Source organism: Microbacterium sp. AG1240 (genome assembly GCF_003635115.1).
Lineage (GTDB): Bacteria > Actinomycetota > Actinomycetes > Actinomycetales > Microbacteriaceae > Microbacterium.
Genome location: NZ_RBXJ01000003.1, coordinates 525679 through 581912, shown reverse-complemented (window position 1 = coordinate 581912; position 56234 = coordinate 525679). Strand labels below are relative to the sequence as shown.

General features: G+C 69.9%; 54 protein-coding genes and 4 tRNA genes (2 of these 58 only partly in view). 27 read left to right on the top strand and 31 right to left on the bottom strand.

Features of this window, described 5'->3' with window-relative positions; translation table 11 throughout:
* Both DEU34_RS14805 and DEU34_RS14800 read right to left on the bottom strand, forming a co-directional pair.
* Positions 1-200, bottom strand: partial view of an RNA polymerase sigma factor gene (locus DEU34_RS14805; RefSeq protein ID WP_121151521.1) — the start only. It extends 436 nt beyond the left edge of the window; the window shows 200 of its 636 coding nt (coding positions 1-200); it begins with the start codon at positions 198-200; its stop codon lies off the left edge, out of view.
* Between the two features lie 81 nt (positions 201-281).
* Positions 282-1535, bottom strand: a complete 1254-nt coding sequence (locus DEU34_RS14800) for a sugar MFS transporter (protein ID WP_121151519.1) — start codon at positions 1533-1535, stop codon at positions 282-284.
* Between the two features lie 65 nt (positions 1536-1600).
* Between DEU34_RS14800 and DEU34_RS14795 the strand changes: the two genes are divergently transcribed.
* From DEU34_RS14795 to DEU34_RS14785, 3 genes are read left to right on the top strand one after another with little or no spacing between them, the layout of a single operon-like run.
* Entirely contained in the window at positions 1601-2185 is a 585-nt protein-coding gene (locus tag DEU34_RS14795; RefSeq protein ID WP_121151517.1) for a sugar O-acetyltransferase, read from the top strand.
* Positions 2186-2189: 4 nt separating this feature from the next.
* Complete coding sequence (locus DEU34_RS14790) at positions 2190-2762, top strand: TetR/AcrR family transcriptional regulator (RefSeq protein WP_121151515.1); 573 nt, start codon at positions 2190-2192, stop codon at positions 2760-2762.
* Between the two features lie 29 nt (positions 2763-2791).
* On the top strand, positions 2792-3418 hold the full coding sequence (locus DEU34_RS14785) for a hypothetical protein (protein WP_183042505.1): 627 nt from the start codon (positions 2792-2794) through the stop codon (positions 3416-3418).
* A 140-nt stretch (positions 3419-3558) separates the two neighbouring features.
* On the opposite strand, the gene DEU34_RS14775 is transcribed toward DEU34_RS14785, so the two are convergent.
* A complete protein-coding gene (locus DEU34_RS14775) occupies positions 3559-4233 on the bottom strand; it encodes an SDR family oxidoreductase (protein WP_121151512.1) in 675 nt (224 codons plus the stop codon).
* 367 nt (positions 4234-4600) lie between these two features.
* Between DEU34_RS14775 and DEU34_RS14770 the strand changes: the two genes are divergently transcribed.
* Entirely contained in the window at positions 4601-5866 is a 1266-nt protein-coding gene (locus tag DEU34_RS14770) for a Fic family protein (RefSeq protein WP_259460184.1), read from the top strand.
* Here DEU34_RS14770 and DEU34_RS14765 read toward each other — a convergent pair.
* Together DEU34_RS14765 and DEU34_RS14760 are read right to left on the bottom strand one after the other, a co-directional pair.
* Positions 5845-5935 (bottom strand) — tRNA-Ser (locus DEU34_RS14765). The two genes, DEU34_RS14770 and DEU34_RS14765, sit on opposite strands and share 22 nt — an antisense overlap.
* A gap of 59 nt (positions 5936-5994) precedes the next feature.
* Positions 5995-6858: an LLM class F420-dependent oxidoreductase gene (locus DEU34_RS14760; RefSeq protein ID WP_121151508.1), complete on the bottom strand. Its 864-nt coding sequence runs from the start codon at positions 6856-6858 to the stop codon at positions 5995-5997.
* Between the two features lie 168 nt (positions 6859-7026).
* Here DEU34_RS14760 and DEU34_RS14755 point away from each other — a divergent pair, with 168 nt between their 5' ends.
* Positions 7027-7983 carry an L-lactate dehydrogenase gene (locus DEU34_RS14755; protein WP_121151506.1) on the top strand — a complete coding sequence of 319 codons (957 nt, stop codon included), beginning with the start codon at positions 7027-7029 and terminating at the stop codon, positions 7981-7983.
* Between the two features lie 69 nt (positions 7984-8052).
* Here the strand turns inward: DEU34_RS14755 and DEU34_RS14750 are convergent, their stop codons facing one another.
* Positions 8053-8520, bottom strand: a complete 468-nt coding sequence (locus DEU34_RS14750; RefSeq protein ID WP_183042504.1) for a PPC domain-containing DNA-binding protein — start codon at positions 8518-8520, stop codon at positions 8053-8055.
* A 1-nt stretch (position 8521) separates the two neighbouring features.
* Positions 8522-9508: an adenosine deaminase gene (locus DEU34_RS14745; protein ID WP_121151502.1), complete on the bottom strand. Its 987-nt coding sequence runs from the start codon at positions 9506-9508 to the stop codon at positions 8522-8524.
* A gap of 144 nt (positions 9509-9652) precedes the next feature.
* Here DEU34_RS14745 and radA point away from each other — a divergent pair, with 144 nt between their 5' ends.
* The gene (radA, locus tag DEU34_RS14740; RefSeq protein ID WP_121151500.1) at positions 9653-11017 is read left to right on the top strand and encodes a DNA repair protein RadA; all 1365 of its coding nucleotides are present in this window, start codon (positions 9653-9655) and stop codon (positions 11015-11017) included.
* Positions 11018-11194: 177 nt separating this feature from the next.
* Here radA and DEU34_RS14735 read toward each other — a convergent pair whose 3' ends face one another.
* From DEU34_RS14735 to DEU34_RS14720, 4 genes are all read right to left on the bottom strand, one after another.
* Positions 11195-11602 carry a dehydrogenase gene (locus DEU34_RS14735; protein ID WP_121151498.1) on the bottom strand — a complete coding sequence of 136 codons (408 nt, stop codon included), beginning with the start codon at positions 11600-11602 and terminating at the stop codon, positions 11195-11197.
* A 315-nt stretch (positions 11603-11917) separates the two neighbouring features.
* The gene (locus DEU34_RS14730; protein WP_121151496.1) at positions 11918-12613 is read right to left on the bottom strand and encodes a hypothetical protein; all 696 of its coding nucleotides are present in this window, start codon (positions 12611-12613) and stop codon (positions 11918-11920) included.
* Between the two features lie 45 nt (positions 12614-12658).
* Positions 12659-13168, bottom strand: coding sequence for an amino-acid N-acetyltransferase (locus DEU34_RS14725; protein WP_121151495.1), 510 nt, complete (start codon positions 13166-13168; stop codon positions 12659-12661).
* An 85-nt stretch (positions 13169-13253) separates the two neighbouring features.
* Complete coding sequence (locus DEU34_RS14720) at positions 13254-15776, bottom strand: ATP-dependent Clp protease ATP-binding subunit (protein WP_121151493.1); 2523 nt, start codon at positions 15774-15776, stop codon at positions 13254-13256.
* Between the two features lie 226 nt (positions 15777-16002).
* Here DEU34_RS14720 and DEU34_RS14715 point away from each other — a divergent pair, with 226 nt between their 5' ends.
* The 4 genes from DEU34_RS14715 to DEU34_RS14700 all read left to right on the top strand — a co-directional run bounded on the left by DEU34_RS14715 (position 16003) and on the right by DEU34_RS14700 (position 19171).
* Positions 16003-16626, top strand: coding sequence for a hypothetical protein (locus tag DEU34_RS14715; RefSeq protein WP_147424079.1), 624 nt, complete (start codon positions 16003-16005; stop codon positions 16624-16626).
* Complete coding sequence (locus tag DEU34_RS14710; protein WP_121151489.1) at positions 16626-17354, top strand: hypothetical protein; 729 nt, start codon at positions 16626-16628, stop codon at positions 17352-17354. The genes DEU34_RS14715 and DEU34_RS14710 overlap by 1 nt, the downstream gene beginning before the upstream one ends.
* Positions 17351-17587: a helix-turn-helix transcriptional regulator gene (locus DEU34_RS14705; protein ID WP_121151488.1), complete on the top strand. Its 237-nt coding sequence runs from the start codon at positions 17351-17353 to the stop codon at positions 17585-17587. The genes DEU34_RS14710 and DEU34_RS14705 overlap by 4 nt, the downstream gene beginning before the upstream one ends.
* A gap of 261 nt (positions 17588-17848) precedes the next feature.
* Complete coding sequence (locus DEU34_RS14700) at positions 17849-19171, top strand: hemolysin family protein (RefSeq protein WP_121151486.1); 1323 nt, start codon at positions 17849-17851, stop codon at positions 19169-19171.
* A 21-nt stretch (positions 19172-19192) separates the two neighbouring features.
* Here DEU34_RS14700 and DEU34_RS14695 read toward each other — a convergent pair whose 3' ends face one another.
* The 3 genes from DEU34_RS14695 to DEU34_RS14685 all read right to left on the bottom strand — a co-directional run bounded on the left by DEU34_RS14695 (position 19193) and on the right by DEU34_RS14685 (position 21768).
* Positions 19193-19939: a hypothetical protein gene (locus DEU34_RS14695; RefSeq protein ID WP_121151484.1), complete on the bottom strand. Its 747-nt coding sequence runs from the start codon at positions 19937-19939 to the stop codon at positions 19193-19195.
* A gap of 86 nt (positions 19940-20025) precedes the next feature.
* Positions 20026-21492: a cardiolipin synthase gene (gene cls / locus DEU34_RS14690; RefSeq protein WP_183042503.1), complete on the bottom strand. Its 1467-nt coding sequence runs from the start codon at positions 21490-21492 to the stop codon at positions 20026-20028.
* Between the two features lie 78 nt (positions 21493-21570).
* Positions 21571-21768 (bottom strand): hypothetical protein, encoded by a 198-nt coding sequence (locus DEU34_RS14685; RefSeq protein ID WP_116647218.1) that lies wholly within the window; start codon positions 21766-21768, stop codon positions 21571-21573.
* 116 nt (positions 21769-21884) lie between these two features.
* Here DEU34_RS14685 and DEU34_RS14680 point away from each other — a divergent pair, with 116 nt between their 5' ends.
* Entirely contained in the window at positions 21885-23048 is a 1164-nt protein-coding gene (locus DEU34_RS14680) for a DUF4192 family protein (protein WP_121151482.1), read from the top strand.
* Positions 23049-23063: 15 nt separating this feature from the next.
* Here DEU34_RS14680 and lysS read toward each other — a convergent pair whose 3' ends face one another.
* From lysS to tilS, 13 genes are all read right to left on the bottom strand, one after another.
* Positions 23064-24581: a lysine--tRNA ligase gene (lysS, locus tag DEU34_RS14675; RefSeq protein WP_121151480.1), complete on the bottom strand. Its 1518-nt coding sequence runs from the start codon at positions 24579-24581 to the stop codon at positions 23064-23066.
* Between the two features lie 62 nt (positions 24582-24643).
* Positions 24644-25495, bottom strand: coding sequence for a pantoate--beta-alanine ligase (gene panC, locus DEU34_RS14670; protein ID WP_121151478.1), 852 nt, complete (start codon positions 25493-25495; stop codon positions 24644-24646).
* Entirely contained in the window at positions 25492-26220 is a 729-nt protein-coding gene (locus tag DEU34_RS14665; RefSeq protein ID WP_121151476.1) for a Rossmann-like and DUF2520 domain-containing protein, read from the bottom strand. The genes panC and DEU34_RS14665 overlap by 4 nt, the downstream gene beginning before the upstream one ends.
* Entirely contained in the window at positions 26217-27905 is a 1689-nt protein-coding gene (locus tag DEU34_RS14660; protein WP_259460183.1) for a PH domain-containing protein, read from the bottom strand. The genes DEU34_RS14665 and DEU34_RS14660 overlap by 4 nt, the downstream gene beginning before the upstream one ends.
* On the bottom strand, positions 27902-28510 hold the full coding sequence (locus DEU34_RS14655; RefSeq protein ID WP_121151474.1) for a PH domain-containing protein: 609 nt from the start codon (positions 28508-28510) through the stop codon (positions 27902-27904). Before DEU34_RS14655 ends, DEU34_RS14660 begins: the two co-directional genes overlap by 4 nt.
* Positions 28467-28949: a DUF3180 domain-containing protein gene (locus DEU34_RS14650; protein WP_121151473.1), complete on the bottom strand. Its 483-nt coding sequence runs from the start codon at positions 28947-28949 to the stop codon at positions 28467-28469. Before DEU34_RS14650 ends, DEU34_RS14655 begins: the two co-directional genes overlap by 44 nt.
* Positions 28946-29455 carry a 2-amino-4-hydroxy-6-hydroxymethyldihydropteridine diphosphokinase gene (gene folK / locus DEU34_RS14645; protein WP_259460182.1) on the bottom strand — a complete coding sequence of 170 codons (510 nt, stop codon included), beginning with the start codon at positions 29453-29455 and terminating at the stop codon, positions 28946-28948. The genes DEU34_RS14650 and folK overlap by 4 nt, the downstream gene beginning before the upstream one ends.
* On the bottom strand, positions 29452-29859 hold the full coding sequence (gene folB / locus DEU34_RS14640; RefSeq protein ID WP_121151471.1) for a dihydroneopterin aldolase: 408 nt from the start codon (positions 29857-29859) through the stop codon (positions 29452-29454). Before folB ends, folK begins: the two co-directional genes overlap by 4 nt.
* The gene (folP, locus tag DEU34_RS14635; RefSeq protein ID WP_121151469.1) at positions 29847-30665 is read right to left on the bottom strand and encodes a dihydropteroate synthase; all 819 of its coding nucleotides are present in this window, start codon (positions 30663-30665) and stop codon (positions 29847-29849) included. Before folP ends, folB begins: the two co-directional genes overlap by 13 nt.
* Entirely contained in the window at positions 30662-31294 is a 633-nt protein-coding gene (gene folE / locus DEU34_RS14630) for a GTP cyclohydrolase I (RefSeq protein WP_121151467.1), read from the bottom strand. Before folE ends, folP begins: the two co-directional genes overlap by 4 nt.
* Before the next feature lie 9 nt (positions 31295-31303).
* On the bottom strand, positions 31304-33307 hold the full coding sequence (ftsH, locus tag DEU34_RS14625; RefSeq protein WP_121151465.1) for an ATP-dependent zinc metalloprotease FtsH: 2004 nt from the start codon (positions 33305-33307) through the stop codon (positions 31304-31306).
* 114 nt (positions 33308-33421) lie between these two features.
* Positions 33422-33973 (bottom strand): hypoxanthine phosphoribosyltransferase, encoded by a 552-nt coding sequence (gene hpt, locus DEU34_RS14620; RefSeq protein WP_116647207.1) that lies wholly within the window; start codon positions 33971-33973, stop codon positions 33422-33424.
* A 9-nt stretch (positions 33974-33982) separates the two neighbouring features.
* A complete protein-coding gene (tilS, locus tag DEU34_RS14615) occupies positions 33983-34993 on the bottom strand; it encodes a tRNA lysidine(34) synthetase TilS (RefSeq protein ID WP_121151464.1) in 1011 nt (336 codons plus the stop codon).
* A gap of 207 nt (positions 34994-35200) precedes the next feature.
* Here tilS and DEU34_RS14610 point away from each other — a divergent pair, with 207 nt between their 5' ends.
* Positions 35201-36175: an acetylxylan esterase gene (locus DEU34_RS14610; protein ID WP_121151462.1), complete on the top strand. Its 975-nt coding sequence runs from the start codon at positions 35201-35203 to the stop codon at positions 36173-36175.
* A 62-nt stretch (positions 36176-36237) separates the two neighbouring features.
* Positions 36238-36771, top strand: a complete 534-nt coding sequence (locus tag DEU34_RS14605; RefSeq protein WP_121151460.1) for an inorganic diphosphatase — start codon at positions 36238-36240, stop codon at positions 36769-36771.
* A gap of 57 nt (positions 36772-36828) precedes the next feature.
* On the opposite strand, the gene DEU34_RS14600 is transcribed toward DEU34_RS14605, so the two are convergent.
* Positions 36829-38274, bottom strand: a complete 1446-nt coding sequence (locus tag DEU34_RS14600) for a M23 family metallopeptidase (RefSeq protein WP_259460181.1) — start codon at positions 38272-38274, stop codon at positions 36829-36831.
* 220 nt (positions 38275-38494) lie between these two features.
* On the opposite strand from DEU34_RS14600, the gene DEU34_RS14595 reads away from it, so the two are divergent.
* From DEU34_RS14595 to DEU34_RS14585, 3 genes are all read left to right on the top strand, one after another.
* A tRNA-Glu gene (locus DEU34_RS14595) sits at positions 38495-38567 on the top strand.
* 27 nt (positions 38568-38594) lie between these two features.
* Positions 38595-38668 (top strand) — tRNA-Asp (locus DEU34_RS14590).
* Positions 38669-38753: 85 nt separating this feature from the next.
* Positions 38754-38826, top strand: a tRNA-Phe gene (locus DEU34_RS14585).
* Between the two features lie 396 nt (positions 38827-39222).
* Here the strand turns inward: DEU34_RS14585 and DEU34_RS14580 are convergent.
* Positions 39223-40293 carry an alcohol dehydrogenase catalytic domain-containing protein gene (locus DEU34_RS14580; RefSeq protein ID WP_121151456.1) on the bottom strand — a complete coding sequence of 357 codons (1071 nt, stop codon included), beginning with the start codon at positions 40291-40293 and terminating at the stop codon, positions 39223-39225.
* A 147-nt stretch (positions 40294-40440) separates the two neighbouring features.
* On the opposite strand from DEU34_RS14580, the gene DEU34_RS14575 reads away from it, so the two are divergent.
* On the top strand, positions 40441-41088 hold the full coding sequence (locus DEU34_RS14575) for a dihydrofolate reductase family protein (protein ID WP_121151454.1): 648 nt from the start codon (positions 40441-40443) through the stop codon (positions 41086-41088).
* A 184-nt stretch (positions 41089-41272) separates the two neighbouring features.
* Here the strand turns inward: DEU34_RS14575 and DEU34_RS14570 are convergent, their stop codons facing one another.
* The gene (locus DEU34_RS14570) at positions 41273-41767 is read right to left on the bottom strand and encodes a MarR family winged helix-turn-helix transcriptional regulator (protein WP_183042502.1); all 495 of its coding nucleotides are present in this window, start codon (positions 41765-41767) and stop codon (positions 41273-41275) included.
* Between the two features lie 80 nt (positions 41768-41847).
* Between DEU34_RS14570 and DEU34_RS14565 the strand changes: the two genes are divergently transcribed.
* The 3 genes from DEU34_RS14565 to DEU34_RS14555 all read left to right on the top strand — a co-directional run bounded on the left by DEU34_RS14565 (position 41848) and on the right by DEU34_RS14555 (position 45848).
* Complete coding sequence (locus DEU34_RS14565; protein ID WP_121151452.1) at positions 41848-44013, top strand: MMPL family transporter; 2166 nt, start codon at positions 41848-41850, stop codon at positions 44011-44013.
* 132 nt (positions 44014-44145) lie between these two features.
* Positions 44146-44898: an SDR family NAD(P)-dependent oxidoreductase gene (locus DEU34_RS14560; protein ID WP_121151450.1), complete on the top strand. Its 753-nt coding sequence runs from the start codon at positions 44146-44148 to the stop codon at positions 44896-44898.
* Positions 44899-45020: 122 nt separating this feature from the next.
* Positions 45021-45848 (top strand): SDR family oxidoreductase, encoded by an 828-nt coding sequence (locus tag DEU34_RS14555; protein WP_121151448.1) that lies wholly within the window; start codon positions 45021-45023, stop codon positions 45846-45848.
* Between the two features lie 61 nt (positions 45849-45909).
* On the opposite strand, the gene treS is transcribed toward DEU34_RS14555, so the two are convergent.
* Complete coding sequence (gene treS / locus DEU34_RS14550; RefSeq protein ID WP_396652133.1) at positions 45910-48219, bottom strand: maltose alpha-D-glucosyltransferase; 2310 nt, start codon at positions 48217-48219, stop codon at positions 45910-45912.
* Positions 48220-48388: 169 nt separating this feature from the next.
* Here treS and DEU34_RS14545 point away from each other — a divergent pair, with 169 nt between their 5' ends.
* From DEU34_RS14545 to DEU34_RS14515, 7 genes are all read left to right on the top strand, one after another.
* Positions 48389-49726 (top strand): alpha-amylase family protein, encoded by a 1338-nt coding sequence (locus DEU34_RS14545; RefSeq protein WP_121151444.1) that lies wholly within the window; start codon positions 48389-48391, stop codon positions 49724-49726.
* A gap of 168 nt (positions 49727-49894) precedes the next feature.
* A complete protein-coding gene (locus tag DEU34_RS14540) occupies positions 49895-51028 on the top strand; it encodes a polysaccharide deacetylase family protein (RefSeq protein ID WP_259460180.1) in 1134 nt (377 codons plus the stop codon).
* A 114-nt stretch (positions 51029-51142) separates the two neighbouring features.
* Entirely contained in the window at positions 51143-52270 is a 1128-nt protein-coding gene (locus tag DEU34_RS14535; RefSeq protein ID WP_121151440.1) for a glycosyltransferase family 2 protein, read from the top strand.
* Positions 52271-52471: 201 nt separating this feature from the next.
* The gene (locus DEU34_RS14530) at positions 52472-53035 is read left to right on the top strand and encodes an NYN domain-containing protein (RefSeq protein ID WP_121151438.1); all 564 of its coding nucleotides are present in this window, start codon (positions 52472-52474) and stop codon (positions 53033-53035) included.
* A 43-nt stretch (positions 53036-53078) separates the two neighbouring features.
* Positions 53079-53336, top strand: coding sequence for a glutaredoxin domain-containing protein (locus DEU34_RS14525; protein WP_121151436.1), 258 nt, complete (start codon positions 53079-53081; stop codon positions 53334-53336).
* A 31-nt stretch (positions 53337-53367) separates the two neighbouring features.
* Positions 53368-55104, top strand: a complete 1737-nt coding sequence (locus tag DEU34_RS14520; RefSeq protein ID WP_121151434.1) for an aldehyde dehydrogenase family protein — start codon at positions 53368-53370, stop codon at positions 55102-55104.
* A 72-nt stretch (positions 55105-55176) separates the two neighbouring features.
* Positions 55177-56234: the 5' portion of a sodium:proton antiporter gene (locus tag DEU34_RS14515; RefSeq protein WP_121151432.1), read on the top strand. Its footprint extends 712 nt past the window's final position; 1058 of the gene's 1770 nt are visible here — the first part of the coding sequence; it begins with the start codon at positions 55177-55179; its stop codon lies off the right edge, out of view.

Below are 56234 nucleotides of genomic sequence, written 5' to 3'. Positions count from 1 at the left end.
GCGTCGGCGCCATTGGGAAGACGGCGTTGGAAGTACCGCAGCAGATCCTGCTCGTTCGCTTGCACGTGCGCATCGAAGACGGCTGAAGCGCTCCCCCTCGCCTCGGCGATGATGCGCGCGCGGTGGGCAGCGAGCCCGTTCAGCGCAGCGGGATGCGGCGCAGCATCCCGCACACGGTTCTCGAGGTCGATGTCGTTCATGGGGTATGGCCTTCCTTGCTGAGGAGCTTCACCCCGTACATGGCCACGGCGGCCGGAACTGTCCACGCCGTGCCTCTCCGGCTAGGGCTGCCCGGTCAGATCCCGACGTCGCACGAGACGGTTGAGTCGCTCCGACATCACGAGCCCCAGAGCGACCAGCACCGCGAGGAAGATCGGGAGGATCCACACGCCCGTCCACGTCGAGACCGCACCGAACAACGGCGGCGCCAGCGTGGATCCGGTGTAGGCCGCCGCCATCTGGACGCCGATGATGGCCTGCGAGTTGCGGCGGCCGAAGTTCACCGGCGTCGAGTGGATGATCGCGGGGTAGATGGGCGCGCATCCCAGACCGAGCACCACGAGCCCGACGAGCGCGAGCACCGTGGTGTCCACCGGCAGCGCGAGCATGACGACGCCGATCCCGACCGTCGCGAAGCCACCGCGGATCATCTGCTGGTCGCCGATGCGATCGGCGAAGAAGCCGGCGAGGAAGCGCCCCGCGGTGATGCCCAGGAGGAAGAGGGAGGCGAACGCGGCGGCGGTGGCCGGTTCGACGCCGCGACCGGAGACGAGGTACGTCGACGCCCACAGGATCGCGGTGCTCTCGAGGGCGCAGTACGCGAAGAAGGCGGCGAGGATCAGCAGGACCCCCGGAATTCGCAGGGCCGTTGCCAGCGGCACGTGGGTACCGCGTCGGAGCGCCTCCTCTCCCGCCCCCTCGGCCGCGCCGGCTTCCGCGTGATCGGTCGGCGCGAGCGGGTTGACCTTCCGCCAAAGCGGGATGCTGACCAGCAGGCCGAAGGTGAGGGCCGCCTGGATGACACCGATGATGAGGTAGGCGCTCGACCAGCCCAGCCCGGCGGTGAGCGCGTAGCTCATGATGAACGGACTGATCGATGCGCCCAGCCCCCAGCAGCCGTGCAGCCAGTTCATGTGACGCGCCGCGTAGTGCACGGCGACGTAGTTGTTCAACGCCGCGTCGACGGCCCCCGCTCCCAGGCCGTAAGGGATGGCCCAGAGGCACAGCATCCAGAACGAACCGGAGACGGAGAATCCGAACAGGGCAGCCCCGGTCATACCGATGCTGACCGCCGTCACGAGACCGACGCCGAAGCGACGCGTGACCCGCTCCGACGCGAGGCTCGACAGGATCGTGCCGGCGGCGATGATCATCGTGATGATGCCCGCGAACGCGATCGGGACGCCGAGGTCCTGGTGCATCACCGGCCACCCGGCCCCGACGAGGGAGTCCGGGAGTCCGAGGCTGATGAAGGCAATGTAGATGATCGCCAGGAGGAGCGAATACACGGCGGTGTCGGCGCCTTTCACGGGCATCGGATCGCGTGCCCGGACGGGCAGCTTTATGTACGATCGTACACATTTTGTGTAGGGTCACTGGCATGGCTGTCGACTACTTCGCCGGAGATGAACGAACCAACCGCGAGCGAATGCTCGCGGGCGACCTCTACGTCGCGGACGATCCTGAGAACGAGCGCCTGCACCGGCGGGGGATCCGCCTGGCGGACGCCTACCACCGCGCCGACGTGGCGGGCGACCCCGCTGCCCGCGGCGTCCTCGGCGATCTGCTGGGCACCCTCGGCGAAGGCGCCCACATCAACCCCCCGTTGTTCGTGGACTACGGCGAGAACATCCACGTCGGCGCACGCACCTTCGTCAACTACAACCTCACCGCACTCGATGTTGCCCCGATCGTGATCGGCGAGGACTGCCAGATCGGCCCGAACGTCCAGCTGCTCACGCCGACGCACCCGATCGATCCGCAGCCGCGCCGCGACAAGCTGGAAGCCGCCCAGCCCATCACGATCGGCGACAACGTGTGGCTCGGCGGCGGCGTCATCGTGTGCCCGGGCGTGAGCATCGGCGAGAACTCGGTGATCGGAGCGGGTTCGGTCGTCACCAGGAGCATTCCCGCGAACGTCGTCGCGGTCGGCAACCCCGCCCGCGTCATCCGAGAGATCGGCTAGGTCGATGCCGCCGCAGGAAGACGCCACGAACTCCCGTCGCGGCCGACCCAACGATCCCGACCGGCGTGATCGGATCATCGACGCGTGTCTCGATGTCATCTCCCGATCCGGCGTGGCCGGAACGTCTCACCGCAAGGTCGCCGCCCGGGCCGCCGTTCCGCTCGGAGCGATGACGTACTACTTCGACGGCATGGACGACCTTCTCCGGGAGGCCTTCACCAGGTTCGCCACGACGGTCAGCGACCGGTTCGAGCGCCGCATGGCCGCAGCATCCGACCCGGCCACCGCCCAGGAAGCCGTCACCGCGATCATCCTGGAAGACGTGTTCGGCGACGACCGAGACCTGATCCTCTCCCACGAGCTCTACACGCTCGCCGCTCGCGAACCGGCCTATCGATCGATCACCACCGGATGGATGCAGCGCAGCCGCGCCGCTCTCGAGCATCACTTCGACCCCGAGACCGCACGCCTGCTCGACGCGCTCATCGAAGGGCTCACGATCCACCGCGCCCTGGACTCGGAGGAACGCGATCCTCGTGAGGTCGACGTCGCCGTGCGGCGCATCATCGCTGGATAGGACGGCGCCTCATGGACGAGGATGCTGTCATGCCCCGACGACGTTGGCTCCGATCGACCGTCACGATGCTCGCGGCCGGCGTCGCGCTCGGCGGGTGCGCGTCGGCGACACCGGGCGCCGACCCGGCCGCGGCGGATCGGATCGCCGAGCGAGCGAGCGCGGTCGGCATCGCGCCGGAGCTCGTCTACACGACCGAGGTGGACGGTTACGACCTGGCGCCGCAGTCGGTGGGCCCGGGCGCCGCCGACGGGATGTCAGCGACCTGGTTCAATCAGGCGACCGGTTCGATGATCACCATCCGCACGGATCGCACCGAGCTGACGGCCGAGACCTGCGCCGCGACGCCGCTGTGGGATGCACCCGGTGTGCCCGTGACGTGCGCGGAAGAAGAGAGCGACGTCTGGCATCGAGCGGCGGACGGCGTCGACGAGTACGTCGCCGGCCGAGACGGCGCGTCGATCTGGGTGTCGGGGATGAACGCGGCGGCCCCCGCCGACCTGAGAGCAGCCGCGGAGGCGGTGCACGTGCCGTCGGAGGCCGAACTCGACCTCCTCTTCTCCGATGCCCCCGAGGTTCCGTCAGCGCCCGTCGAACGGGGGGACCTCCCCCAGAACGGCGACGGAGCCCCGATCGACCCGGTCGGCCCGGGGGGCTGAGCGAACACGCGATCCGGCCGAGACACACCGCCTGGCGCGATGTCTCGGCCGGAAATGGTGTCTCAGGCCCGGCCGCGTGCGCGCTCGGGCGGCGGCTGCTCGGCGACGAGCCGGTGCACGTCGGAGAGCGCCCGGACGCGCTACTCCCGGCCGTCCTCGAGGGGGATCAGCATCGTCCTGAAGTCGCCCGGCGTGGTGTGGAGCTCCCAGATGCGTTCGGCGACGTCGTCGATGCCGTTGTCGAGGTTCAGCTTCGGGATGGCGCCCGGGATGACCAGCTGCGAGACGCCGATGCCCTCGTCGGCGAGCGCGTCGTGGAGCATCTCGCCGTACGCGCTCTCGGCGGGGAACGCCACGGACGTTCCGGAGAAACCGGCACGTGCCTTCACCGAGGTTCCACCGTTGATGAGGATGATGCTGCCGGCGCGCGCCTCGCGCATCGCGGGCAGCACGGTCCGCACCGCATGGATGAGGCCGATGGCCGAGAAGCGCAGCGCCTCGATCGCCAGCTCGGGCGTGAGGTCGAGCACGGGCTCGAGGAACGTGCGCGAGGGCAGCGGGCTGTACTGCAGCACCGAGATGGGGCCGAGATCGGCGGCCGCGCTCGCCAGCGCGTTCTCGAGGGCGTCGGCATCCAGCACGCTCGCCGCGTATCCCCGCGCCTCGAGACCCTCGCTCCGCAGCTGGGAAGCCAGACCCTCGAGCTTTGCGGGGTCGCGCGCGATCAGCGCGATCGCATGACCCTCCCGACCGAACCGGCGCGCGACGGCCGCACCCAGACCAGGACCTGCTCCGACGATCGCGATCGTTGCCATGATCAACCCTTCTCGATGCTTCGATACTCGGTGCGAGCCTATGCGGACTCGCTGGAGCAGGAATGAGCGTCACCGGCAAGCCCACGTCTCCGACCGCGCGCAACCACGGGATTCTGGCAAACGCCGGCTCCGCGTGCGGGCACCCCGGGCGGACAAGGCCGACGTCACACGCGCCATTCTGCGACGAAAGTGACCGCTTCATCGCAGCCATCCATATTTCTCACTTATCGCTCTAAAATAGAAGTACCTCGTCCCCGATAGGAGGTTAACCATGGCGCACTACGTCGAACGATTCTGGAATCCGAACGAGGCAGGCGCCGGCAACCTGGGGCGTCGGGATCGCAAACCCGGCAGGTACCATGCGTTCGTGCCCGATGAGCTCGGCACCGCGCTGCCGGACCTCGGCAACGAAGCCCGCCGGGCCGCCGAGGCAGCACTGCAGACGCTCAGCCGCGCGGACGAGCGCATCGGCGTACGCGGGAAGTTCCTGAGCCACCTGCTCATCCGGTCCGAGAGCATCTCCTCGAGCTGGATCGAGGGGAACCGCGTCACCCCGAAGAAGCTCGCGATCGCCGAAGCCTTGCAGCATGGACCGCGTGTAGCGCTGGACGTCATCGCGAACGTGCGAGCGACCGAGCGAGCCATCGAGCTTCTCGCCGACCGCGACCGCGAGATCGCCCTCGCAGACATCGAAGACCTGCAGCACCTCATCGAGCCCGGCCCCGAGCGCGGCATCCGTAAGGAGCAGAACTGGGTCGGCGGCCCAGGTTGGAGCCCTCTGCGCGCGGACTTCGTCCCCCCTCCCGAAGACGATGTCCGGCGGCTCGTCGACGACCTCGCCCAGTTCATCACCGAGACCGAGGGGAACCCCATCGTGCGGGCGGCGATCGCACACGCGCAGTTCGAGACGATCCACCCCTTCATCGACGGCAATGGTCGTACCGGGCGCGCGCTGATCCACACGGTGCTCTCGCGCACCGATGCCCTGCGGAACGTACTGATCCCCATCAGCACGGTGTTCGCGGGCGACACTGACGCGTACCTCGCCGGGCTCACCGCCTATCGTCAGATTCCGCCGTACACCGATGACTGGATCATCGGGTTCTCCCTCGCCGTCGAGCGCGCGGCAGCGAACGCCGTCCGCCTGGCCGAGCGGGTCGAGCAAATGGACGCGACGGTCCTCGACCGGCTCATCGAGCATCGCGCGCGGCAGGGCCTCAATCCCGCGCGTCCCCGCAGCGACGCACTGGTGCTGAGGGCGCTCGAGCACCTCGCCAGCGAGCCCGTTCTCACGGCGGAGAGCCTCGCCTCGCGATGGAACGCCTCTCCTGCAGCTGCGCACCGGGCGCTGACGGAACTCGCGCAGGCAGGAATCCTGGCGCGGACGAAGGATCAGAAGGGCAGACTCGTCTGCTTCACCGCAGACCAGCACCTCGCACTCGTCACCCTGACGGAGCGCAGCAACCGGGCCGGTGGCGTCGACACGGTGTCAAGAAAGCCGCGACTCGGGCCCGACGCGCCGCCGGTGCAGCGCGCGGGGCGTCCGCTGACCTCGTCAGCACACCGGCCCCCTGGAAATGATGAAAACCCCCGAATCATCGGGGGCTTTCATGGCGGTGACGGTGGGATTTGAACCCACGGTAGGGGGTTACCCTACACAACTTTTCGAGAGTTGCACCTTCGGCCGCTCGGACACGTCACCGCCGACCAGCTTACGACACGCCACGGGCTCGCGCGAACCGGGAGGGGCGCAGCATCCGCTCACCCCTTCTCGATGAGCCCAGATGCGCCCGCGATGAGGTCGACGACCTTCGCCGGATCGGGCATCTGAACGGCGAAGACATAGGTCGCGGTGAACCCGGTGTCGGCGATCTCACGCACGGTCGCCGCGACGCTCTCCGGCGTGGAGGCGGGGGTCACCGGGATCATGGCGGTCTTTTCGATGTCGTCGTAGTCGCGTCCCACCGTCTCGCAGTGCGCGCGCAGAACGTCGAGCTTGCGGGCCGACTCGGCGGAGAACGAGATGTTGCAGGCGTCGGCGTACTGGGCGACCATGCGCAGCGTCTTGCGCTCGCCGCTGCCGCCGATCATGAGATACGGATGCGGCCGGGTGATGCTCTGCGGGGAGTTGAGCGTGCGCCCGAGCCGGTAGGTCTGCCCCTCGTAGGGCGCGTCGGAGTCGGACCACATCTGCAGGCAGATCTGGATCTGCTCCTCCAGCCGGCGGAAGCGCTCGGCCACCGGCGGGAACTCGAAGCCGAGCCCGGCCGACTCCTCCTCGTTCCACGCGGCGCCGATCCCGAGACCCACGCGTCCGCCCGAGAGCACGTTGAGGGTGGTCACCGTCTTCGCCAGCAGCGCCGGCTCCCGGTAGATGACGCCGGTGACCAACGTGTGCAGGAGCGCTTTCTCGGTGTGCGCGACGAGGAACCCGAGAGTCGCGTAGGCCTCGAGCATCTCGTGCTCGACCGGTCCGATCCCCGGCAGCTGCCAGAAGTGGTCCATGACGGTGATGCGCTCGATGCCCGCGGACTCCGCGTTGCGCACGTGCCGGGCGAGCGCCGGCCCGAGCTCGGCGGGGCCGGTGCTCCACGTGAAGTCCGCGATGTGAAGTCCGAATTCCATCTGCCGCTCCGTTCGATGAGACCGGGCGCTGCGCCGGGTCTCGGGCCAGGCTACGACTCGCCGCGCGGATCAGGAACAGGCGCCGCCACCCGCCCGGAATCACGGGCGGTCGGTCACCGTCGAGACAAAAGACCTGCGCCGCGGCCCGCCCCCTGCGAAACTGAGCCCATGAGCGTGATCGAGAACTCCAAGCTGACCGTCGTGGGTGCCGGAAGCGTCGGATCGAGCGTGGCCTACGCTGCGTTGATTCGCGGATCTGCCCGGCACGTCGCCCTGTACGACATCGCCACCGCGAAGGTCGAGGCCGAGGTTCTCGACCTCGCTCACGGCACGCAGTTCACCGGCACGAGCGACATCATCGGCGGCAGCGACCTGTCGGTCGTCGAGGGCTCGCACGTCGTGGTGGTCACCGCCGGCGCGAAGCAGAACCCCGGCCAGTCGCGCATCGAACTGGCCGCCACGAACGCGGGCATCCTCCGCACGATGATGCCGCAGCTGCTCGAAGCAGCACCCGACGCGATCTACGTGATCGTCACCAACCCGTGCGACGTGCTCACGGTGCTCGCGCAGGAGGCGACGAACCTCCCCCGCGAGCGGATCTTCGCCTCCGGCACGGTGCTCGACACCTCGCGGCTGCGGTGGATCCTCGCCAAGCGCGCCGGGGTGTCGACCTCGAGCGTGCACGCCTACATCGTGGGCGAGCACGGCGACACCGAGTTCCCGCTGTGGTCGCGCGCGACGATCGGCACGGTGCCGATCCTCGAGTGGGAGGCCCCCGGCCACCCCCGCATGACGCAGGACGAACTCGACGCGATCGCGATCGACGTGCGCGACGCGGCCTACAAGGTGATCCAGGGCAAGGGTGCGACGAACTACGCGATCGGCCTCTCCAGCGCGCGGATCGTGGAGGCCGTCCTCGGGGACGAGCACACGGTCATGCCCGTCAGCACGGTGCTGAACGGCTTCCACGGCCTCGACGGCGTCGCCCTGTCGGTGCCCTCGATCGTGAGCGCCGCCGGCGCGGTCCCCATCCCCGAGACGTCGTTCTCCGATCACGAGCACACGCTGCTGCGCCGCTCGGCCGACGCCCTGTCGACGGTCGCCGAGTCGCTGCGCGGCGCATAGCCCGGGGGCGCTCTGCGAAGACCCCCTCGTCGGAGGTTCAGATCAGGGCGGGCCCGCCGCGGCGCCCGCTCACGACACCGCCGGCGCTTCGTCGAAGTGCAGGCAGTTGATGCCGAACACCGCGTCGGGCTCGAGCCGGAACACCGGATCGAGCACCTCCTGCACCACCATTTCGAGCGTGTAGTGAGTTTCGGCCGCGAGCAGGTGACCGGCATAGGCGGCCCCGCCCTCTCCCTTCGCCCCGGCGGCGAGGTGCAGATGAACGACCGTCCGACCGTCCACCGTTCCGATCGATCCGGCTCCCACGCCCTCGAGATAGGTGACCTCGACCTGGTCGGGCAACGGCGGTTCGGGATCGTCCGTCGACCCGTTCGTCGCGATCAGGCGGGCGCTGCGCAGCGCGCCGAAGAACATGTCCACGGTGGCCGAGGTGACGCCCTCCCGCTCCGCCCACCGCGTGACCGTTGCGAACACCTCGTCACCGGGCTCCAGCACCAGCATCCACCGCCGGCCCGGCGTGACCTTCGCCGCCCGCACGTCAGACCACCGCTCCGGCGCGGACCTGAGCGATCCACCCCTCCACCTGCGCGCGGGGGGCGAAGCTCGAGACGAAGCTGTTCTCCGCGAGTCGCCGCATGGTCCCGTCGTCCAGGTGCAGGGCATCGCGCACCTGACGCAGGTTGTCGTCGACGTACCCGCCGAAGTACGCCGGGTCGTCGCTGTGGATGCTGACGAGCAGCCCCTCTTCGAGCATGACGGGAAGAGGATGCGCCGACAGCTCCGGCGGGGCGGTGCGCAAGGCGAGGTTCGACAACGGGCACACGGTCAACGCGACGCCCTCCTTGCGCAGCCGTGCCACGAGCGCCGGGTCTTCCAGGGCGCGGTTGCCGTGATCGATCCGCTCCGCCTCGAGCACGTCGAGCGCCTCCCATACGTAGTCGGGTCCGCCTTCCTCGCCGGCGTGCGCGACGCGGTGGAGTCCCTCTGCGGCGGCGCGGGCATAGACGTCGCGGAACAGCGACGGCGGATAGCCGACCTCGGTGGAGTCCAGCCCGACCCCGATGAACCGGTCGCGCAACGGCAGCGCCGCCTCGAAGATCTCCATCGCGGCCTCGGGTCCGAGGTCGCGCAGGAAGCACAGGATGAGATCGGCCGACATGCCGCGCGAGCGCGCCGCGTCGACGGCCGCTCCGAGGCCCCCGACCACCGCCTCGATCGGGACGCCGCGCCGCACGTGGGCCTGAGGATCGAAGAAGACCTCCGCGCGCACCACTCCCGCGGCCGCTGCGCGGCGGAAGTACATGTCGCCGAGCTCCGCGAAGTCCTCCTCGGTGCGGAGCACCGCCGTGTTGGCCTCGTAGACGTCAAGGAAGTCCTGCAGGCGGCTGAACGCATAGGTCGCCCGCAGCTCGTCGACGTCGTACGTCGGCAGATCGACGCCGTTGCGGCGCGCGAGACGCACGAGAAGCTCCGGCTCGAGGGTGCCCTCTATGTGTACGTGCAATTCGGCCGTGGGCCCCATCATCTACCTCCGCGCATCTGCCGGCCGCGTGCGTGACCCGGCACCCCTCGAGCAAACCACGTCCTGCGGCCCGCTCGCGCATCGGCCTCGAACGGAGACCGGCGGCGCACCGGCCGTGATGTCGGAGGTGCGGGCTAGCCTGATCCCATGGCCACCCGACGCTCCGCTCCGCCCGCGCCGTATCGGTGCACCGAGTGCGGGTGGACCACGTCGAAGTGGGCGGGTCGCTGCGCGGAGTGCCAGCAGTGGGGCACCGTCGTGGAGGTCGCCGAGCAGACCGGCATCCTGCGCTCCATCAGCGCCGTCGCTCCCACGGCCTCCCGCGCCGCGCGGCCCATCACGCAGATCGACACCACCGATGCACCCCGCCGCACGAGCGGCGTGGGCGAGTTCGACCGGGTTCTCGGGGGCGGCATCGTTCCCGGCGCCGCCATCCTGCTCAGCGGCGAGCCGGGCGTGGGCAAGTCCACGCTGCTTCTCGAGGTCGCGGCCCAGAGCGCCCGCGCCGGCCGACGCGTGCTCTACGCCAGCGCAGAGGAGTCCACCGCGCAGGTGCGCCTGCGCGCCGAGCGCACCGGGGCCCTCCACGACGAGCTGTACCTCGCCGCCGAGACCGACCTGGCGACGATCCTCGGCCACGTCGACGAGGTCGCGCCCGCGCTTCTCATCGTCGACTCCGTGCAGACGGTGTCGTCGTCGATGTCCGACGGCGCGGCCGGCCAGCCGAGCCAGGTGCGCGAGGTCGCCTCGACCCTCATCCGCACCGCGAAGGAGCGCGGGCTCCCCGTCATCATCGTCGGCCACGTGACGAAAGACGGTTCGATCGCGGGCCCGCGCATCCTCGAGCACCTCGTCGACGTGGTCTGCCAGTTCGAGGGCGACCGGCAGACGTCGTTGCGCTTCGTGCGGGCGCTGAAGAACCGGTTCGGCCCGACCGACGAAGTCGGATGCTTCGACATGGCCGGCGACGGGATCACCGAGGTTCCCGACCCCAGCAGCCTCTTCCTCGGCCACGGCGACCCCGTGCCCGGCACCTGCGTGACGATCGCGCTCGAGGGGCGCCGCGCCCTCCCCGTCGAGGTGCAGGCTCTGACGATCCCCACTCAGGCCCCCAACCCGCGGCGGATCGTCAGCGGCGTCGACTCGGCCCGGGTCGCGATGGTGCTCGCGGTGCTCGAGAAGCGCACCGGCCTCGATGTCTCGAAGAACGACGTCTACGTCTCCACCGTCGGCGGGGTGCGGCTCGTCGAGCCCGCCGCCGACCTCGCGATCGCGATCGCCGTCTCGGGAGCGATGAACGATCGGGCCACTCCCCCGCAGTCCGCCGCGGTCGGCGAGCTCAGCCTCGCCGGTGAGATCCGCCCGGTTACGCAGTCGGCGCAGCGAAGATCGGAAGCCGCGCGACTCGGCTACCGCCATCTCGTCGACGACCGGTCGAAGAGCCTCAGCGGCGCCCTGAACGACCTGCACGTGCGTCACGCCCCTCGGCGCGGGGATAAGCCCGACTTCTGACCGACGCGGGTCGGGATGCGGTGGGGGCTAGTTACGCCCCGGGCGCCGCCGTCGCGGGTCGGCGAGACTCAGCGCGACCGGGAAAACGAGGCCTGCGGCGCACACGGCGCCCACGATCAGGAACTCCATTCGGCCGAGTCTGCCACGAACGGGCTGCGGGGTCGACCCGGCGCGAGGTCAGGCCTCGAGCGCTGCCAGCAGGTCGGTCGGCGACGATTGCAGCGGGTGCGGCCCGGCGATGTCGAGGAACACCGTCGTGATCGCGTTCTCGTGGGCGGTCAGGAACGCTCGCAGCCACGCGGGTGACTGCAGGGCGACGTCGGGCGGCAGAGTCTCGGGCTTGTGCGCCGCGTCGCTGAACAGCAGCAGCGCGACGTCACCCGTGTTCGGGTCGCGATAGGTCCACACATCACCGGCGTCGAGGGGATCGTCGAGCGCTCCCACGCGGATCAGCGGGGCCACGGTCGGACCGTGCCGCAGCGCGAAGGCGACGGCGGCCATGTCCTGCGTCTGCAGCGCGTCGGTGAGGGCGGTATTGCGGAACTCGAGGTCGGAGGCTTTTCTTCCGCGCTTCTTTCCGGGCATCACACCAACCTACCCGGGCACGCGCGAGGCTCCTCCGATGACGACGAGGCCCCCTCGACACGGCCGGGGGCGGCGTGTACCGTCGAGCCGATCGCACCGTTGCGTACGACGCGAAAGGCCCTCTCGAATCGCCCAGTTGGGGGCTGAAAGATTCGAGAGGGCCCACTGCTTCCCGCGAACGCTCGAACTCGGGCCGTTGGGGACGGTCGAGTGCTACCTGCTGGGGACAGTGACGAGACGCCCGTTGCGGGGAACAACCCCAGGATATCGACGGCCCTTCAGCCCGTCTGTCCTCCGTTTGGGGGACAAAACGACCTAGTTGAGCTGAAAAGCGGCCGTGTTCGACGACGAGAGGCCGCCGATCGCGACGCTGAGACGGTAAGTGGCCCCTCCGCCGGCGGCCGGCGGCCGGTCGCCCTGGCACGTGTCCACCGAGGAGCGAGTGCGATCCCATGTGAGCGGGGTCGCGCTGGTGACCTGCTGGCCGGCCGACAGCAGCACGGTCATGTCGCTCGGCTCGGTCTGGCAGTCGGTCGAGCGCCACCAGATATCGGGCCCGCTCGAGATCGTGAACGCCTGAGCGCTCGTGCCGACATTCAGCGTGCAATCGGTCGTGCTCTGGTTCGTCAAACGGATCGACAGCTGCGGGTTCTGTCCGGCGGCGTAGACGGCCTGATCGGTCACCGCTTCGATCAGCAGGTCGGCGGCGATGCAGGGCTCCGCGCTGGGGGTGAGGTCGGGTGCCGGTTCTTCGGTGTCGGCCTCCGGCACGGGCGTCTCGGCGTCGGTCTCGGGCGCGGCCGACTCGCTCGTCGACGGCGATGAGGAGGACGACGATGACGACGACGGCACCGGCAGGGTCTCCGTCGACGCGGAACTCTGCCAGGGCTGGGCGATGAAGAGCCACACGAGACCGGCGACCACGATCAGCGCCGTGAGCAGCACGACGAGACGTCGACGCCGGTAGACGGCGGGCGAGTGCTTTCTGCGCCGAGGGGCGGAACCGCTCATGCTCTCAGGGTAGGCGCGCGAGCGCGCAGCACCCGTTCGGCGCGCCTAGGCGCCGAGCGTCTTCAGCATTCGCGTGTTGCCGAGCGTGTTCGGCTTCACGTGCGCCAGGTCGAGGAACTCGGCGACGCCCTCATCGGGACTGCGGATGAGTTGCGAGTAGACGTCGGGGTCGACGACCTGCTCGCCGATGGGGGCGAATCCGCGTCGTTCGAAGAAGCCGACCTCGAACGTGAGGCAGAACAGACGTCGCACACCGAGCGTGGTCGCACGATCCTCGAGCGCGTCGACGATCAGCCGCCCGACGCCGCGGTGCAGCCATCCGTCGGCGACGATCAGGGTGCGCACCTCGGCCAGGTCTTCCCACATCACGTGGAGGGCGCCGCATCCAATGATCTGACCGCCGGCATCTTCTGCGACGACGAACTCCTGCACCGCCTCGTACAGCACGACGAGGTCTTTGCCCAGGAGGATCCGCCGCTGCACGAACGGCTCGAGCAGGTCGCGGATCGCTCGCACGTCACCCGTGCGAGCCGGACGCACGGTGTACGAACTCATCCTGCAACCCTACGCCCGGCACAGACCGGAACGACGAAGGGGCGGATGCTTCGCAGCATCCGCCCCTTCGTTCGTCGCGGTCGTGTCAGCTCGTCGCCGTGATGTCGGGCGTCGCGGTGATCTCTCCGCCGGTGGCCACACCGACGGCCACCTTGTCGCCGCGAGGAGTCGTCTCGAACGTGAACTTGCCGTTCTCGAGCTCGACCTTCACGTGGTCGCCGGAGTTCAGCTCGCCGTGGAGGATCTGCTCGCTGAGGCGGTCTTCGACCTCGCGCTGCATCGCCCGGCGGAGGGGGCGTGCACCGAGCGTCGGGTCGAACCCGATCTCGATGAGCTTCTCCTTGGCGGCCTGCGACAGCTCGATCGTCATATCGCGGTCGAGCAGGCGGTCGGCGAGGCGCTTGGTGAACAGATCGACGATCTGCACCAGCTCATCCTTCGACAGCTGCGGGAAGACGATGACGTCATCGACGCGGTTGAGGAACTCGGGCTTGAAGTGCCGCTTCAGCTCCTCGTCGACCTTGCCCTTCATGCGCTCGTAGCTCGTCTGCGCGTTGCCCTCGACCTGGAACCCGACCGGGCCGCCGGCGATGGCCGACGAACCGAGGTTGGTGGTCATGATGATGACCGTGTTCTTGAAGTCGACGACGCGGCCCTGACCATCGGTCAGACGACCCTCTTCGAGGATCTGCAGCAGCGAGTTGAAGATGTCGGGGTGCGCCTTCTCGATCTCGTCGAAGAGCACGACCGAGAACGGCTTGCGCCGCACCTTCTCGGTGAGCTGGCCGCCCTCTTCGAATCCGACGAACCCGGGAGGGGCACCGAACAGACGCGAGACGGTGTGCTTCTCACCGTACTCCGACATGTCGAGCGAGATCAGCGCGCCCTCATCGTCGAAGAGGAACTCGGCGAGCGCCTTGGCGAGCTCGGTCTTACCGACACCGGTGGGGCCGGCGAAGATGAACGAGCCGGAGGGGCGCTTGGGGTCCTTGAGGCCGGCGCGCTGACGACGGATCGTCTTCGCGAGGGCCGAGATCGCCTCTTCCTGGCCGACGACGCGCTGGTGCAGCGCCTTCTCCATGAAGACGAGCCGGCTCGACTCCTCCTCGGTGAGCTTGAACACGGGGATGCCCGTGGCCTGCGCGAGCACCTCGGCGATCAGTCCTTCGTCGACGATCGCGTGCGACGCGACGTCGCCCGTGCGCCACTGCTTCTCGAGACGCAGGCGCTCGGCGAGGAGCGACTTCTCCTCGTCGCGCAGCGAAGCGGCCTTCTCGAAGTCCTGCTCCTCGGAGGCGACCTCCTTGTCCTGGCGGACCTTGGCAATCTTCTCGTCGAACTCGCGGAGCTCCGGGGGGCTCGAGAGGATCGACAGGCGCAGGCGAGCGCCTGCCTCGTCGATCAGGTCGATGGCCTTGTCGGGGAGGAAGCGGTCGGAGATGTAGCGGTCGGCGAGGTTCGCCGCGGCGACGATCGCGCCGTCGGTGATCTGCACCTTGTGGTGCGCCTCGTAGCGGTCGCGCAGCCCCTTCAGGATGTTGATCGCGTGGGGCAGGCTCGGCTCGGCGACCTGGATCGGCTGGAAGCGGCGCTCGAGCGCAGCATCCTTCTCGAAGTGCTTGCGGTACTCGTCGAGCGTCGTGGCACCGATCGTCTGCAGCTCTCCGCGGGCGAGGAGCGGCTTGAGGATGGATGCGGCGTCGATCGCGCCTTCGGCGGCACCGGCTCCGACGAGGGTGTGGATCTCGTCGATGAACACGATGATGTCGCCGCGGGTGCGGATCTCTTTCGTGACCTTCTTCAGGCGCTCTTCGAAGTCGCCGCGGTAGCGGGATCCGGCGATGAGCGAACCGAGGTCGAGCGAGTAGACCTGCTTGTCCTTGAGTGTCTCGGGCACGTCGCCCTTGACGATCGCGATCGCGAGGCCCTCGACGACGGCGGTCTTGCCGACGCCCGGCTCACCGATCAGGACGGGGTTGTTCTTCGAGCGACGCGAGAGGATCTGCATGACCCGCTCGATCTCCTTCTCGCGCCCGATCACGGGGTCGAGCTTGTTGTCGCGGGCGCTCTGGGTGAGGTTGCGGCCGAACTGGTCGAGCACGGCGGAACCGCCCTGGGCGGCCTGACCCGACTCGTTCGCCGCGCCGCTGACGGCGGCGGGCTCCTTGCCCTGGTAGCCGGAGAGCAGCTGGATGACCTGCTGGCGCACCTTGTTCAGGTCGGCGCCGAGCTTGACGAGCACCTGAGCGGCGACGCCCTCGCCCTCGCGGATGAGCCCGAGCAGGATGTGCTCGGTGCCGATGTAGTTGTGGCCCAGCTGCAGCGCTTCGCGCAGCGACAGCTCGAGCACCTTCTTCGCGCGCGGCGTGAAGGGGATGTGGCCGGTCGGCTGCTGCTGACCCTGGCCGATGATGTCCTGTACCTGCTCGCGCACCGCGTCGAGCGAGATGCCGAGCGATTCGAGGGCCTTGGCGGCGACTCCCTCACCCTCATGGATGAGCCCGAGCAGGATGTGCTCGGTGCCGATGTAGTTGTGGTTGAGCATCTTCGCCTCTTCTTGGGCGAGCACAACCACGCGACGAGCACGGTCGGTGAATCTCTCGAACATCCTCAGTCCCTTTCCGGTGTGGGCTGACAGGCGTTGTGGGGGATGGCAGGCGCACAGCCCCGCGCCGTACATCGAGAGTAACGACGGCCCGGGAGCTCAGGACCCGTGTTCGCTGGGGGCATAGCGGCGGTCGTCGAGGTCGCGGAACTCACGGTTGACACCGCGACCGTATCGTTTATCGTTGTTATCGATATTCGTTAGTAACGCTGATCGATATGGAGCGATGATGTCCCCCCAGACGAAAACCGAACGTGCGCTCTGCCGCCCCGACGCCGCGGCGCTGATCGGATTCATGGCCAGCGGAGCGATCATCGCGGTGTGGGTGGTGGTCACCGCCGTCCGGCGCGTGCTCGAGGTGGTCCCGAACCGCGACGTGCCGGTGACGGCCGTCTTCGACGGCACACCGGCCCAAGCGCCGATCGGCCCCGACGGCGCCGCCGTGACCGTGGAGCTCGCGACAGGCCGGCTCACCGCGCCGGAGCTGCCCGTCGCCTCCGTCGCCGCGCTCGTGCTCGAACAGATCGCGCTCGTCGCGACGGTTCTCGTGGTGGTCGGGGCGCTCCTCTGGCTGACGAAGAACATCGTGAGGGGCTCGATCTTCTCCCGCACGAACACGGCGCTCGTCTCGACGGCGGGGATCGCGGGCCTGCTCGGCTTCTGCGCGGTGCCGTTCTTCGCGAACATGGGTGCCAACGGGGCGTTCGCCTGGATCTCCGATCGCACGTTCGACAACGCGGTGATGTCGGTCGACCTTTTCCCGCTGCTCCTGCTGGCCTTCATCGCCGCCCTCGCCAGCACCGTGTTCACGGTCGGCGACCGGCTGCAGCGCGAGACGGCGGGGCTCGTCTGATGGATCTGGGCACGGTCAATCTGCTTCTGGCGATCGCCGCCGTCGTCGCGCTCGTCGGTGCCGCGGCGCTGGTGGTGCGATCGGTACGTCGGACGTGGTCGCCCGACAGTCCGTTGAGCCTCCCGGAAACAGTCGCGGTGTCGGTCATCGGCAGCGGCGCGCTCCTGGCCATTCCCCTCTCGCTTTATGGGCTCATCGCCTCGGGCGTGCAGCTGGCGAATGCTGCCGCGGTGCGGGTCAACGGCATCGCCGTGAGCGGTGGCGAGTACCCGCCGGTTCTCCGCGCATCCGACGCCCCCGTCGACGCCGGCTATGAGACGGCGTGGATCGAGGTCGCCAATCTCCCCGCGGGGGCGCGTTGGCTGCTGTGGGGCGAGCAGTCGCTGACCACGCTCATCGGACTCACGATCGCCGTGGCCGTCGCCTGGCTCGCGCTCGCCCTCCTGCGTGGACGCCCGTTCACCCGCAGCTTTCCGTGGGTGCTCGCGCTCGTCGCCATCGCCATCATGGTCGGCGGGATCGGCTCGCAGTTCGTCGGGGCCCTCGCCCGCTCCGAGACGGTCGCCTTCCTCGGCGATCCGCAGGTCATCACGGGAACGGGCGGCTTCTCCGCGTTCTCGTTCGCGCTCGACCTCGGGCCCATCGGGTGGGGACTCGGCATCGGCCTGGTCGCGGGGGCGTTCCAGATCGGCACGCGTCTCCAGCGCGAGACGGCGGGTCTCGTATGAGCCCCGCGGCAGACGACGAGGGCCCCACCGGGATCCACTGCCGGCTGGACGAGCTGCTCGCCGCCCGCGGCATGACCCTCACGCGCCTCAGCGAGATCGTCGGGGTCAGCGTCGTGAACCTCTCCGTGCTGAAGAACGATCGTGCCCGCGCGATCCGCTACTCGACCCTCTCGGCCGTGTGCCGCGCCCTGGAGTGCGAGCCCGGCGACCTGCTGGTGCTCGCGCGCGACTGACCCGCAGCATCCGCTCGACACACACGAATCGGCCGGAACACCCCGCCTGGCGCGATGTCTCAGCCGATTCGTGGGTCTCATCGCGTCGATGACGGCGACGGATGCTGCGCACTGCCGCACGGGCGTGCTGTCGGCGAATACTCGGCTACGCGAACCGGGTGCCGCATATCGTTGCCCCATGAACCGACGCGCGAAGCGAGACCCCGACAGTCATAGACCCGGCGCCCATTCGGGCGCATCCCGCACGATCGGAGTCGCGCTGTGAGCGGCGACCTGATCTTCAACATCGTTCTGGTCCTGATCTTCGTGCTCATCGGCGGTGTCTTCGCCGCCACCGAGATGGCGCTGGTGACGCTTCGCGAGAGCCAGCTCAACGCCATCGCCGCGCGCGGCAAGCGCGGCGAGAAGGTCGCATCCCTCGCACGCAACCCCAACCGCTTCCTTTCTGCCGTGCAGATCGGCGTCACCGTGGCCGGGTTCCTCTCGGCCGCGTACGGCGCATCCTCGATCTCGCCCTACCTCGAGCCTCTGCTCGTCGCGATCGGCATGACCCCCGAGGTCGCCGACGGCGTCTCGACGGTCGTGCTCACGCTCGTCATCGCCTACTTCTCGCTCGTGCTCGGCGAGCTGGTGCCCAAGCGCCTGGCCATCCAGCGGAATGCGCAGTTCTCGTATGCCGTAGCCCCCGTGCTGAACGGGTTCGCCGTGCTCATGCGCCCGGTGATCTGGCTGCTGTCGGTGTCGACGAATGCGCTCGTGCGCCTTCTCGGCGGCGACCCCGACAAGAACGCCGACGAGATGACCGATGACGAGCTGCGCGACATCGTCTCGAGCCACGGCGGGCTTCCCGAGGACGAGCGCCGCATCCTCGACGACGTGCTGTCGCTGCGTGACCGGCAGATCAGCGAGGTCATGCGCCCGCGGCTCGAGGTCATCGCCCTCGACGTCGCGATGACCATCGCCGACGCCGTCGAGCGTGTGCAGCATCTCCCCTACTCCCGCTACCCGATCACCGACTCGTCGATCGACGACATCATCGGGTTCGTGCACGTTCGCGATCTCTACGACACCGCATCCGCCGACCCGTCACGCGCCGTCTCGGAGATCGCGCGCGAGATCAGTTACCTGCCGGCGTCGTCGAGGGTGCTGCCGACCCTCACGAAGATGCGCGCCGAGGAGCTGCACATCGCCGTGGTCGTCGACGAGTACGGCGGAACCGACGGGATCGTCACCCTCGAAGACCTCGTCGAAGAGGTCGTGGGCGAGATCTTCGACGAGTACGACGTCGAAGCGGCCTCCCACCCCGACGACCCGGCCGGCGGCACGTTCGACGGGCGTCTGAACCTGCAGGACTTCGAGGAGGCCTCGGGCCTCGAGCTCGAACGCGGAACCTACGACACCCTGGCGGGCTTCATCATGGATCGCCTCGGCCGCATCCCGGTCGTCGGCGACACCGTCGCCGTCCCGGATGCGACCCTGCGCGTGCAGCAGATGGAGAGGCGCCGCGTGGCGGAAGTCGCCGTCATCCGCACGGGCGCCGACGCCGACGGAGCGATCGACGCCGAGGAGGCGCCGATCGCGTAACGCGCGTCCCGGTCGTCGCGGTCAGTTCACGCCGGCGACCGGGATGCGGGTTCCCTCGAGCCCGTCGCCCTGGAGCACCAGCTCGTAGGCGGTGCCGCTCTCGATCCCGGGAACCTCGCCCAGGGTGACCCGCGGGGCGAAGTCGCTCGTACAGATGCGGTCGGCGGGCGACTCCGCGAGCGTCACGGTGATCTCGCCCGGGGCGCTCACGAGGGCGTCCTGCACGACGGGCGGGCATCCCGACGACCCCCAGGTGAGCAGGGCGATGACGCCCTCGGCGGTGCTCCACCCCGCGGTGGGCACGCCGCCGTCCTGAAGACCGTCGGAGGGGACGAGCCCGGCGACCCCCGCGAGCTCGACCGAACCGCTCGCCTCCGGGCCCGACACGACGATCTCGAGGTCTTCGGCGGGATCGACGCCCTCGGGCGCGACCACCGCGAAGGCGCGCAGCACGAGGTCGCGCGTGCAGGCCTGACCGGCCTGCGGATCGGAGAGCTCCACGCTCAGCACCCCGTCGGCGTAGCCCACGTCGGAGGGCACGGGCACGCACGTCGAGCTTCCTCGCGTCAGGACGGCGATCATCGTTCCGCCGCCGAGCCAGGCCGCGTCGATGTCGGCGTCGGCCGGCGCGCTCGTCTCGCTCGACGGCGACGCCGCGGGGGTTCCCGAGGAGGCCCCGGGAGCGGTGGGGGTCGCGCACGCGGCGAGGCCTGCGCTCATGAGGAGGAGCGAGGCGGCGGCGGCCAGGATCGACGTCGTGCGTGTCATGGAGGCGGACCTTCCGGGTCGGGGCGTCCTCCCATCCTGCACAGAAAGGCCCGGCGACGCACGACGGAGGGCGCGGATGCTGCGCTCTACTGCAGCGCGGAGGTGAGCCTGGCGAGGTTGTCGAGCACCGTGGAACGCAGCGGCTGTGTGCGCCACTCCTCCATCGTGAGCTCGCGACTGAGGTCGCGGTACATGTCCTCGACGGCACGGAGATCGCGGACGAACTCGTCGCCGCGGATGAGCATCGAGATCTCGAGGTTGAGACCGAAGGAGCGCATGTCCATGTTGCTCGATCCGATGACGGCGACGTCGTCGTCGATCGTGAGGCTCTTGGAATGCAGGATGTAGGGCCTCCGGTACATCCAGATCTTCACGCCCGCCCGCAGGAGCGCCTCGTAGTAGCTCCGCTGCGCGTGGTAGACCATGGCCTGATCGCCCTCCTCGGAGACGAACAGCTCGACGTGCACGCCCTTCTGGCACGCGGTCGTGATCGCCAGCAGCAGAGCCTCATCGGGCACGAAGTACGGGCTGACGATGATGATCTTCTTCTCGGCGGCGAGGAGGAGGCCGAGGAACAGCTTCAGGTTGTTCTGGAAATCGAACCCCGGGCCGGACGGCACGATCTGGCAGTCGAGGTCGCCGGGGCCCGACTGCACGCTGGCGATGTCGATCTCGTCGGTGAGGATCTCGTCGGTCTCGCTGTACCAGTCGCTCAGGAAGACGGCGTTGATGCTCGCGACGACCGGACCCTGCACGCGCACCATGAGGTCGACCCAGTGCAGGCCCCGGCGGATGTTCTTCGGCAGGTTGTACGTGGAATCGGTGACGTTCTGCGAACCCATGTACGCGAGGTCGCCGTCGATGACGAGGAGCTTGCGGTGATTGCGGAGGTCGGGTCGCTGGTACTTGCCTTTGAGCGGCTGCACCGGGAGCAGGAGGTGCCATCGCGCCCCCATCGCGTCCAATCGCGCGAGGGTCTGCGTGTAGAAGGGTTTGCCGCGGTTCGCCCAGTGATCCAGCAGCACGCGGACGACGACGCCTCGCGCCGCGGCCTGCTCGAGAGCGCGGAAGAAGCCGTCGGTCGCCGCATCCGATTGCAGGATGTAGAACTCGACGTGCACGTACCGCTCGGCGCGGCCGATGGCCTCGGCCATCGCGTCGAGGCTCTCCTGATAGTCGTGGATGATGCGCGCGTCGTTGTCGCCGGCCAGGGGCATCGCACCGAGGTTGCGGTTCATGGCCACCAGCGCGGTGAACCAGTGCGGGGCATCCGGGCGGAGCGTTCCGAAGTCGAGCGAGTCGCTCGTGTCGTGGAGGTACTCGTTGATCGCCGCCTGCTTGCGGCGGAGCTTCCTGGGCAACCGAGGGTTGCCGATGAGGAGGAACAGCAGCACCCCGATGAACGGGATGAAGTAGATCGCGAGCAGCCACGCCATCGCGGCCGTGGGCCGTCGGTTGCGGGGCACGATGATGATGGCGGCGACGCGGATGATCAGATCGGCGACGAAGATCGTGACGACCCACCACGTCGCGTCGAACGTGATGCTGATCACGAGACCTCCCGGCGAGCTGCTGCCCTCAGCGTAGCGGCGCGAGGGCGCGAGCCCGCGCCGCGGGCGGGGTGGGCCGGCTCAGCTGTCGGCGGACGGCGCGGAGGAGGAGACGGGGGCGAGTCCGCGCTTGGCGCGCTCCTCGGCCTCGATCTTCGCGTAGACCTTGCGCTCGGTGCGATCCATGCGGATGACGTTGCGGATCACGAAGTAGAACACGACCGACACCACCACGGTCGGCAGGAGCGACCAGATCACGGCGGCGGCGTAGGAGTCCACATCCCAAGGATACGCGCTGTTCAGCGCCTCCTCCCCAAGCGGTGCGATCCCGGTACTCCTCCACATCCGCGCCCCGCACCGGCGTCGGCGGGTGCGCCGCGCACGACGGTGGGTGCATGACCCCGATCTTCAAGGCCACCACCGCCGCCGACTTCCTCGCCCTGGTCCCCCGCCTCGCGGGCTTCTCCCCCTCGCGAAGCCTCGTTCTCGTACCGTTCGCGGGCAATCGCACACTGGGTGTGATGCGACTCGACCTCCCCGACGACACCGACGACGTCGAGCGGGTGGCCTCCACCTTCATCGGGCTGATCTGCCGGATCGCGACGGCCGACGCCCTGGCGCCCGTCGTCTACACCGATGCCGGCTTCGCGGAGTGCGAGGGCCTTCCCCACGACCGCCTGATGAGTGCGCTGCTGGCCCGGGCCGACATCTGCGGTCTCGACGTCCGCGACGCGCTCTGCGTCGCATCAGACGGCTGGGGGTCGTACGTCGACCCCGGATGCCCGCCGGAGGGGCGCGACCTCGCCGAGCTCCGCCTGGATCGCGCGGAGCTCGACGACCTTCCGCTCGACCCGGGCGATCAGTCGACCGGCCACACGCTGCCGCCGGTGGATCTCGCCGAGAAGGAACGCGTCGGACGAGCGCTTCACGATCTGTCGTTCGCGGTGTCGGTGCTGCAGAACGAGACCTGGGCCGACCCCGACCTGCCCGACGACCCCGCGCGGATCGACCCGCGCGCCCTCGCCGCCGCGGAGGCTCTCGACGACCTCCCCCTCCTGCTCGAGGACGCCCTCGACTGGGATCCCTCCCGTCTCGACGCCTTCCAGGCCGCGGCCCTCGGGTGGTCGCTCGCGCGGCCGGCGCTCCGAGACATCGCTCTCACGCAGTGGTGCCGCGGCCTCGAGGCCGGAGACCGTGCCGCCGAGGCGCAGCTTCGTTGGCAGGACGGCGAGGCGTATCCCGACGAACTCGCGGCGTCGATGTGGGGAGAAGGGCCGCGCCCCGATCCGGAGAGGCTGGGCCTCGCCCTCGAACTGTCGCGACGGATCGCCGCCGCCGTTCCGCGCGACGATCGGCCGGGCGCACTGGCCGCGTGCGCCTGGTTGTCGTGGGCGCTCGGCCGATCGACCCACGCCGCGGCCTACGCCGAGGAGGCCGTGAAGATCGACCCCGCGCACGGTCTCAGCGGGATCGTGCTGACCTTCGTCGCGAACGCGCACCTGCCCGAGTGGGTCTTCGAACGCCCGGTGCCGCGCGGGCCGGTCACGCAGGTGATCTGAGGCGGCCGGGTGCGATTACTTGACGAGCGGGAAGAGGATCGTCTCGCGGATGCCGAGGCCCGTGATCGCCATGAGCAGACGGTCGATCCCCATGCCCATGCCGCCGGTGGGCGGCATGCCGTGCTCGAGTGCCCGCAGGAACTCCTCGTCGATGCGCATCGCCTCGACGTCGCCGCGAGCCGCGAGCTGCGCCTGCTCGACGAAGCGCTCGCGCTGGATCACCGGGTCGATCAGCTCGGAGTACCCGGTGGCCAGCTCGAAGCCGCGCACGTAGAGGTCCCACTTCTCGACGACCCCGGCGATGGAACGGTGCTCGCGCACCAGGGGGCTCGTGTCGACGGGGAAGTCCATGACGAAGGTGGGCCGCGTCAGCGAGGGCTTCACGAAGTGCTCCCAGAGCTCCTCCACCCACTTGCCGTGCGTCGGGTGCGCGGGCTCGTCGACGCCGACCTCCGACGCGAAGGCGGCGAGGTCGTCGGCCGTCGTCTCGGGGGTGATGGAGCGGCCGGATGCGTCGGACAGCGACGCGTACATCGAGATGCGGTCCCACTGACCGCCCAGGTCGTACTCCGTGCCGTCCGCCCAGGTGACGGTGGTCGACCCGGCCACCGCGATCGCCGCGTTCTGCACGAGCTCCTGCGTCAGATCGGCGATGCCGTTGTAGTCGGAATACGACTGGTAGGCCTCGAGCATCGCGAACTCGGGGCTGTGGGTGGAGTCGGCGCCCTCGTTGCGGAAGTTGCGGTTGATCTCGAACACGCGGTCGATGCCGCCGACGACGGCGCGCTTGAGGAAGAGCTCGGGAGCGATGCGGAGGAACAGCTCGGTGTCGAAGGCGTTCGAGCGCGTCACGAACGGGCGAGCGCTGGCACCGCCGTGCTGCACCTGGAGCATGGGCGTCTCGACCTCGACGAAGTCGTGACCCGAGAACGTCTGCCGCAGGCTCGCGTTGACCTTCGCGCGGGCGAGCACGGTCTCGCGGGCGCGGTCGCGCACGATGAGGTCGAGGAAGCGGCTGCGCACCCGGCTCTCCTCGCTGAGCTCGGAGTGCAGGTTCGGAAGCGGCAGCACGGCCTTCGCGGCGATGCGCCAGTCGGCCACCATGATCGACAGCTCGCCGCGGCGGCTCGAGATCACCTCGCCCGAGACGTAGACGTGGTCACCGAGGTCGACGAGTTCCTTCCACGCCTGGAGCGACTCCTCGCCCACCGACGCCAGCGAGACCATCGCCTGGATGCGGCTGCCGTCGCCCGATTGCAGCGAGGCGAAGCAGAGCTTGCCGGTGTTGCGGCTGAAGACGATGCGCCCGGCGACGGCGGCCGTCACGCCCGTCTCGTCGCCCGCCTCGAGAGCGGCGAACCGCTCGCGCAGCGCGGGGATGGTGTCGGTGACGGGCACCGTCACCGGGTAGGGCCCGCCCGCAGCATCCGTCCGCTCGGCCAGCAGCCGCTCGCGCTTGGCGAGACGCACGGCCTTCTGCTCGATGACGTCGTCGTCGGGCGTTTCAGGGGCGGCGTCGGGGGCGTCGGTCATGCTCTCGATCCTACCGAGCGGCGTCGACCGACTCGGGCGCTGCCCCTCGCCCGAGGGCCGCCTCAGGGCAGCGAGATCTCGGCGTTGTCGATGAAGCGGTGCCCGGCGACGGTCGCCGCGATGAGCGCGAGAGCGCGCCCGGAGTGCGCCTCGTCGACCGGGAGGAAGGTCGCCGGATCGACGACGTTCAGGTACTCGAGGCGGATGCGCTCCTCACCCATGAGCGACGACTGCGCCGCCGCGATGCACGCGTCGACACCGCGATCGGCGTTCGACGCGGCAGCCTCGAGGGCGCGCGGCAGGAGCGCGGCGGCCCGACGATCGGCGGGTTCGAGCAGGGCGACACGGCTCGAGATCGGCAGCCCGTCGTCGCTGCGCACGGTCGGCACGGTGGCGACCTCGATGTCGAAGAAGAGATCGCGGATCATCCGTCGCACGAGGAAGACACGCTGCAGATCGCGCTCGCCGTAGACCGCGACATCGGGCCGGATCAGGTGGAAGAGGATGGCCTCGGCCGTGAGCAGGCCGTCGAAGTAGTACGGCCGCGTGCGCCCCTCGTAGCGGAGGCCGAGGTCTCCGGCAGAGACGCGCGTGGTCGCGATGCCCGCGGGAAGGATCTCCGCCGCGTCGGGTGCGAACACGACGTCGACGCCGAGCCTGTCGAGGAGCGCGTCGTCCTGCGCGCGTCGCACCGGATAGGCCTCGACGTCTGCGGAGGTGCGGAAGCGCAGGGGGTTCACGAACGACGCGACGACCACGAGGTCGGCGCTCTCCCGAGCCCGCTCGACGAGGTCGACGTGGGCGTCGTGGAGGGCGCCGAGCGTCGACACCAGCGCGACCGACGCGCTGCCGCCTTCGGCGCCCGAGCGCAGCTCGGTGAGGCGGGAACGCAGCGCGTCGAGGGAGCGGATCATCCGTCGATCGTAGCGTCGGGACCGAGCGGGTCCCTGTGCGGGGGCGCTCCCTCGGCGAGCGCCTGGTCGACGGTCGAACGCACGAGGGCGGAGAGATACCCTCCCGCGTTCTCGACGCCGAGGCGGGTGAGCATGCCCGCCGCCTGTCGCACGATCGAGCGCGAGAACTCCGTGGCCGTCGCGATCGCCTCGGCGTACGCGGGCCGATCGGCATCGGCGACGACGACCGGCTCGCACCCCAGCTCGACCGCGAGCGCCTGGGCGATGGGCAGCACGGGCCCCGGCGCGGTGACGGCGGCGTAGCCCTGGCTGAGGGCCCGCAGGTCTATCGAGGTGCCCGTGAAGCTGATCGCCGGATGGATCGCCAGCGGGATCGCGCCGGATCGCAGAGCCGGTTCGAGCACCGCGATGCCGTGCGCGGCGTCGGTGTGGAGGACGAGCTGGCCCGGCTGCCACGCTCCGACCTCCGCGAGACCGGCGACGAGGCCGGCGAGCTCGTCGTGGGGCACGGCGATCACGACGAGCTCACTGCGGCGCACGACCTCGTCGGCGGCCAGCACCGGCACACCCGGGAGGATGGCCTCGACCCGGTCGTCGTCGGACCCGGAGGTGATGCCCACGAGAGCGTGCCCCGCGCCGGCGAGCGCCGATCCGATCACGGGTCCGACCTTGCCCGCTCCGATGATGCCGACGCCGAGTCGTCCGTCGCGCCCCGGCCCGCTCATCGGGGACTCCGATCCGACGCCTCGACGGGCTGGTCGACAGGCTCGGCGACCGGGTGGGCGGGGTCGACCGGGTCGGCGGGCTCGGCGACGGACTCCCCCGCGGGCGTCTGATCGGGCTCGGACGACGCCCACCGGTGGCTGCGATCGCCGGCGGATGCGGCGACGATCCCGTGCGCAGCATCCTCGAACCCTCGCAGCGCGTCATCCAGCTCGAGGATCCCCACGGAGGTCGTCACCGATCCCGCCACCACGTGCGCGGTGAGGTTCGCCACGCCCAGCATGCGGTCGACCGGACCCTGCGCGATCCCGACGCTCTGCATACGCGCCAGAGGAAAGACGCCGAGCGCACGCCAGATGAAACCGCGACGGAGAAAGAGCGCGTCGGACGTCAGCAGGTAGCCGTTGCGCCGCCACGACAGCGGACGCAGAAGCCGAGCGCGCGCGGGCGTCGTCGCGTACGGATCACCGGCACGGGGGCCGAGGATGCCCTGATCGAAGACGAACGGCCAGTCCTCGTCGGGGAGGGCCGGCATGAGCAGCCTGAGCACGCGCTCGACGTCGGCGCGCGTTCCCACCGGCAGCACGGTCGTGAACTGGTCGGCGTTCGTATCGCTGGACGACCGGCCGGACAGGCGGTTCACCGTGATCGACCACCAGCCGAACGGCCGCCAGAAGATCGACTGGCGCACCTCGACGGCGTGGACGCGGCCCGGGGGCAGGGTCTCGCTCACGGTCGTGAAGAGGCCGAAGGTGATGCGGGTGCCGCTCGGCATGGGGGCGATCGAGTACCGCAGCGACCGCGTCACCGACCTCACGTAGTAGGCGCCGAACCCGAGGACGGCAGGCACGAACGAGAACAGCACCCAGATCGAGCCGACGATGGAACCCACCACGATGGCCACGATGAGCGCGATCAGCACGAGGGTCGTGGCGCTGAGAAGGCGCGAGGCGATGAGGCGGCCGGCGGGGATGTGCACCACCGACTCGGGTTCGACGTCGCCCTGGTCGTCGCCGTCGACGAGACCCGTCAGACCCGCGCCGACCGCGGAGGCGGCCTGCCTCACGCGGGTGCCGCCGCTGCGTGCGGCCGCGCTCCCGCCGAGGCGACGACCCGATGCCAAGCGCAGGATGTCGGTGCGGATGGTCTCGGCGTCCGACGTCGAGAGGTACTCGAGCTTCACGTTCGAATCGGTCCCCGCCCCGACGACCTCCAGCTTCCCGACCCCGAGCAGACGCGCGACGAGCGGCCGGGTCAGGTTGACGCCCTGCACGCGGTCGAGCGGGGCGCGCCGATGGGTGCGGAAGAGCACGCCCGAGCGCACCTCGACGTCGTCGTCGGTGATGCGGAACGTGTGGAACCGCCACGACAGCGAGAACAGCAGCAGCAGCACGACGACGGTGCCGAGCACCGCGAGGAGGGCGATGAGCAGCAGGTTACGGCTGACGAGGTAGTCGATCGGGTCAGGTGGCAACTCGCCGTCGGCGAGTTCCGGGGCGAACGCCGGCAGCAGCCACTCGACGAGCCGCTCGCGAAGGTTCGCGATCGCGATACCCCCGACCACGAGGAGGAAGAGTCCCCCGCGCAGGAGCGGGGTGAGCGGATGCATCCGGTGCCACTCGCCATCGCTGAGCGGCGAGCGCACCTCGTCTGCCGGGGGCGCGGACGGGGCGGAGGCTTCGCTCACAGGCCGGTCCGCCGGGTCTCGGCGACGTCGACGAGGGTGTCGCGCAGGCTCTCGGCGGCCTTCTGCGTCAGTCCCGGAATGGTCACGCCGGTGGAGGCGGCGGCGGTGACGAGCTTCAGCTGCGCGATGCCGAAACCGCGGTCGAGGGGCCCGTGCGTGATGTCGATCAGCTGCATGCGCCCGTAGGGCACCGCAACCATGCGCTGCCAGAGGATGCCGCGTCGGAACACGAGGTCGTCACGCCGCAGCTGGTACCCGTAGGAACGCGCCTGACGCGGCGTGATCGCGAGCGAGATGAGACACAGGAGCAGCACGATGCCGGCGGGGATCCACGTCCACGGCTGGTCGAGCCACAGCTGCAGACCGATCGCCACCGCGAGCACGACGAGGGCGGAGGCCCCGGTCGAAATGATCTGCACCCAGACATAGGCCCGGGCGAGCTGATGCCACGTCCCGTCGCCGAGAGGCAGGCGCGCATCGGAGCGGGGCTCGATGATGCGGGTGAACGACCCCTCGTCGAGAACGGCCCCCGTCTCGCGCACGCGCGCGTCGTCGGTGAGGTCAGTGGGCGACGCCTGCGGAGTCGCCTCCGGGTTGTTCGTCATCGTCGTCCTTCCGGATGGTGCACAGGTGCTCGGCGACCAGCGCCGCAGCGACGAGGATGCCGCCGCAGATCGCCGTGGCGATCGTCGTGCCCATCGAGCCTACCGAGGGGGTCACCGGGCGGGTGAAGAGGAAGAGCAGAAGCCCGACCGCGACGCCGCCGATGGCCGCTCCGACGATGCTCGACGCCTTCGCCAGGATGGCGGTGCGCAACGCACGGAACGGGTTGACGGCGGTCGTGGCGAGGCCGCGCGTGGCCCGTCGGATGGGGATGGCGAGCACGATCACGGCCGCTCCGACCAGGAGGAGCAGGATGGGCAGCGTCACGGCCGGTGCGAAGGTCGGCCGCCCCGCCGAGCTCAGTGCGGTGTCGAGCACGAACCCCGCGACGATGCCGAGAACGGCCGCACCGACGAGGACTCCCGCGCCGGTGCGCTTCACCGGTCTCCTCGGAGAGCGGCCAGGAGGTCGTCGACGCGTCCGGCACCGGGGAGCTCCGCCTCCGGGTCCACCTCGTGCCAGGGAGCGAGCACGAACTCGCGCTCGGCGGCGCGCGGGTGGGGAAGCACCAGACGGGCGTCGTTCGAGACCACCGCGCCGTACGAGACGAGATCGAGGTCGAGCGTGCGGTCCGCCCATCGCTCCCCCCGCTCGCGTCCGTGCCGGGCCTCGATCCGGTGCAGGTACGTCAGCAGCACCGACGGGGCGAGCCGGGTCGCGACCAGCGCGACGGCGTTGAGATAGCGCGGCGCCTCAGCATCCGGCCCGCTCGTGGTGACCGCCACCGTCTCCATGACGGCGGAGGTGCGCACACGGTCGGTCAGCGGCAGCGCCGCGAGGTCGGTCAGCGCGGCATCGAGGGTCGCCTCGCGATCGCCGAGGTTCGCGCCCAGAGCCACGACGGCGATCGCGGGCTGCGGCCGGCCTTCGACGGCGACGCCGCTCACGGCGCGACTCCGAATCCGAACGGCACGGCGCGGGGAGCCGGTCGCGTGCGGCGGATCGTGACCGAGACGTCGGCGAACGGCACCGTGATCGGTGCCGACGGCTTGTGGATGGTGACGAGGGCCTGCTCGACGCGGGGGTCGGTCAGCACGTCGTCGGCGATGCGCGCGGCGAGGGTCTCGAGGAGGTTCACGGGATCCGCACCGACGAGCGCCACGATCCGCTCCGCCAGTTCGCCGTAGTGGACCGTGTCGACGACGTCGTCGGATGCTGCGGCAGGGGCGGTGTCGATCCGCAAGGTGAGGTCGACGACGAACTCCTGGCCCTGCGCACGCTCGTCGTCGTACACGCCGTGGTGTCCCCACGCGCGCACGCCGGTCAGGGTGATCTCGTCTACGGGGTCCATGTTCCCTCCGGGTTCTCGTCCGACCAGAGCGCCGCGACGCGGAGTGCGTCGCGGGTGGCGGCGACATCGTGCACCCGCACGGCCCAGGCCCCGTCTCGCGCGGACAGCGCGCTGGTGACGGCGGTCGCGAGGTCGCGACGGGCCAGGGACGCGTCGTCGCCGAGCGCCTCGCCCAGGAACCTCTTGCGACTGGTGCCGACGAGCACCCGCGGGCCAAGACCCACGAGCCGGGGAAGGGCGCGGAGGGTCTCCCAGTTCTGGGGCCCCCGTTTGCCGAAGCCGATTCCCGGATCGAGCACGATCCTGCTCGGGGCGATGCCGGCGGCGGCGGCCGCGTCGATGCGCTCGAGAAGTTCGGCCGAGAGTTCGTGCACGAGGTCGACATAGTCGGCGCGGGCGTACATGTCAGCCGACGGGCCGCGCCAGTGCCCCAGCACGATGTCGGCGTCGGTCGCGGCCAGCGTCTCGAGCATGGCCGGATCGGCGAGTCCGCCCGAGACGTCGTTGACGATGCGGGCTCCGGCCGCGATCGCGGCGTGGGCCGTGTCGGCGTTGAGGGTGTCGATGCTGACGACGGCGCCGCCCGCGGCGAGCGCTTCGATCACCGGCAGCACGCGTTGCTGCTCGATTCGCGGAGCGACCCGTTCGGCGCCCGGGCGGGTCGACTCACCGCCGACGTCGAGGATGTGGGCACCGTCGGCGCGCAGCCGGGCGCCGTGACCGATGGCGACGTCGGGATCGACGTAGCGGCCGCCGTCGCTGAAGGAGTCGGGGGTGACGTTGACGATCCCCATGATGAGCGTCACGTCGCCACCGGTCCCTGAGCCCCGTGCGCGGCCGGCTCCTGAACCCCTCGAAGGGAGATCAGCGCGATGAGCTCGGCGCGCGCGGCCGGGTCTGCCAGTTCGCCTCGGGCGGCGATCGTCACGGTCGTGGCGTTCTTCTGCTGCGCACCGCGCATCGTGACGCACTCGTGCGAAGCATCCAGAACGACGAGCACCCCGCGCGCGTCGAGCGACGCGGCGATCGTGTCGGCGATCTGCTCCCCGAGGCGCTCCTGCACCTGAGGACGGGCGGCGAGCACCTCGACGACCTTCGACAGGGCGCCGAGGCCGACGACCTGCTCCCCCGGGAGGTAGGCGAGGTGCGCGACCCCGCGGAACGGCAGCAGATGGTGCTCGCAGATGGAACGGAAATCGACCCCGCGCAGCATCACCGCGCCCGACGGTACGGTCTCGGGCGCGGGACCCCGCGAGATCGAGATCGTGTGCGCGAGGGGAGCCGCAGCATCCTCACCGACCCCCGCGAAGAACTCTCCGTAGGCGTCGGCCACCCGCTCGGGCGTCTGGCGCAGCCCCGGTCGCTCGGGGTCTTCGCCGATCGCCTCGAGCAGCTCCCTGACGAGGGAGCGCACGCGCTCCCGGTCGACGGTCATCGTCCGGGCCTACGCGGTCGCCGGTCGAGCCTGTCCGCTCGGCTGGCGACGCGGGGCCTTCTCGGTCTGCGCCTCGGCCTCGGTGTTCGCCGCGACCCCTGCCGGCTGAGCGCGACGGGGCACGTCGACCGGCGGCAGCTGCGAGACGGGGCGGCCGTCGGACGACAGCCACTGCGGACGCGGGGGAAGACGGGTGATGTCGGTGAAGATCTCGGCGAGCTCGAGGTGGTCCAGCGTCTCCTTCTCGAGGAGTTCGAGCGCGAGGCGGTCGAGGATCTTGCGGTTCGAGTTGATGACCTCGTACGCCTCGTTGTGCGCCTGCTCGATGAGCGCGCGCACCTCCGCGTCGACGCGCTCGGCGATGCGCTCCGAGAAGTCGCGGCCGTGGCCCATGTCGCGACCCATGAAGACCTCGCCCGACGACGAGCCGAGCTTCACGGGCCCGACGTCGGTGGTCATGCCGTACTCGGTGACCATCTTGCGCGCGATGCTCGTCGCCTTCTCGATGTCGTTCGACGCGCCCGTGGTGGGGTCGTGGAACACGATCTCCTCGGCGACGCGGCCACCCATCGCGTAGGTGAGCTGGTCCTGCAGCTCGTTGCGGGTGATCGAGTACTTGTCGTCGAGCGGCAGCACCATGGTGTAGCCGAGCGCCTTGCCGCGGGGAAGGATCGTCACCTTCGTCACCGGGTCGGTGTGATTCATCGCCGCCGCCGCGAGGGCGTGACCGCCCTCGTGGTACGCCGTGATCAGCTTCTCCTTGTCGCGCATCACGCGGGTGCGGCGCTGCGGACCGGCGAGCACGCGGTCGATGGCCTCGTCGAGGGCGCGGTTGTCGATCAGCTGAGCGTTCGAGCGCGCCGTCAGGAGCGCCGCTTCGTTGAGCACGTTGGCGAGGTCGGCACCGGTGAAGCCGGGGGTCTTGCGGGCCACGACCTCGAGGTCGACACCGTCGGCGAGGGGCTTGCCGCGTCCGTGCACCTCGAGGATGCGCTGGCGACCCTTGAGGTCGGGGGCGTCCACGCCGATCTGGCGGTCGAAGCGGCCCGGGCGCAGCAGCGCCGGGTCGAGGATGTCGGGTCGGTTGGTGGCCGCGATGACGATGACGTTCGCCTTCGGGTCGAAGCCGTCCATCTCGACGAGCATCTGGTTCAGCGTCTGCTCGCGCTCGTCGTGCCCGCCGCCCATGCCGGCGCCGCGGTGACGACCGACGGCGTCGATCTCGTCGATGAAGATGATCGCCGGGGCGCTCTCCTTCGCCTGGTTGAACAGGTCGCGCACGCGGCTGGCACCGACGCCGACGAACATCTCGACGAAGTCCGAACCCGAGATCGAGTAGAACGGCACGCCCGCCTCGCCGGCGACCGCACGGGCGAGGAGCGTCTTACCCGTTCCGGGAGGGCCGTACAGCAGCACGCCCTTCGGGATGCGGGCGCCCACGGCCTGGAACTTGGCGGGATCCTTCAGGAAGTCTTTGATCTCTTCGAGCTCTTCGATCGCCTCTTCGGCACCCGCGACGTCCTGGAACGTGACGGTCGGGCTCTCCTTCGAGACGAGTTTCGCCCGTGACTTGCCGAACTGCATGACCTTGCTGCCGCCGCCCTGGGCGCTGGAGAGAAGGAACCAGAACAGCAGACCGAGGATGAGGAGCGGGATCAGCAGCGACAGGATGCCGTCGAAGAACGACGGTCGCGGCACGACGTCGTTGTACCCGTCAGCGGGGTTCGCGGTGTCGATCGCGTCGACCACCTCGACCGCACGCGCCGAGACGTAGTAGAACTGCACCTCGTTGGCGCCCTCGTAGGGCTGGTTCAGTGTGAGGTCGACGCGCTGGTCGCCGTCGGTCGTCGTGGCCTCGGCGACGGTGCCGCCCTTGAGCAGCTCGAGGCCCTCCTGGGTCGAGATCTGCCGGGCGCCGTTGAGGCTCGTGATGAGCCAGAAGCCGACCAGGAGGAGCAGACCGATCACGACGATGTAGAGGATCGGGTTGCGCGTGAGCTTCTTGAAGTCCATGGTGCGGGGCGACGCCCGGGCCCCTTTCGTCAGGATTCCACCGGTTTACGGTCAAATCAGGGTACAGCGGGGTCTCTATGGGCGGACTGTGCATTCGCCCACGGCGTACGCGCCTCAGCTGTAGACGTGCGGCGCGAGCACCGCGACGTCGCGCAGGTTGCGGTACTTCTCGGCGTAGTCGAGGCCGTAGCCGATGACGAACTCGTTGGGGATGTCGAACCCGACGTAGCGGCAGTCGACCTCGACCTTCATCGCGTCGGGCTTGCGCAGAAGCGCCAGCACCTCGATCGACTCCGCCCCCCGCGAGGCGAAGTTCTCGAGCAGCCAGCTGAGGGTGAGGCCGGAGTCAATGATGTCCTCCACGATGAGCACGTGGCGCCCGTGGAGGTCGGTGTCGAGATCTTTGCGGATCTGCACGACACCGCTGGAGCGCGTGCCCGTGCCGTAGGACGACACCGCCATCCAGTCCATCTGGATGTGCAGCGGGAGGTGGCGAGCGAAGTCGGCCATCACCATGACCGCGCCCTTCAGCACGCCGACGAGGAGGAGGTTCTCACCCTCGTAGTCGCGGGCGACCTGCTCGGCGAGCTCGGCCAGTTTGTCTTGGATCTGCTCCTCGGTGATCAGTACCTCGGTGATGTCGTCGGAGATCTGGTCGGCGCGCATGGATCGAGTTTAGGCGCTGGCCGGGGCGTGCCCCGTGGCCGCGAAGACGATCCGTCCGCCGACGCGGCGTGCCGAGCAGCCGGGCAGATCGATCGGGCCCTGTCCCGCCCAGTCGGTGGCGAGACGGGCGACGTCGAGCGTCTGCGACCGCGTGAGGCTCTCGCCGAACTCGCTGGAGACGACGAGGCGGATGATGCGCTGGCGCAGTGCCGCCGGATTCGCGGCCAGGGCAGCGGCCGAGACCGAGATGCCTGCCTCCGCGTGCTCGACGATGTCTTCGATCGTCTCGTCGATCATCTCGGCGAAGGCCTCGGCGTCTTCGCGCAGCTGCTCGGCGGTGCGCGCGAGCGCCTCGGAAATGCCCGGGCCCAGCTCGGTCTCGAGCACGGGGAGCACGCGCTCGCGCACCCGCACCCGTGAGAAGCGGGGCTCGACGTTGTGCGGGTCGTGCCACGGATCGAGCCCCTGCGCCTCGCACGCGGCGACCGTCGTCGCACGACGCACCCCGAGCAGCGGACGCAACCACCGCCCGGAGTCGTCAATCCGCTCGGGCGCCATGCCCATGAGGCTCGCCGCCCCCGAGCCGCGCGCCAGCCCGAGCAGCACCGTCTCGGCCTGGTCGTCGAGGGTGTGGCCGAGCAGCACCGCCTCGGCGCCGCGCTCGCGGGCGGCGTGCGAGAGCGCGGCGTAGCGGGCGTGGCGGGCGGATGCTTCGGGGCCGCCCTCGGCACCCACCTGCACCGCGACCACGACGGCGTCGAGGCCGAGAGCGCGAGCGGCGGCGGCGGCGCGTTCCGCAGCATCCGCCGATCCCTCCTGCAGCCGGTGATCGACGGTGATCGCGGCGGCGGCGATGCCGAGCTTGGGCGCCTCGAAGGCGACGGCCGCGGCGAGCGCGAGCGAGTCGGGCCCGCCGGAGAGGGCGACGACGACGGATGCGGGGCGGGAGGTCTCCAACGCGGTGCGCACGGCACGGCGCACATCGGCGACCGCGGGGTCGAGGCTCGGGCGAACGGGCATCCGCTCACGGTACCGGCCCGCTCGCGCGCGTCGACGACGCACGACCGGGGCAACCGGCCTCCCGCACCAACTCAGGCTGGATGGGCGCGCCCCTCGGCGCATCGCCGAGATTGCGGGGCGGCCGGGGCCGTGCGGCGCGATCAGCCTGAATTACGGCGCGCGACCGCGCAACACATGCCCGAGTCGAGCCCACGGTTAGATGTAGGCATGCTCACCGATCGCCCGCTCTCCGAGCTGCGCACGTTCCAGTCCGATGTCGAAGATCCCGCCGATTTCGACGACTTCTGGGCCCAGACGCTGCAGGAGGCGGCCGACCGCGCCACCCCCACCGTCCTCGAGACGGTGGAGACGGGGATGCGGTGCGTGAGGGTCTCGGACGTCACCTTCAGCGGCTACGCCGGCGACCCGGTGCGCGCCTGGCTCGTGACACCGGCCGACGCCGACGAGGCGCTGCCGGTCGTGATCGAGTACGCCGGCTACGGCAGCGGACGCGGGCGCCCGATCACCCACCTGTGGGCCGCAGCCTCGGGGTGGGCGCACCTGGTGATGGACGTGCGAGGGCAGGGCGCCGGACGCGGATCGGCGGACGGCTCGACCCCCGACCCGCACGGCTCGGCGCCCGCGCACCCGGGGGTCACGACGCGGGGCATCGAAGACCCGCGCACCTACTACTACCGCCGTCTGCTCACCGATGCCGTTCGTGCCGTCGACGTCGCGCGCGACCTGCCGGGCATCGACCCCGATCGCGTGGCCGTCGTCGGAGGTAGCCAGGGCGGCGCCCAGGCGATCGCCGCCGCAGCGCTCCGACCCGACGTGAGTGCGGCCGTCGCCTTCGTGCCCTTCCTGTCCGACGCCGCGCGCGCGACGATGATCACGGATGCTGCGCCCTACTCCGAGATCGCGGGGTACCTCACCTCGCAGCGGTCGCGCGTCGAGCAGGTCGCCCGCACGCTGTCGTACGTCGACGGGGTCAACTTCGCGCGTCGGGTGCGCACCCGCATCCACTACTCCGTCGCCCTGATGGACCCGATCTGCCCGCCGTCGACGGTCTTCGCCGGGTTCAACGCCAACGCCTCGGCAGACAAGACGATCGACGTGTGGCCCTACAACGGGCACGAGGGCGGCGGCCCCGAAGACCGCGAGCGCGCGATCGGCGTCATCGCCGAGTCGTTCTCCGCCTGAGACACGACAGTCGGCCGCACTAGGCTGGGCGGCGGAAATCCACTGATCTAAGGAGCACGAGCATGGGTGCGTACGACGCCGTCATCGAGATCCCGCGCGGCAGCCGCGTGAAGTACGAGGTCGACCACGGCACGGGGCGCGTGTTCCTGGACCGCATCCTCTTCACCGCCTTCGGCTACCCCACCAACTACGGCTTCTTCGAGAACACCCTCGGTGAGGACGGCGATCCGCTCGACGTGCTCGTGCTGCTCGACCACGACATCTACCCGGGCGTCGTCACGAAGGTGCGCCCCGTCGCCGTGCTCAAGATGAGCGACGAGGCGGGCGGAGACGACAAGGTCGTCGCCGTGCTGTCGAAGGATCCGCGCTGGGCGCACATCCAGGACGTCGGCGACATCGCCGAGGAGCTCCGCAACGAGATCGGCCACTTCTTCGAGCACTACAAAGACCTCGAGCCCAACAAGTGGGTCAAGGTCGACGAGTGGGCCGGCGCGGCCGAGGCCGAGCGTCTCGTGCAGGAGGCGTTCACGCGCTTCGAGGAGCACGAGGGCCAGACCAAGACGCAGGGTGCGGGCGAGGCTCCGAGCACGCTCTGACACACGTCGAACGAGAAGAGCCCGGTCGTCGCCGACCGGGCTCTTCTCGTTCGGCGATCAGACCGAGATGCCCCGGGCGCGCAGGAACGGCGCGGGGTCGATGGTGCTGCCGTTCTGGTACACCTCGAAGTGCAAGTGGCAGCCGAAGACGTTGCCGGTGAGGCCGACGAGGCCGACGGCCTGGCCGGACGACACCCACTGGCCGCGCGAGACGAGGATGCGGCTGTTGTGGGCGTACCCCGTGGCGAGGCCGCCGCCGTGGTCGACGCGCACGTAGTTTCCGTAGCCGCCGTTCCAGCCGGCGTAGGTCACCGTGCCGCTGTTGGCCGCGAAGTTGGAGGCACCGCACCCCGCACCGAAGTCGATGCCGAGGTGGTACGACGTGGAGCAGTAGCTCGGCGTGCACTGCGAGGAACGGGGGCCGTACCAGGAGCTGACCCACGCCGACGACGGGCGAGACCAGCCGGATCCGACGACCTGGCCGCCGCCACCGCCGCCTCCTCCTCCTCCACCGGAGTTGCCACCGCCACCGCCTCCGCCACCGCCGCCGCCGCCGCCCGAGTTGGCTGCAGCCGCCGCGGCCGCAGCTGCTGCAGCTGCTGCTGCAGCAGCACGCTCGCGCTCGCGCTGCTCGGCGGCCGCGCGTTCGGCGGCCTCCCGTGCGAGGCGGGCCTGGCGCTCGGCTTCGACACCGGCTTCGTAGTCGGCGACGGTGCGCGCCGTGTTGTCCTGCAGGGCCGCGAGCTGCGCCGTGAGCGTCACCTGGTTGGCCTGCTGCGCGGCGAGGGCTGCCTGCGCAGCATCCGACGCCTGCTGGGCCGCGACCATCTTCGACTCGGCCTCCTGCTTGAGGCGGTCGCGCTCGGCGCGCTTGTCTTCGGCCTGGTTCGTGAGGTTCTGCGCGGCGTTGCGGGCGGCGACCGCGTTGGCGTACACCGACTGGTTGCGCTCGAGAAGCTTGTCCATCGTGCCGAGGCGCGACAGCAGGTCGTCGGCGGATGCTGCGGAGCCGGCGAAGAACAGTTCGAGCGAGGCGTCGTCGCCGCCCTTGCGGTACAGCTGGGCTGCGACGCGTCCGGCCTGGTTCGCCGCAGCGGTCGCTTCTGCGCCCTGGGCGTCGGCCTGGGCCTGCAGCTGGTCTGCCTCGTAGGCCGCGTCGAGGAACGCCTGCTGCGCGGCGTAGTAGACGTCGGATGCCGCCTGGGCCTCGGCCTGCGTGCGCTCGACGTCAGCGGAGAGGCCGGCGATGAGTCCTTGGATGCGGGTGATCTCGGCGGCCTTCGCAGCCTCGCTGGCCTTCGCGCGTTCGACGTCGGCCCACGACGGGTAGGTCGCCGCGAAAGCGCTGGGGATCATCGGACCGCCCACCGCTCCGCCGATCGCGCCGAGCGCGACGACGCTCAGGCCGCCGGCGGTGAGGAGGGTGCGCCGATTGACCGCGGGCCACAGAGTGCGGCGCTCGCGTTCGGTCGGCGCGCATCCGCAGTCGTCTGCGTCGTCCAAGCGCTCGAGCGTCACAAGATGCCTATCGTCGAGGGGGTCTTAACTTCGAACACACTAGCAACACCCGTCACACCGACAACAGGGCGGATTATCGGGCGGGTGCCACGCTCATCTTGGGCGCCGGAACCGCGGATCGACGGACGACGCGCCCTCGATTGGCGCATCGGCGACAGATTACGTATGCTTGGGCGTCGGCAAGCGTAAGCCTGCAGAGTCGCTCGGCCCCATCGTTTAGCGGCCTAGGACGCCGCCCTTTCACGGCGGTAGCACGGGTTCGAATCCCGTTGGGGTCACTCGAACCGATATAACTGAATAAGCATGGCCCTGTAGCGCAGTTGGTTAGCGTGCCGCCCTGTCACGGCGGAGGTCGCGGGTTCAAGTCCCGTCAGGGTCGCTCCGAGCGACAGGCTCTTTGTTCCTCCTTTTCGAGGGAAGACAGAGAGCCTTTCGTCTAGGACGCGGCGTTTCACATGCCGCGCGGCTCTGTAGCTCAGTTGGTAGAGCGCACGACTGAAAATCGTGAGGTCACGGGATCGACGCCCGTCGGAGCCACACGGATGATCATTACAGTCATCCCAGAAACCCTCGCCTAGCTTCTACATGGCGGGGGTTTTGCTTTTCCCGGTGAGAGCCGACCTCCCATCCGACATGGACGCTTTCGTCGCGACGCCGACCTCCGGTGCTTCCCGTCAGTGCTCGGAGCCCTCCAGCTCGCGCAGGCGACGGAGCTTGGCCCACGGGTAGAACGCGATCCAGGCGATGGACGCGATCGAGCCGCCCATGATCATCGATGCGATATCCATACCGGCCACCCTACGAAACACCGACCGCCCGACCAATGAGCTGACCGAGATCTGTCGCTACCGGGCGCAGAACACGCGGGCACGCCGGCACTGGCCCGCGCCCATGCCGCCGCGATCGTCGCGGCGGGCGCCGTCGTGTGGGCGCTCAGCCGGGCGAGGCCGCGGGCCGTTCCGGCCCCTGCACGTCGATGACGGTGATCCCGCTGGGGGCGCGCCCCTCGGCCATCTCCGCGATCGCTTCCGGCACCTCGTCCAGGCCGATGCGCCGCGTGATGAGATCCGCCGGTCGCAGAGCACCCGAGACGACCATCTCGATCAGCTCGGGATAGGCGGATGCTGCCATCCCGTGCGATCCGCGCAGGGTGAGCTCGCCCGCGATCACCGCAGACATGGGGATGCGCGGATCCTCCGCGAGGAGACCCACCTGCACGTGCCGCCCCTGCAGGCCCAGCGAGAGCACGGCGGCGATCACCGCATCCTCCCGTCCGAACGCGTCGACCGACACGTTCACTCCGCCGTCGACGGCGTCGCGGACGCGGGCGGCGATCGCTTCGGGTGACAGCCCCGACGAATCGATCACGACCTCCGCCCCGAGCTCGCGTGCCCGGCCGAGGGCGGCGGCGCTGATGTCGACGGCCACGACGGTCGCCCCGAGCGCCCGGGCGATCATGATCGCGCTGAGACCGACCCCGCCGCATCCGATCACCACGACCTTCTCGCCGGCGACCAGTTCGCCCTGGTGGACGAGAGCGCGGAAGGCGGTCGCGAAGCGGCACCCGAGAAGCGCCGCGACACCTCCGTCGATCTCGTCGGGCAGCGCGATCAGGTTGGCCTCGGCGTCGTGCAGCGCGACGTACTCCGCGAACGATCCCCAGTGGGTGAACCCCGGCTGCGTCTGATTCGGGCAGATCTGCCCCTGACCGGCACGGCACTGCGCGCACGCCCCGCACGACGACACGAACGGCACCGTCACGCGGTCGCCGGCCGCGAACCGCGTCACCCGCTCGCCGACGGCATGGACGGTCCCCGACAACTCGTGCCCGGGCACGTGCGGCACGCTCACGCCCGAGTCGTGGCCGAGCCACGCGCTCACGTCGCTGCGGCAGAGCCCGGTCGTCTCGACCCGCACGACGACTCCGCCCGGCGACGGCTCGGGAATCGCGACGTCGGCCACTCGCGGCGTCTCGCCGAACTTCTCGAAGACCACAGCCCGCATCAGGTTCCTCTCGTGTGCGCCGATCACGTCATCCGACGATATGCCCCTCGGATGCTGCGGTGTGCGCCCGCGCACCTGGCACGCCCACGCGGGGGCGGCTACGCTCCGAAACGGTTGCAGAGAGCATCCGTCCTCTCGGGAGTGCCCATGTCGCAGGTTCGGGTCCACAATTTCGCCGTCTCGATCGACGGGTACGGCACGGGCGAGGGGCAGACCCTCGAAGCGCCGTTCGGTCACGCGCAGGCGAGGCTCATGCAGCCTTGGTTCTTCGGCACGCACACGTTCCAGGCGATGCAGGGCGGCGATGCCGGATCGTTCGGCATCGACGAGGCTTTCGCGAGCAACTGGGGCACCGGCATCGGGGTCGAGATCATGGGCCGCAACAAGTTCGGACCCCAGCGCGGGCCGTGGACCGACGAGGAATGGATCGGCTGGTGGGGCGAGAACCCCCCGTTCCACACCCCGGTCGTCGTGCTCACGCACCATCCTCGCCGGGTGCTCGAGCTCGAGGGCGGCACGACCTTCCACTTCGTCGACGCCGAGCCCGCCGACGCCCTCTCCCTTGCACGCGAACTCGCCGGCGGACTCGACGTGCGCATCGGCGGGGGCGTGGACACCGTCCGCCAGTTCCTGCGGGCCGACCTCGTCGACCGGATGCACCTCGCCGTGGTGCCGATCGTGCTCGGCCGCGGCGAGAACCTCTGGCACGGCCTCGAGGGGATCGAGAGCAGGTTCGCCGTCGAGGCCGTCTCGTCTCCGTCGGGCGTCACACATCAGACCTGGACCCGCGCATGAACGGACCGATCGCGCGAGAACTCCCCCGTCGCTGAACGGGGCATCCGAAGCCCGCTCCCGATCGGGGGGCGTTCTTCGCGCGGCGCCGTTCACTCGTGCCGGTTCCGGACCCGGGGCCTCTTCTTAGCGTCCCATGCGTCGTGGAGCTGGGCGTTGCGGAGGGCGTCTGCGCCGACGCCGGCGGTCACTCCTCGGGCGCGCGCCTCTCGGCGTGACCCCGCAACCGCTCGACCACCTGGGCGAGATACCTCGTGATCGTCTCCTGCTCCGACGGCGTGAACGCGTCGAGTTCGGCGTCGATCCCCATGATCATGGGCATCAGGCGCCCCATCGCGCGGTCGCGGGACGACTCCTGCGGCACCACCAGGATCCCCCGTCGATCGGTCGGGTGCGGCTCGCGCGTGACGTGACCGAGCGCCACGAGCCTGTCGATGGCCGTCGTCGTGGCCCCCGCCGAGATCCCGACCCGACGGGCGAGCTCGCCGGGCGCGAGCGGACCGCCCATCAGTAGATGCTCCATCGCCTGGAGATCGGTCGGGTTGACCTCCAGTTCTTCGCCGATCGACCGCTCGAACTGCTCACTGAGTTCGATGAACTCCCGCAGCAGCACCGTCGCCGGACGCGTGGGCGCGAAGGCGGCCACGTCGGCATCGGGCGAGGGCGAACCGGTCGGTTGCATGGGGTCCACGATATCGCTAATCTCTTTCGAGAGTCGAATAATTCGACTCTCGAACATTACGAGCAGCCGGGAGACAGACCATGAGCGCACTCCGTCGCTTTCTGACATCTGCCAAGACGTCGTGGATCATGCTCGTTCTCGCGGCCGTCGCCGCCGCCGTTCTCTTCGGCGTCGCCGGGTCGGAGGAGTCGGAGACCGCCCCGACGGTCGGGCTTCCCGACACGGCGGAGTCGGTGCAGGTCGACCAGCTGCGCGAGAACTTCCCGAGCGCCGACAGCACGTCGGCCCTCCTCGTCTTCGCCTCCGACTCCGGCGAACTCGATGATGAGACCCTCGCCCTCATCGACGCGAAGGCCTTCGGTGAGCTGGCCAACGTCTCCCGCGACGGATTCGTGCCGCCCGCGCAGGTCTCGGAGGACGGCACCGTCGCGCTGCTCGTGGTTCCTCTCGAACCCGAACCCGACGTGGCGGCGCAGACCGAGCGCGCACAGCAGCTCCGCGACACCGCTGCCGCCGATCTCGACGGCGTGCGGGTCTACCTCACCGGCGCCGAAGGGTTCGAGGTCGACATCGCGGCGGTGTTCGCCGGCGCCGACGTCACCCTGCTGCTCACCACCGTCATCGTCGTCGCCGTCCTGCTGCTCGTCACCTACCGGAGCCCCTGGCTGTGGCTCGTGCCGCTCGCCGTGATCGGTCTGGCCGACTCTCTCGCCGGCATCGTCGCGCGCCAGGTGGCCGGCGCCGTCGGCGTGCAGCTCGATGCGTCGATCACCGGCATCCTGTCGGTGCTCGTGTTCGGCGCGGGAACGAACTACGCGCTGCTGCTCATCGCGCGCTACCGCGACGAGCTGCGCCTCTACGAGAGCCGCCGGATCGCGATGCAGGAGGCGCTGCGCGGAGCGGGGCCGGCGATCATCGCCAGCGGCTCGACCGTCGCCCTCGCGCTGCTCACCCTGCTTCTCGCCGAGCTCGCCGGCAACCGCGCTCTGGGCCTCGCCTGCGCCGTCGGCATCGTCGTCGCGATGATCTTCGCCCTGTTCGTGCTCCCCGCAGCGCTCGTGCTGTTCGGCCGCGGTCTGTTCTGGCCCTACATTCCGCGCTACGGCTCCGCCGACGCCATCTCGCGCAGCGTGTGGGGGAAGCTCGGCCGGGGAGTCTCGCGGCGACCCGTGGTGGTCGCGACGGCGGGCTTCGTCGTCTTGGGCGCGATGGCGAGCGGGCTGTTCTTCGTGCAGACCGGGCTGTCGCAGAACGACCGCTTCCTGCAGAAGCCCGAGGCCGTGCAGGGCCAGGAGGTGCTCGCCGAGGCGTTCTCGGCCGGCACCACGTCGCCGGCGGTCGTCATCGTGCCCCTCGACGAGGCCGAGGATGCGGCGAGCGCCCTGGCCGACCTCGACGGCGTCGATGCGGCCACCGTCGGCGAGACGACCGACGATCTCGCTCAGATCGACGTCACGCTCGATGCGGGCGCCGAGACCGACGCGGCCTTCGCGACGGTCGAGAGCATGCGGGCGACCCTCGACGACGTCGGCAGCGGTGAAGGACTGGTCGGCGGCCTCGACGCCCAAGCGCTCGACGTCTCGAACGCGCAGGCCCGCGACCAGGCGCTCATCATCCCGCTCATCCTGGTGCTGGTCTTCGTCGTTCTCGTCGTGCTGCTGCGAGCGATCGTGGCCCCTCTGCTGCTGCTGCTCGCCGTGGTCGCCAGCTTCTTCTCGGCGATCGGGCTCAGCTGGTGGATCTTCCAGTCGCCGCTGTTCGGCTTCCCCGCCATCGACACGAACGTGCTGCTGTTCAGCTTCCTCTTCCTCGTTGCCCTCGGCGTGGACTACAGCATCTTCCTGGTGACGCGGGCGAAGGAGGAGTCGGAGCACCTCGGCATCACCGAGGGGATGATCCGCGCCCTCGCCGCCACCGGCGCGGTCATCACCAGTGCCGGCATCCTCCTGGCGGCCGTCTTCGCCGTGCTGGGCGTGCTGCCGCTGATCACCCTCACGCAGATCGGCACGATCGTCTGCATCGGCGTGCTGATCGACACCCTGCTCGTGCGGACGGTCGTCGTGCCGGCCCTGGCCTTCATCACGAAAGACCGCTTCTGGTGGCCGCGCACCCCGGCCGTACGCGACGCCGATGCCCTCGCGCACGTGGCGAGCGCGTCGGCTGGACGCGGCGGCAGCGACGACCTGGCGCCGTCGGGCACGCGCCGGGCACGCCGGACCGAGTCGGACCGCCGGCCGTCCCCCTGACCCCGACTGCGCGGGTCTGTCTCGCCGGGGCACGGAATGCACGGCGAGCGAGCACGTTGCACTTCCATACACACGCATGAAAAGCGCGGGGTGTGAGATCCGCTCCCCGTGGCAGTGAAGGGAAGTAGTCTCATGGCTCGTTTCGACGGCAAGGTAGCGATCGTCACCGGTGGCGGCAGCGGCATCGGTGCGGAGATCTCGCGCGAACTCGCGGCGGAGGGTGCGTCGGTCGTCGTGACCGACATCAACCTGGATGCTGCGCAGTCGGTCGTCGACGAGATCACCGCCGCGGGCGGCACGGCGTCAGCCTTCACGCAGAACACGGCGAAGTGGGAGGACTCCGAGGCCGCCGTCGCCTTCGCGACGGAGACCTACGGCGCCCTGCACCTGGCCGTGAACAACGCCGGCATCGGCGCTCCCCCGCAGACGATCGGCGACTACGACATCGCCGCCTGGGACCGCGTGCGCGCCGTCGACCTCGACGGCGTCTTCTACGGCCTGAAGTTCCAGCTCCCCGCGATCGTCGCCGCCGGCGGCGGCGCGGTCGTGAACATGGCTTCGGTGCTCGGCTCGGTCGGCATTGCCCAGAACGCCGCCTACGTCACGAGCAAGCACGCGCTCGTCGGTCTCACGAAGGTCGCAGCGCTCGAGTACACCGCCCAGGGTGTGCGCACGAACGCGGTCGGCCCGGGCTTCATCGACACCCCGCTGGTGCGCTCCAGCCTCTCCGCCGACGCGCTCACCGCTCTCGAGGGCGAGCACGCCTCGCGCCGCCTCGGTACCGACAAGGAGGTCGCCGCACTCACGCTGTTCCTCCTCAGCGACGCCGCATCCTTCATCTCGGGCAGCTACCACCTCGTCGACGGCGGCTACTCGGCCCACTGACACCGGCCGACCTCCGTCAGTTGCCTCGTTCGGGCCCCTCCGCGACGCCGAATAGCCCGACTCGGGGCAACTGACGACAGCGGGACGGGAATACCGCGGGCTCCGGCAGCGTCATTGACCCCATGACACAGAAGACCTGGTTCATCACCGGCACCTCCCGCGGCTTCGGACGCGAGTGGGCCATCGCCGCCCTCGACCGCGGCGACCGCGTCGCGGCCACCGCTCGCGACACCTCCTCGCTCGACGATCTCGTCGAGAAGTACGGTGACGCGATCCTCCCCCTCTCCCTCGACGTGACCGATCGCGATGCCGACTTCGCGGCGGTGAAGAAGGCGTACGACACGTTCGGCGCGCTCGACATCGTCATCAACAACGCCGGCTACGGCCACTTCGGCATGGTCGAAGAGGTCGGCGAGCAGGAGCTCCGCGACCAGATGGAGACCAACCTCTTCGGCGCCGTCTGGGTGACGCAGGCGGCTCTGCCGATCATGCGCGAGCAGGGCCACGGCCACATCCTGCAGGTCTCGTCTATCGGCGGCATCTCGGCGTTCCCGAACGTCGGCGCCTACCACGCGTCGAAGTGGGCGCTCGAGGGCATCTCGCAGGCGCTCGCACAGGAGGTCGCCGGCTTCGGCATCCACGTCACGCTCATCGAGCCCGGCGGCTTCTCCACCGACTGGGCGGGCCCGAGCGCGCACCACTCCGAGCAGAACCCGGCGTACGACGAGCTGCGCGAGGCGAGCGAGAAGGCCCGCGGCGAGCGCGCCGGCAGCGGACCGGGCGACCCCGCAGCATCCGCCGCCGCCGTGCTCCGCATCGTGGATGCTGCCGAGCCTCCCCTGCGCGTCTTCTTCGGCGCTTCTCCGATCGACATCGCCAAGGCCGACTACTCCTCGCGTCTGAAGACGTGGGAGGAGTGGGACGACGTGGCCAAGCTCGCCCAGGGCTGACGCACCGGCGACAAGAGAGGGCGACCCCGTCCACCCGGGGTCGCCCTCTCGTCGTTCTCGCCTACGAACCCGTGATGATCGGGATCGCGCGAGTCATCGGCCGGGGTTCGGGTTCGGGCTCCGGCTCACCCAACAGCAGGAACAGCCCCCCGTAGGGCGGCAGCTCGATCGGGAAGCTCTGCAGGTCGTCGACGCGCGCGAGCGTCTCGCCGCTCTCGGCGTCGATCACTCCGCTGCGCGGGGTGAGGCTCTTCGAGCGCACGGTGCCCTCGATGGTCTCACCGGAGAAGTTCAGCACTGTGATCTGCAGCGGGGCATCATCTCGCCGCTTGTCGCCGCCGTCGAGCCGGTGCACGAGCACCAGCATGCTCTGGTGGGCGACCTGCGGGATGTCGATCTGCGACGCGATCGCGATGTCGTGCGCACGGCGGGTCGAGAGCACGTCGCGCAGCCCCACCGCGAACGACTCGGGGTTGGACAGCTGCGACGGCAGGGATCCGTACAGCGACCGGGCCCGCGGCATCCCGGCGAGCGACCTCGTCGCCTCGGGGGCCACGTCGAGAAGATCGTGCGCACCGCGCTCGATCCATCGCGTGTCGCCGGTGGCGATGAGCGAGCCCACCTGCTCGGACGGGAGGGTCAGGGTGCCGGTGAGGTCCCACCCCGACAGCGCGAAGACACCGGGCTGCCAGGCGTTGTACTTCGCCAGCAGCAGGTGCGCATCGCGGATGGCGGGCATGTCGTCGTCGGTGATGTCGTCGAGTCGCGCCTTGCCCTGGGTGGCGGCGATGAGCGAGGCCGTCGTGCACGCGATACCGTTCTGCGTGAAGACGAGGTTGTAGTCGGCCTCCATCGTGAGGCTGTCGGTGAGGTCGGCGCGCACCTCCTCGGCGAGCTCCAGCCCGGTCACCTCGCGGTGACGGTAGGTGTACACGTCGTCGCGGTGCGTGGTCGCCCAGTGCACCAGCTCGTACGTCAGCTCGTCATGGTTCTGCAGGCCGTGCACGAGCTGGGCGGGCTCCACGCCGATCTCGAGCGCGGTGTTCAGAGCGAGACGCAGGAACTCGGTGTTGCCGGTCGCAAGGGCGTGGTGGTAGCCGGGTCGGGTGACGAAGTCGTACGACAGGTCGGCGCCGACGGCTCCGGTGTCGCGGATGTCTTCGATCGTGAGGTTGAGCTCCTGGAACGTGAACCCGCCGACCTTGCGCACCATGCTCGCGATGATGTGGTTCGCCGCGTGCGAGAGGGGGTGCCCCTCCGACCATGCGGGCAGGCCCTCGGTGCTCTTCTCCACACCGAGGAAGCCGTTCGCGTCGAGGCGCAGGGCGCTCGTGCCCAGATCGCCGAGCGAGTGCAGGGCATCGCCGATGACGAGCCTCATGCCCGAGAAGGTGGGGTCGAGCCAGTTGATCGACGGCTGCCCCTCCTTGAAGTAGTGAAGGTAGACCCAGCGCCGCTCGACCCCGTCGACACCGGTGACGGCTGCGGTGGCGCTCCAGTTCGTCTCCTTCACACCGACCGTGTAGAAGATGACGCGCTGCAGCTCGCCGATGATGTACCCGCGCTCGCTGAGCTCGCGCTCCTGGTCGCGGTCGAGGTTGACCGAGTCGCGACCGTCGGGGATGACCGGGAGCAGCCCCCAGTCCTCCGGCGGGATCTCGACCATGTGGTAGATGCCCGGGTAGTCCTTATACGCCATCTCGGCCAGGCGGAAGTCGGCGCCCTTGCCCGTGTGTCCGGGCACGATGTCGTCGATGACGCTGCCGCCGTGGCTGTCGGCCACGTCGGCCAGGCGACGGAAGTCCGCCTCATCGCCGAACTCGGGGTCGATCTGCGTGCTGATCCGGTCGAAGTGCCCGTCGACGCTCGGGGTCTCCTGCCAGCCGGTGATGCCGCCGGCCCGCTTGACGGGACCGGTGTGGATGCCGGTGATCCCGACCTGCTCGAACGCCTCCCACAGGGCCTCGTCGCCGAGGGCGTGCAGGAACGACTCGCCCGGGCGGGTGATCAGCGACAGCGGATAGGCCGTGAACCACACATCGCTCGTCTCGATGGCCCGTCGGGCGTCGGGGCGGGCGTAGGGGTTGCGCCACATCGAGGGCTGACCCGACAGCTGCCGACCGAGCACGTCGGCGTCCTTCAGCATCGACTGCCGCACGAGCCACTCGATGTAGGCGGGGTTCGTTCCGTTCGCCGTTCGCGGGTCGGTCGCGAAGCGGCGCAGCGTTCCGCCGCGCATCTGGTCGCGGGGGCGGAGCCGGCGGGGTCTCGCCGGGTAGCGCTGTTCGTCGTAACTGATCTCGGTCGTATCACGCTCGACGATGTCTTCGTCCTCGACGGGTGTCGAGTCGCGCTCGATGGGTTCGTCCACGGAGGGTCCTTCCCAGGCGGCACAGCACAGCATTCAGGTGGTCACGATCGTATCCGCGCGCGAGACGCGAACAGGTGGAGGTTGACCGTGCCGACGCGACCCGATAGGTCGCGCGGTTCGACCGCGCAACCCTGCACGGTCGGGCGCGATCACCGTGTTGACTGGCCAGATGGCACTCTGGGTCGACCACGCGATGTGGTGGCACGTCTATCCGCTCGGCTTCGTCGGAGCCCCCATCCGTCCGGAGGGCGACGAGGCGGATGCGGCGCAACACCGTCTCGACCGCATCGGCGGGTGGCTCGACCACATCGTCGAGCTGGGGCTGAACGGTCTCGCCCTCGGTCCGGTGTTCGCCTCGACCACGCACGGCTACGACACGATCGACCACTTCCGCATCGATCCGCGTCTCGGCGACGACGCCGATTTCGACCGACTCGTCGCCGCCGCGCACGACAAGGGCGTGCGGGTGCTGCTCGACGGGGTCTTCAACCACGTCGGTCGCGCGCACCCCGCCTTCCGCGCGCTCGACGAGAACGGGCCGGATGCCGCGACGGCCGACCTGTTCCGCGTGGACTGGAACGGGTGGGAGCCCTCCGCCCCCGTGGCGGCGGAGGTGTTCGAGGGGCACGACGCCCTCGTCGTGCTCGACCACTCCTCGCCGGCCGTCGAACAACTCGTCGTCGACGTCATGACGCACTGGCTCGACCGCGGCGCGGACGGGTGGCGCCTCGACGCCGCTTACGCGGTCGACCCCGCGTTCTGGGCGCGTGTGCTCCCGCGGGTGCGCGCGCAGCATCCGGATGTGTGGATCACCGGCGAGGTCATCCACGGCGACGCAGCCGCCATCGTCGCGCAATCGACCATGGACTCCCTCACGCAGTACGAGCTGTGGCAGGGGATCTGGCACGGCCTCTCCGACGCGAACCTCTTCGAGACGACGCACGCGATCGAGCGCAACAACGCGCTGCTCGAGACGTTCGTGCCCACCACGTTCATCGGCAACCACGACGTCACCCGCATCGCCTCCGCGGTCGGCGACGCGCGCCATGTTCCGCACGCCGTCGCGCTGCTGTGCATCCTCGCGGGCACGCCGATGATCTACGCCGGCGACGAATACGGGCTGCGCGCCGTGAAGGAGCAACGCCTCGGTGGTGACGACGCGGTGCGCCCGGAGTTCCCCCCGGTACCCCCGGCGGATCCGACGACGTTGCCCGGCGCGGAGGCGGATGCGGCCGCCGTGCTCGCGGTGCACCAGGAGCTGATCGCGCTGCGACGGCGGCACCCGTGGCTGCGCACCGCGCAGACCGACGTGGTGCAGGTGACGAACACCGCGGTATCGCTGCGGACCGCCACCGGCACCGATGCGCTCGTCACCGTGCTGAACCTGGCCGACCAGCCGGTATCGCTCCCGGCGGCCGGCGCGACGTCGGTGGCGGCGGGGACGGCGACGATCGCGGGCGCCGAGGTCGAGCTCGCGCCGCACGGCTGGGCTGTGCTCAGCAGCTGAGAAACACGCATCGGCCCAGACGCGCCGCCTGGCGCGATGTCCGAGCCGATCTGCGTGTCTCGACGCGCAGCCGACGCGTCCGCACGCCTGCCGGGGTCGGCGGACCCGCCCGGTTATGATCGCCGGGCGGGAAATGGGGGAACGATGACGTCGTCACGCGGTGAAAGGGTGCGCGCGAGACGCGCCGTCTACCGGGCGCGCCGGTTGTGGGTCTTCGGATCGCTCGCCGCGGTGATCGTGCTCGCGGCCGGCGGCATCTTCACCGCCATGGCGCTGGCCCAGTCCGCGGGATCGGGGGCGACGGCCGAGCCCGCAGCATCCGAGTCGCCCACCCCGGTTCCCGAAGAGACGCCCCTCACCCCCGCGCAGACGCTGCTCGCCTCGACGAGCGACCCGCAGGCCTGTGCGGTGCAGTTCACCGGCGACGCGATCGCGCTCGACCCCGTACTGCAGACGCAGGGGGCGTTGTACTCCGCGCTCCCGATCCCCCGCGCGGAGGGCAAGGTGTTCGCGGGCTGGTACGCCAGCGACCAGGATGCTGCGGCCCTCTCGGCGGCGGCGCGGGTGAACGGCTCCGACGCGGTCTCGTGCGTCGACCGGCAGGTCACGCTGCACGGCGCGTGGACGACCCCGGAGGTCAACGCCGCCGAAGACGCGGGGATCCCGATCCTCATGTACCACCAGTTCACCGCGAACCCCGAGGGCGAGAACAACTCGCTCAAGCTGAACTACGCCTACATCGGCGACTTCGACGCGCAGATGGCCTACATCGCCTCGTCGGGGTTCTACCTCCCGACCTGGGACGAACTGAGCGCGTTCATCGACGGCGCGCTCTTCCTGCCCGAGCATTCGGTGATCGTGACCGACGACGACGCGCACCAGACGTGGCTCGACCTCGCCGCTCCCGTCGTGGAGAAGTACAAGGTGATGACGACGTCGTTCGTCATCACGAAGTGGCGCACCGAAGGACCGCCCAACCCCTACGTGCTGCAGCGCTCCCACACCCAGGACATGCACGAGGCCGGTGAGAACGGCAAGGGCCGGATGGTCAATTGGACCGCCGACCAGATCGCCGCCGACCTCGAGCAGTCGGCCCAGGTGCTCGGCGTGAAGGAGGTCGTCGCCTACCCGTTCGGGCACTACAACGACACCACCAAGCGGGGTGTCGCCCAGGCCGGATTCGAGATGGGTCGCACGATCGAGCAGGGATATGTGCGGATCGGCACCGATAAACTCGCCCTCCCGTGCATCCGCATCAACTACGGAATGACCGTCGACGATCTGGTCGGTCTCATCGGCTGATCGCCCTCTCCCGCGGAAAGACGCCCTTTTCCCGCCTGTGGGCGCCCATAGCCGCGTCTCAGGAACCCCCGTTAGGCTGAAACGTCCTTGGAACCAGCAGATCGAGAGTCCTTTATGGATGTGTCCGTCATCGTCCCCACCTTCAACGAGGGGCCGAACGTTCGGGAGCTTCTCCGACGCCTCGACGCAGCTCTGACCGGCACCGCGTTCGAGGTGGTGTTCGTCGACGACTCCACCGACAGCACCCCCGACATCATTCGCGAGGCCGCGGCGAAGACCGACACCCCGGTGCGCCTGATCCATCGCGACCACCCCACCGGCGGCCTCGGCGGCGCCGTGGTCGAGGGCATCCAGGCGTCCACGTCGGAGTGGTGCCTCGTCATGGACGGCGATCTGCAGCATCCGCCCGAGGTCATCCCCGACATGCTCGCCCGCGCCCAGCGCGGTGACACCGACGTCGTCGTCGCCTCGCGGTACACCGCCGGCGGCACGTCGGACGGACTCGCCAACGCGGTGCGCACCGGGGTCTCCCGCGCGTCGACACTGCTGACCAAGGCCATGTTCCCCCGCAAGCTGCACGGCTGCTCCGACCCGATGACCGGTTTCTTCCTCGTGAACCGCACGGCCATCGACGTCGACTCGCTGCGCCCGCGCGGGTTCAAGATCCTTCTCGAGATCCTCGCGCGCAAGCAGATGCGCGTCGCCGAGGTGCCCTTCGACTTCGCCGAGCGCTACGCGGGCGAGTCGAAGGCGTCGTTCACGCAGGGCATCCGCTTCCTCACGCAGCTGACGATGCTGCGCTTCGGACGCATGTCGGCCTTCGCGCTCGTCGGCGGCGTCGGCGCTCTGGCGAACCTCGGCATCATGTGGGCCCTCATCGGCTTCGGCATGGAGTACATCTGGGCCTCGATCTTCGCGAGCATTGTGACGATCATCGGAAACTTCCTGCTGCTCGAGTACCTCGTCTTCGCCGACATGCGCCAGGACTCGGGGCTCATGCGGCATCGCTTCCTCAAGTCGTTCACGTTCAACGGGATCGAGGCGATCATCCGCATCCCGGTGCTGTGGGTTCTCGTCGAGCGCACGCACATCCCGAGCGTTCTGGCCGCCGCCCTCACGCTCATCGCCGCGTTCGTCGTGCGGTTCCTCTTCCACGCGCTCGTGGTCTACGCACCCCGCAAGCAGCGCGGCGCGAAGGCGGAGGAGTCGCAGACTCCTCTGGCCGACGAGCTCGCCCTCTGACGCCGCCGTCGCCCCTTCCGCGGGCCTCCAGGGCTGCGCCCTCCCCAGACGCGGGTGATCGGCTCGCACGCGGGCTTCCCCGCGCGCAAAGCCCGCGGCCCGGCCGAATACCCGCGGTTCGGCCGGCGTGCGCGACGCGAATCGCCGGGGCGGGATCGGCGCGCATAGGATGCGGCTGGAACTCCCACGAAAGGGGACGCAGTGCCAGATACGGATTCGCGGACGACCTGGGTGCTCGTGGACGGCGAGAACATCGATGCCACCCTGGGCGCCTCGATTCTCGGCCGGCGGCCGCAGCCCGACGAGCGGCCCCGGTGGGACCGCCTCGTCACCTTCTCGGAGCGCGTCTGGGCGCAGCCCGCGCAGGGCGTGTTCTTCCTCAATGCCTCCGCCGGAATCCCGATGCCGTTCGTGCAGGCGTTGAAGGCGATGGACTACGTCGTCGTGCCGCTGTCGGGCGGACCCGACGAGAAGATCGTCGACATCGCCATCCAGCGCACGCTCCAGGCGATGCGCGACCGCGACGCCGACGTGATGCTGGTGAGCCACGACGGCGACTTCCTCCACGACCTGTCCGACCTCATCGGCTCTCCGCGCCGCGTCGGCATCGCCGCATTCTCCGAGTTCCGGAACGCCGGATTCGCCTCCATCCCGGGGTTGGAGAAGTTCGACCTCGAGTACGACGCCCGGGTGTTCGACGCCCCGCTGCCGCGGATCCGCGTCATCCCGATCGACGAGTTCGACCCGAGCGCGTTCCTCGGCTGAGACCGACCGCCCGGCGGGCACCCAACCCGGCTAGCCTGGAGCGATGACTTCGGATACTCCCGTGAAGATGTTCGGCGCCCAGTGGTGCATCGACTGCCGCCGCACGAAGAAGCAGCTCGACGAGCTCGGCATCTCGTACGAGTACGTCGACCTCGAGGCCGACCCCGCCGCCGCCGACGTCGCCCGCGAGATCTCGGGCCGCACGCAGATCCCCGTCGTGGTCTACCCCGACTCGACGCACCATGTCGAGCCGTCGAACGCCGACGTCGAGGCCAAGCTCCGCGAGCTCTCCCTCATCTGAGACTCCCCGCCCGAGCCACCCGGAGCGCGTGATGGCGGAACCGACAGCGCAGAGCGTCCCCGACGCCGCTCGGATCGACGCCGACATCGCCGCGCTCGAGACGGGTGCCCGACTGTGGACCGTGCTGACCGTCGAGCAGCGCGCGCGGCTGCTCGGCCGTCTGCACGAGACCGTCGGCGCGGTCGCCGGCGAGTGGGCCGACGTCGCCGCGACGTCGAAGCAGCTCGGTCGGCAGCATCCGCTCCGCGGCGAGGAATGGCTCACCGGCCCGTACGCCACCCTCGGCGCGCTCGAAGCCGCCCGCGCGACGCTCGACAAGCTCGCCGCCGGCCGCACTCCTCTCGACGGGGTGCGCCTCGACGACGCCCCGGGTGGCGGGCTTCGCGCGCGCGTGCTGCCCGCGCAGCCGATCGACCGACTGCTGCTCTCGGGGTTCCGCGGCGACGTCTGGCTCGAACCCGGAACCACGCGAGCCGAGGCCCGGGATGCCGCGGGCCTCGCCCAGCTGCACCCCGACGCATCCGGCGGGGTCGGTCTCGTGCTGGGCGCGGGCAACGTCACGTCGATCCCGGTGCTCGACGTGCTGTACGAGTTGCTGTCGGCGAACCGGGTATCGCTGCTGAAGGTCAATCCGACGCAGGACGCCCTCGTGCCCGTGTTCGAGCGTGCCCTCGCGCCGCTCATCGAGCCGGGGTTCCTGCGCATCGTCCGCGGCGGCGGAGACGTGGGTGCCTACCTCACGCAGCATCCGGCCTTCTCGCACGTGCACATCACGGGGTCGGCGGCCACGTTCGACGCGATCGTGTGGGGCACCGGCGACGAGGCGGCCCGTCGACGGGAGGCGGACGATCCGGGGCTGACGACGCCCATCACCGCGGAGCTCGGCGGGGTCGCGCCGGTCATCGTCGTGCCGGGCCGCTGGAGCGACGCCGACCTGCGTTTCCAGGCCGAGCACATCGCGACCATGCGGCTGCAGAACAGCGGGCACAACTGCATCGCCGCACAGGTCGTCATCGTGAGCTCCGAGTGGCCGCAGCGAGAGGCCTTCCTCGACGCGCTCCGCGCCGCCTACGACGCCGCGCCGGCGCGGCCGGTCTGGTACCCGCGCAGCGACGAGAAGGTGCGGTCGGCGGCATCCGACTACCCGACCGCACGGCGCGACGCAGACGGGTCGCGGATGCTGGTGGAACTGGATGCGGGCGATGACCCGACCGCCCTGGAGACCACCGAGTATTTCGCCCCCGTGCTCGGCGTGGTCTCGCTCGCCGGCACGGGGCAGCGCTTCGTCGAAGCGGCCGTGGCGCACGCGAACGAGCGTCTCACCGGCACCCTCGGCGCGAACGTGCTGATCGACCCCGCGACCGAGGCATCGCTCGGGGCGGGTTTCGATCGGGCGATCGCGTCGCTGCGGTACGGCGGCATCGCCATCAATGCGTGGACGGGAGTGTCGTTCACCGTGCCGCAGCTGAGCTGGGGCGCCTTCCCGGGCGGGTCGCTGCGCGACGTCGGCAGCGGCCTCGGCGTCGTGCACAACGCGCTGCTGCTCGACCGCGTGGAGCGGTCGGTGCTGCGCGGACCCTTCCGGCCGTTCCCGCGGTCTATCGGGGCGCTCGCCCAGCGCAAGGGCGTCTTCACCGTGCTGCCGAAGCCACCGTGGTTCGTGACCGCGCGCACCGGCACGGCGGTGAGCGAAGGACTCGCGCGCTTCCGCGCCCGCCGTAGCTGGCCCGCGCTGCTCGTGACGCTCGCCCGGGCGTTCGGCGCCTAGCGGCCGGCCCGCCGCATCCCCCGCCACCCCGGCGTCGCAACACCGCGCTCGTGCGGGTCCTATGCTCGTGTCGTGCTCGACCCCCTCCTCATCTTCGTGGGCGCGGTCGTCGTGATCTGCCTCGCGACCGCGTTCGGCCCGCGCTTCAACCTCGCCGGCCCGCTGATCCTCATGGCGCTGGGCCTGGGCGTCAGCCTGCTGCCGTTCGTGCCGGCGCTCGAGATCGACCCCGAGCTCATCCTGGTCGTCGTGCTGCCGCCACTGCTGTACTCGGCCGCGGTACAGCTGCCGGCCATCGAGTTCCGCCGCGACTTCGGACCGATCGCCGGGCTCTCGGTGCTGCTCGTGGTGGTCAGTTCGATCGTGCTCGGCCTGTTCTTCGCCTGGTTGATCCCGGGCCTCGGCATCGCTCTGGGCATCGCCCTCGGCGCCATCCTGAGCCCCACCGATGCCGTGGCCACCTCGATCGCGAAACGGCTCGGCATCTCCACCCGGGTCGTCACGCTGCTCGAGGGCGAGAGCCTCCTCAACGACGCCACGGCCCTCGTGCTGCTGCGCACCGCGATCGCGGCGGTGGCGGGCGGATTCGCCGTGGGCGACACCGTCTTCGCCTTCGGCCAGGCCGTGATCGTGGCCGTGCTCGTCGGCGCGGTCGTGGGCTGGGTGAACCTGCGCGTGCGGGCGTGGGTCGCGCACTCCGCGGCGAACACGGCTCTCAGTTTCACGATCCCCTTCATCGCCTACCTGCCGTCGGAGCACCTGGGCGGATCGGGGCTGGTGGCGGCCGTGGTCGCGGGCATCGTCACCGGACAGGGCGCGGCGCGCTGGTTCACCCCCGACGAGCGCATCTCCGACCGCCTCAACTGGCGAACGGTCGAGCTGCTGCTCGAGGGCGCGGTGTTCCTCGTGATGGGTCTCGAACTGAAGGAGATCGTGCAGCGCAACCTCGAGCGCGACCAGGGCCTCTGGCAGGGTGCGTGGCTGGCCCTCGCGGCTCTCGCCATCGTGCTCATCGTTCGGAGCGCCTACGTCGCGATGCTCGTCTGGCTTCAGGGGCGGAGGCGGAGGCATCACGGGCGCACCCGCGAACGCGTCGAGGCCATGGACGACCGCCTCGACCAGTTCGAGGC

Excerpts from the sequence above, each read along its gene's own strand:
- DEU34_RS14800 (WP_121151519.1), bottom strand. The coding sequence starts at position 1,535 with ATGCCCGTGAAAGGCGCCGACACCGCCGTGTATTCGCTCCTCCTGGCG.
- DEU34_RS14795 (WP_121151517.1), top strand. The coding sequence starts at position 1,601 with ATGGCTGTCGACTACTTCGCCGGAGATGAACGAACCAACCGCGAGCGA.
- DEU34_RS14790 (WP_121151515.1), top strand. The coding sequence starts at position 2,190 with ATGCCGCCGCAGGAAGACGCCACGAACTCCCGTCGCGGCCGACCCAAC.
- DEU34_RS14785 (WP_183042505.1), top strand. The coding sequence starts at position 2,792 with ATGCCCCGACGACGTTGGCTCCGATCGACCGTCACGATGCTCGCGGCC.
- DEU34_RS14775 (WP_121151512.1), bottom strand. The coding sequence starts at position 4,233 with ATGGCAACGATCGCGATCGTCGGAGCAGGTCCTGGTCTGGGTGCGGCC.
- DEU34_RS14760 (WP_121151508.1), bottom strand. The coding sequence starts at position 6,858 with ATGGAATTCGGACTTCACATCGCGGACTTCACGTGGAGCACCGGCCCC.
- DEU34_RS14755 (WP_121151506.1), top strand. The coding sequence starts at position 7,027 with ATGAGCGTGATCGAGAACTCCAAGCTGACCGTCGTGGGTGCCGGAAGC.
- DEU34_RS14745 (WP_121151502.1), bottom strand. The coding sequence starts at position 9,508 with ATGATGGGGCCCACGGCCGAATTGCACGTACACATAGAGGGCACCCTC.
- radA (WP_121151500.1), top strand. The coding sequence starts at position 9,653 with ATGGCCACCCGACGCTCCGCTCCGCCCGCGCCGTATCGGTGCACCGAG.
- DEU34_RS14735 (WP_121151498.1), bottom strand. The coding sequence starts at position 11,602 with ATGCCCGGAAAGAAGCGCGGAAGAAAAGCCTCCGACCTCGAGTTCCGC.
- DEU34_RS14730 (WP_121151496.1), bottom strand. The coding sequence starts at position 12,613 with ATGAGCGGTTCCGCCCCTCGGCGCAGAAAGCACTCGCCCGCCGTCTAC.
- DEU34_RS14725 (WP_121151495.1), bottom strand. The coding sequence starts at position 13,168 with ATGAGTTCGTACACCGTGCGTCCGGCTCGCACGGGTGACGTGCGAGCG.
- DEU34_RS14720 (WP_121151493.1), bottom strand. The coding sequence starts at position 15,776 with ATGTTCGAGAGATTCACCGACCGTGCTCGTCGCGTGGTTGTGCTCGCC.
- DEU34_RS14715 (WP_147424079.1), top strand. The coding sequence starts at position 16,003 with ATGTCCCCCCAGACGAAAACCGAACGTGCGCTCTGCCGCCCCGACGCC.
- DEU34_RS14710 (WP_121151489.1), top strand. The coding sequence starts at position 16,626 with ATGGATCTGGGCACGGTCAATCTGCTTCTGGCGATCGCCGCCGTCGTC.
- DEU34_RS14705 (WP_121151488.1), top strand. The coding sequence starts at position 17,351 with ATGAGCCCCGCGGCAGACGACGAGGGCCCCACCGGGATCCACTGCCGG.
- DEU34_RS14695 (WP_121151484.1), bottom strand. The coding sequence starts at position 19,939 with ATGACACGCACGACGTCGATCCTGGCCGCCGCCGCCTCGCTCCTCCTC.
- DEU34_RS14680 (WP_121151482.1), top strand. The coding sequence starts at position 21,885 with ATGACCCCGATCTTCAAGGCCACCACCGCCGCCGACTTCCTCGCCCTG.
- lysS (WP_121151480.1), bottom strand. The coding sequence starts at position 24,581 with ATGACCGACGCCCCCGACGCCGCCCCTGAAACGCCCGACGACGACGTC.
- panC (WP_121151478.1), bottom strand. The coding sequence starts at position 25,495 with ATGATCCGCTCCCTCGACGCGCTGCGTTCCCGCCTCACCGAGCTGCGC.
- DEU34_RS14665 (WP_121151476.1), bottom strand. The coding sequence starts at position 26,220 with ATGAGCGGGCCGGGGCGCGACGGACGACTCGGCGTCGGCATCATCGGA.
- DEU34_RS14655 (WP_121151474.1), bottom strand. The coding sequence starts at position 28,510 with ATGACGAACAACCCGGAGGCGACTCCGCAGGCGTCGCCCACTGACCTC.
- folB (WP_121151471.1), bottom strand. The coding sequence starts at position 29,859 with ATGGACCCCGTAGACGAGATCACCCTGACCGGCGTGCGCGCGTGGGGA.
- folE (WP_121151467.1), bottom strand. The coding sequence starts at position 31,294 with ATGACCGTCGACCGGGAGCGCGTGCGCTCCCTCGTCAGGGAGCTGCTC.
- ftsH (WP_121151465.1), bottom strand. The coding sequence starts at position 33,307 with ATGGACTTCAAGAAGCTCACGCGCAACCCGATCCTCTACATCGTCGTG.
- hpt (WP_116647207.1), bottom strand. The coding sequence starts at position 33,973 with ATGCGCGCCGACCAGATCTCCGACGACATCACCGAGGTACTGATCACC.
- tilS (WP_121151464.1), bottom strand. The coding sequence starts at position 34,993 with ATGCCCGTTCGCCCGAGCCTCGACCCCGCGGTCGCCGATGTGCGCCGT.
- DEU34_RS14610 (WP_121151462.1), top strand. The coding sequence starts at position 35,201 with ATGCTCACCGATCGCCCGCTCTCCGAGCTGCGCACGTTCCAGTCCGAT.
- DEU34_RS14605 (WP_121151460.1), top strand. The coding sequence starts at position 36,238 with ATGGGTGCGTACGACGCCGTCATCGAGATCCCGCGCGGCAGCCGCGTG.
- DEU34_RS14580 (WP_121151456.1), bottom strand. The coding sequence starts at position 40,293 with ATGCGGGCTGTGGTCTTCGAGAAGTTCGGCGAGACGCCGCGAGTGGCC.
- DEU34_RS14575 (WP_121151454.1), top strand. The coding sequence starts at position 40,441 with ATGTCGCAGGTTCGGGTCCACAATTTCGCCGTCTCGATCGACGGGTAC.
- DEU34_RS14570 (WP_183042502.1), bottom strand. The coding sequence starts at position 41,767 with ATGCAACCGACCGGTTCGCCCTCGCCCGATGCCGACGTGGCCGCCTTC.
- DEU34_RS14565 (WP_121151452.1), top strand. The coding sequence starts at position 41,848 with ATGAGCGCACTCCGTCGCTTTCTGACATCTGCCAAGACGTCGTGGATC.
- DEU34_RS14560 (WP_121151450.1), top strand. The coding sequence starts at position 44,146 with ATGGCTCGTTTCGACGGCAAGGTAGCGATCGTCACCGGTGGCGGCAGC.
- DEU34_RS14555 (WP_121151448.1), top strand. The coding sequence starts at position 45,021 with ATGACACAGAAGACCTGGTTCATCACCGGCACCTCCCGCGGCTTCGGA.
- DEU34_RS14545 (WP_121151444.1), top strand. The coding sequence starts at position 48,389 with ATGGCACTCTGGGTCGACCACGCGATGTGGTGGCACGTCTATCCGCTC.
- DEU34_RS14535 (WP_121151440.1), top strand. The coding sequence starts at position 51,143 with ATGGATGTGTCCGTCATCGTCCCCACCTTCAACGAGGGGCCGAACGTT.
- DEU34_RS14525 (WP_121151436.1), top strand. The coding sequence starts at position 53,079 with ATGACTTCGGATACTCCCGTGAAGATGTTCGGCGCCCAGTGGTGCATC.
- DEU34_RS14520 (WP_121151434.1), top strand. The coding sequence starts at position 53,368 with ATGGCGGAACCGACAGCGCAGAGCGTCCCCGACGCCGCTCGGATCGAC.